The sequence below is a fragment of the Allobosea sp. TND4EK4 genome, from assembly GCF_900156025.1.
In the GTDB taxonomy this organism is placed as follows: domain Bacteria; phylum Pseudomonadota; class Alphaproteobacteria; order Rhizobiales; family Beijerinckiaceae; genus Allobosea.
Genome location: NZ_FTMO01000019.1, coordinates 1 through 57671, shown reverse-complemented (window position 1 = coordinate 57671; position 57671 = coordinate 1). Strand labels below are relative to the sequence as shown.

The window sequence follows — 57671 nt, the reverse complement described above, 5'->3', positions numbered from 1 at the left end:
CCACCCGCCTTACACGACGGCACCCCTTGACGCAAAAACATCTTTCTTTCGAAAATATGTTGTGAGATATAAATCGGGCTGCGTATGCTGGCTCGATCCGGCGCCCCATCACGGCTGACCGGCTGGATTTGGCGCCGGCCGCCAAGGGTCCCGATACGCAGCGGCGACCAGGCGAATGGATATGAGCGGACATTTTCCCTTGACGGATGAGGAAACGACGGGCCGGAAGACTGGCGACCAGCCCGGAGCTAGCGATTCAGACGCTGTTCCCACGCGCCATTTCGACTTATCGGCCATGCCGGCCGCCGATCGCTACCGCCTGCTGGCCTCGACGGTGATGCCGCGCCCGATCGCCTGGGTGGTGACCTGCAGCCCGGACGGCACCGTCAATGCCGCGCCCTATTCCTTCTTCAACCTGTTCGGAGCGGACAGGCCGACCGTGGCGCTCGGCATCCTCGCCCGCCCGGGGCAGCCCAAGGACACCGCTGCGAACATCCGGGCGACCGGCGAATTCGTCGTCAATCTCGTGCCTTACGCGCTGGTCGAAGCGATGAACGCGACCTGTATCGATGCGCCGCCGGACATCGACGAGCTGGCCCTGGCAGGGCTCGGGAGCACGCCCAGCCTCGCGATCCGCCCCCCGCGCATCACGGCATCGCCGGTGGCGTTCGAATGCCGCACCAGCCATCTTCTGGAGACCGGCCCCGGGCAGGTGCTCGTCGTCGGAGAGGTGCTGCATGCCCATTACGCGCAGCGCGTCCTGACCGGCGATGTCGACCGCCCGCGCGTCGACCATGCCGCGCTCGACCTGGTGGGGCGGATGCACGGCGCCTCCGCCTATACCCGCACCCGGGACCTGTTCGACCTCGACCGCCCCGTCTGGCGGGGCGCACTGGATCGCTGACCCGCGGCCAGCCGCCGCGATTGAGCGCCGCAGCCGGCCGGCGCATCTGACTTGGCCGGCTGGACATGATCCGCGAATTGCGGAATGTCCCGGCGATGAGCAAGACGCCGCCAGCGGAGCCGCCTTTCCAACGCGCCGAATGGCCGTTCTACTGGATTGCGCGCGTCACAGGCCGGTACTTCCAGAGGATGGAGACGGCGCTGGAGCCGATCGGCCTCGACGTGCCGAGCTATCGCGTGCTGATGACGCTTTACGAAGACCGGCATGTCAGCGTGTCCGCCATCGCCGATGCCTGCGTCATCAAGCTCAGCACCGCGACCCGCATCGTCCAGCGGATGACGGCCGAAGGGCTCGTGGTGGTGCGCCCCTCGCCCAGGGACGGACGTGTCACCGAGGTCAGCCTGACGACCAAGGGAGAGGGCCTGCGCCACCAGGCCAAGGCGATCGCCGAGGCCGTGCTCGCGCAAGCCTTCGACGGGGTCAGCGAGACCGAGCGACACAAGCTGAACCGCCTGCTCGCCGGCGTGTTCGAGCGTCTCAGGGACTGATTCTCTCTCTTTTCGAGCCTTTTTGCCTCGCAGCCCGGTGCCAGGTCGGGCCTGCGGAGCCGCGCGACCGACGCTCGAAAATCGCGCTTGCCAAAGCCGGCTCGCCGCCTCATATTACTTGAAAATTCATGTAAATAAATAACGGGGGATCCTATGCCGCACGACGTTTCGACAATGGCCTGAGCCCGAACGGCGGGATTGCCGGGCGCCTTTGTTCGCCCGTCGAAGCGAATGTCCGAGCCGCTACAGCGCAGGCGGCGGCCCATCGTGCCGCCAGAGGCTTCACAGGCCGCGCGACGCGTGAAATCGTCCCAGGGAGAAAGCCATGAACAAGGTCTTTGATACCGCCGCCGCACAGGAAGCCGTTCTGACGGATCTGCTCGAGGACGTCCGCGCCCGGCGCGACGAATTCGAGAAGCTGACCTATGTCCCGCCGGACGTGATCGCCAAGCTCAAGGCCGCCGGCGCCTACCGCGCCTTCGTGCCGAGGGAACTGGGCGGCGATGCGAAGAGCCCGGCCGAGTTCTGCCGGCTGATCGAACGTCTCGCCGAGGCCGACGCCTCGACGGCCTGGGTTGCGAGCTTCGGCGTGTCGGCCGTGTATCTCGCCGCCCTGCCGGCCAGCACCTACCGGGCGATCTACGGTGCCGACCCGGACACGGTCTTTGCCGGGGCGATCTTTCCGCCGCAGACGGCGCGGGAGGTCGCAGGCGGGTTCGAGGTCCAGGGCCGCTGGCCCTATTGCTCCGGCTGCATGGGCGCCAGCCTGATCGGCGCCGGCATCCGCGTCGAGGGCGGCACCTCATCGGGCCTGCCGCGCATGGCCGTGATGCCGCGCGAGAAGGTCTCGATCAAGCACACCTGGGACACGATCGGGCTCGCCGCCACGGGCAGCCACGACGTGGTCGTCGATAACGTTGTCGTGCCGGAGGAATGGACCTTCATCCGCGGCGGCAAACCGCACCGCGAGGAGCCGGTCTTCCGCTATCCGTCCATGGCGCTCGCCGCGCAGGTCCTCGCCGTGGTCGGGCTCGGCACGGCGCGGGACGCGCTGAACTGGATCCACCGCGAGGCGCGCGACAAGCCGGCGATCACCGGCGCGCCGCCGATCGGCGCGCGGCCCTATATCCAGGCGGAGCTTGCCCGGGCCGAAGCCCGGCTGTACGCGGCCCGCAGCTTCTTCTACGGCGCGATGGAGGAAGCCTGGGAGCAGGTGCTCGCCGGGCGCCCCCTCGAACAGGATTGCCATGTCCGGCTCCGCCTGAGCGCCACGGACGCGGCCGCCGCCGGTGCGGATGTCACCCGCATGGCCTTCGTCATGGCGGGCACCGAGGCGATCCGCCGTGGCCACCCGGTCCAGCGCTGCATGCTCGACGCCGCCGCGGTGGCGCAGCACGCCTTCCTCGGCCAGGGAACCTGGACCTCGGCGGGCGCCGCCCTGCTCGGCCAGCCGACCTTCCCCGGCTATCCGTAAGCCTTTCCGACCAAGGAGATCGCCATGAGCGAAGCCAAGCCCATCCGCACCCTGTTCTGCATCGCCGTCCAGCAGAACTTCTTCGACCTGCCCTTCTCCCAGATCGGCCCGGTCTGGAAGGCCTTCGGCACGATGATGAAGGGCATTTCCGAGCTGCCGGGCGTCAAGATCCTCGGCATGCTCGACGATGACGAGACCATGGTGGGCACCTCGCCGACCGGTTTCCCCTGGACCGCCTACATCATGGCCGACGTGCCCGATCGCGAGACCGTGCGCCAGGCCTGCAACCTGTTCCGCACCATCCCGGTCGGCGATACGGACGAGCGTCTCTGGAAATACTGCCGAGTCGAGGCCCGGATGGGCCGCGCGCTTGAAGTGCCAACCAACCTCTGACGCCACGCCGCCATCGTCCTGCAGGAAGCGCGCATGACCCCCGACACGCCCCACACCGCCATCGTCACCGGCGCGGCCTCCGGCTTCGGGGCCGTCGCCACCCGAGCGCTGCATCAGGCCGGCCACCGCGTTGTCGTCACCGATATCGACGGCGATGCGGCGCAGCGACTGGCGACGGAACTCGACGCCGCTGGCGCGACCGCCTTCGCGGAGAAGCTCGACATCCGCCACCCCGGCGATTTCGCGCGGGTGCTGGACCGGGCCATCGCCCGCTGCGGCTCGGTCGAGATCCTGCTCAACAATGCCGCGGTGACCGTGGCGCGGCCGCTGCTGGAGATCGATCCGGACGAGTTCAACGCGGTCATGGCGACCAATGCCGGCGGTGTCTTCGCCGGCAGCCAGGTCCTGGGCCGGTACTTCAAGAAGCGCGGCTACGGCCGGATCGTCAATCTCGCCTCGCTCGCCGGGCAGAATGGCGGCACCGCGACGGGCGCGCATTATGCCGCCTCCAAGGGCGCGATCATGACCCTGACCAAGATCTTCGCGCGCGATCTCGCGGCCTTCGGCATCACGGTGAACGCGGTCGCCCCCGGGCCGATGGACACGCCGCTGGTCCACAAGCTGGTGCCGGCGGAGAAGATGCCGGCGATGCTGGCCAATATCCCGGTCGGACAGCTCATCGATCCGGCCTTCGTCGCCGCGATGATCGTGATGCTGGCATCGCCGGGGGCCGCTTCGGTGACCGGGGCCTGCTGGGACGTCAATGGCGGATTGTTCATGCGCTGACGCGCCGAGGGGTTGCAGGAGAACGCCGATGGATGTCACCGCAGAACACTTTCGCGACGGGATGAGCTGCCTCGGCGCAGCGGTCAGCCTCATCACCTCGGCCGGGCCCGAGGGGCGCCATGGCATGACGGCCTCCGCCGTCTGTTCGATCACCGACAGCCCGCCGACGCTGCTCGTCTGCGTCAACCAGAAGAACCGCTCTCACGACGTCTTCAACGGGAACGGCAATCTCTGCGTGAACGTGCTCGCCGAGCAGCACATCCCGCTGGCGGACATCTTCGCCGGACGCGGCGACGCCGAGCGCTTCGACAGCGGGAACTGGACGACTCTGGAGACCGGCGCGCCCGTGCTGGCCGACGCCATGGCCGCCTTCGACTGCCGGATCATCGAGCGGCGGGCGATCGGCAGCCACTCGGTCTTCTATGCACGCGTGGTCGGCATGCTGAGATCGCCGCAGGCGGCCGAGACCCTGATCTGGTTCGGCCGCCGTTATCATTCGCTGAAGGCAGCGCCAAAGGGCGACTAAGCCCCCGCTGAGCCTCCGGGCGCGGCCGCTCAGTCGGTGAAGACGACGGTCTTGCGGCCGTTGCGCAGGACGCGATCCTCCAGATGGTAACGGACGGCGCGGGCGAGCACGCGCCGCTCGATGTCGCGGCCCTTGCGCACGAGGTCGTCGGGCATGTCGCGATGCGAGATGCGCTCCACGTCCTGCTCGATGATCGGGCCTTCGTCGAGGTCCGAGGTGACGTAGTGCGCGGTCGCGCCGATCAGCTTCACGCCGCGCTCATGGGCCTGGTGATAGGGCTTGGCGCCCTTGAAGCCCGGCAGGAAGGAGTGGTGGATGTTGATGCACCGCCCCGAGAGCTTGGCCGAGAGGTCGTCCGACAGAATCTGCATGTAGCGGGCGAGCACGACGAGATCGGTCTGGGTTTCCTGGACGAGCCGCCAGACTTCGCCCTCCTGCTCCATCTTGTTCTGCCGGTCGACCGGAAGGTGATGGAAGGGCAGATCGCCGAGATCGGTCGAGGCAATGTGCTGGCGGTCATGGTTGGAGACGATGCCGGTGATCTCCATCGGCAGCTCGCCGATGCGCCAGCGATAGAGCAGGTCGGCGAGACAATGGTCGAATTTCGAGACCAGCAGCATCACCCGCTTGCGCGCGGCGGTGTCGCGCAGGGTGAAGGTCATGCCGAAGCGGGTTGCGAGTTCGCCGACGAGCGCCTGAATCTCGGCGGCACGACGGGCGCCCTCCAGCCGGTCGAAGACGACGCGCATGAAGAAGCGGCCCGTTTCCAGATCGTCGAACTGCTGGGCGTCGCGGATGTTGCAGCCGGCCTCCGCCAGCAGGGTCGAGACGGCGGCGACGATGCCCGGCCGGTCGGGGCAGGACAGAGCGAGGATCATCGGGGAATCGGACATGGCGTGACGGCCCGCTCGCGCGGGTCCCTGAAACGAGACGGTCGGAGGATGGCGGGTTAAACAGCGCGCGGCGCGCCGCCGTCAACCTCGACCGGCGACGACCCGGCAGCCGAATTCCGCGGCCGAGGCTGCGAACCAGGACCAGAAGCTGCCGGCAAGGCTGCGCGCGACCATGATCTCGAAGGCGGGGCCCTCGGCTGCGTCGGGCAGGCGCCAGAGCTGCACGCCAAGATGGGCGACGCTCGTGGCCGCGGCATCCCCCACCGCGAAGGCGGCGGGATGCAGGTCGATCATCACGCCCTTTGCGAGCGCATCGCGCAGATGCGGGCCCGAGAGCCGCAGGGCGGCGCGGGCATCGCTCTGGTCGCTGACCGCGGCGTAGCGTGCCAGCTCGGCGATCAGAGAAGGCATCTCCCCACGCGATCTCGCCCGCAGCAGCCATTGGTCGGGGCCGCTCCAGATCACATCATGGCCGGCGCCCGAGACGATGCGCGGCGCCGTGGGCAATGCGAGGCCGAGGCTCTGCTCGACGCGCCGCGCGAGCGCTTCGGCGCCTCCCGGGGCGGCGATGAGGCTGGCGAGCCCATGGCCTTCGAGCAAAGTCGCGGTCACGCCGCCCCGGCCCGCCGCGCCGAAGGTCCCGGGCTGCGCGATGCCCGCCCAGGCGCTGCGCGGCGTCCATTGCGCGGTCTCAGCCATGGAGGCGGGCTCCTTCGGGATCGAGGAAGACGGGCGAGCAGATCTCGACGAGGATGTCGCCGCCACGGACCGGGTCATAGGCCCGCACCTGCTCCCCGATGCGGGCCGAGCCGCCCCGGATCAGCCCGAGGCCGATCCAGTGGTTCAGATGCGGGGAATGGGCGACCGAGGTCATGTAGCCCTCGTCGTTCGCCATCGTGGCCGCCTTGCCGACCCCGATGAAATGCGCGCCGGCCCGCAGGCGCTCGCGCCGGTCCACGGGCTTGAAGCCGACGAAAGACGGCCGCTCCGGCTCGTTCAGTGCCGCCCGGTTCGCCATCAGACGCCCGACATAGTCCTTCTTCGACGACATCATCTTGCCGAGTCCGAGATCGCGCGCCGTGGTCTGGCCGCTGAGTTCGTTGCCGGCGACATGGCCCTTCTCGATGCGCAGGACGCCGAGCGCCTCGGTGCCGTAGGGCGTGATGCCGAAGGGCGCGCCCGCCTGCATCAGCGCGCGCATCATGGCGTCGCCATACCCGGCCGGGACGGCGAGCTCATAGGCCAGCTCGCCCGAGAAGGAGATGCGGAACAGCCGCGCCGGAATGCCGCCGCCGACCGTGACCGCACGCGCGGCGAGATAGGGGAAGGCCTCGTTCGAAAGGTCGTGCTCCGGATCGACGACGCCGCGCAGCGTCTTGCGTGCCTTGGGGCCGGCGACGGTGACCTGCGCCCATTGCTCGGAGACCGAGACCATGCCGACGTCGAGATCCGGCCAGAGCACCTGATGGCAGAACTCCAGATGCTGCATCACCTTGCCGGCATTGGCGGTGGTGGTCGTCATCAGGAAGTGATGCTCGCCGAGGCGGGAGGTGGTTCCGTCATCCATGACGAAGCCATCCTCGCGCAGCATCAGTCCATAGCGCGCCTTTCCGACAGGCAAAGCCTTCCAGCCGTTGATATAGACCCGCTCCAGGAACGCGGCTGCATCCGCGCCCTGGATGTCGATCTTGCCGAGGGTCGAGACGTCGCAGATTCCGACGGTCTCGCGAACGGCCAGGACCTCGCGGTTCACCGTCGCCAGCCAGTCGGTCTCTCCGGGCTTCGGATAGTACTGCGCCCGCAGCCACTGGCCGGTCTCGACGAAGACCGCGCCCTGCTCGCTCGACCAGCCATGGGTCGGCGCCAGCCGCACCGGGCGGAACGCCTTGCCGCGGTGGTGGCCGCCGAGCGCGCCGATCGCCACCGGCGTATAGGGCGGGCGGAAGGTCGTGGTGCCGGCCTGCGGGATCGTCCGGCCCGTCTGCTCGGCCATGATGGCGAGGCCGGAGAGATTCGACGTCTTCCCCTGGTCGGTCGCCATGCCGAGCGTGGTGTAGCGCTTGAGATGCTCGACCGGGCGGAAGCCCTCGCGCGCCGCCAGTTCGACATCCGCATCGGTGACGTCGTTCTGGAAGTCGACGAAGGCCTTGCCCGGAAAAACCGGGCCCTTGCCTCCGGTCACGCGCCAGAGCGGCTTCAGTCCGCATGGCTCGTCATCGGCCGCGGGCACCGGCCCGGCAGCCGCCACACTCAACCCGAGATCGCCCAGAGCCTCGCGAGCGAGACGGGCTCCATCCTCCAGCGCCGTCGCCAGGGTGAAGCGCCCGGCGGCGCTGCCAGCCACCGCCAGCCCCGCCGGCAACGTGCCCGGCACGAAGCAATGAATCTCCTCGTCCCAGACCGGCTTGCCGTTCTGATGGGATGTCAGGTGCAGCGTCGGGTTCCAGCCATTCGAGACCGCGAGCAGGTCGCAGGCGAGCGCATGCGTCGCGCCGGAGGCGTCTCGGATGGTCACCTGGTCCAGTTGCCGCCCGCCCCTCGCCCGCTCGACCACGCCGCCGGCGAAGAGCCTTGCGCCCAGCCGGTCAGCCAGCGCCTTGCGGGCCGGGTCAGCATCGGCGCGCGCATCGACGATGGCCGCGACCTTGCCGCCGGCTGCGGCGATGTCGCGCGCCGTGGCCCAGCCATCGTCGCCGGCGGTGAACAGCACCGTCTCGCGCCCCGGCAGCACGCCGTAGCGGTTCGCGTAAGTGCGCGCCGCGCCTGCCAGCATCACCCCGGGGGTGTCGTTGCCCGGAAACACGATCGGCCGCTCGAGCGCGCCGGCGGCAAGGATGGCGCGCTTCGCCTGAATGCGCCAGGCGCGTTGGCGCGGCTGGTGGGGCTGGGGCTGCGGCAGATGATCGGAGACCCGCTCGACTGCGCCGTAGGTTCCGTGGTCGTAGAGGCCGAAGACGGTGGTGCGCGGCATGAGGCGCACATCGGGCAGGCTCTCCAGCTCGGCGAGCGCCGCTGCCAGCCACTCCGCGACCGGCCTGCCGTCGATCTCGCGCTTCTCCGCCAGTAGTCGGCCGCCGAGGCGGAAATCCTCGTCGCAGAGGATGACGCGGGCACCTGTCCGGCCCGCCGCCAGCGCCGCCGCGAGGCCGGCCGGCCCACCGCCGATGACCAGCAGGTCGCAGAAGGCGAAGGCCTTTTCATAGTGATCGGGGTCCTCGGCACCGGCGGCGCGGCCGAGCCCGGCGGCACGCCTGATCAGCGGCTCGTAGAGCTTCTCCCAGAAGGAGGCCGGCCACATGAAGGTCTTGTAGTAAAAGCCCGCGACCAGAGCCGGCGAGAAAAGGCCGTTGAGGGAGAGCAGATCGAAGGCGAGCGAGGGCCAGCGGTTCTGGCTCACTGCCTCAAGCCCGTCGAACAGCTCGGCGACCGTGGCGCGGGTGTTGGGCTCGCGCCGCGCGCCTGAGCGCAGCTCGACCAACGCATTGGGCTCCTCCGGCCCCGCGGAGAGGATGCCACGCGGACGGTGATATTTGAAGGAGCGGCCGACGAGGCGGACGCCATTGGCGAGCAGCGCCGAGGCCAGGGTGTCGCCGGCATGGCCACCATAGGACTTGCCGTCGAAGCGGAAGCTCAGCGCTTGGCTGCGGTCGATCAGGCCGCCGGAAGCGAGCCGGAAGGGTTGCGCGCTCATGCCGCCTCTCCCGCCTTGCGGACCTTCGCCGGCTCGACAGCGCTGATCGCGTGGGTCCGCGTGTCGCGTGTCACGATCAGCCAGGAGCGGCAGCCGGAACCGTGATACCAGAGCTCCCGATGCGGGCCGGCCGGGTTGTCGCGCAGATAGACATAGTCCGCCATTGCCGCCTCGGCCGCGGCCATGCCATCGGGGCGGACCGGATCGGCGGCGCCGAGATAGCTGAATTCCTGGGCGTCGCGCGCGCCGCAATAGGGACAGGTGATGCGCATCGCAGTTCCTCGGCCAGAGCGCCCGTTCAGTGCAGGTTCGGCTGGGCGCCGACGCCCTTTTCGTCGATCAGGCGGCCGCTGGCGAAACGGTCGAGCCGGTAGGCGGCGGCGACCGGATGCGGCTCTCCGGTCGCGATCAGATGGGCAAAGCAGAAGCCGGAGGCCGGCGTCGCCTTGAAGCCGCCATAGCACCAGCCAGCATTGAGATAGAGCCCCTCGACCGGCGCCCGGTCGATGATCGGCGAGCCGTCCATCGACATGTCCATGATGCCGCCCCAGTGGCGCAGCATCCGCACCCGGCCGAGCCCCGGCCACAGCGCCATGGCCGATTCCATCACGTCCTCGATCACCGGCAGGTTGCCGCGCTGGGCGTAGGAATTGTAGCCGTCGATGTCGCCGCCGAAGACCAGCCCGCCCTTGTCGGACTGGCTGACATAGAAATGCCCGGCGCCGAAGGTGACGACCCCGTCGATCATCGGCTTCAACCCCTCCGAGACGAAGGCCTGCAGGACATGGCTCTCGATCGGCAGGCGCATCCCTGCCATCGCCGCGACGCGCGAGGAGTTTCCGGCGACCGCCATCGCGATCTTCTTCGCCCGGATCGGCCCGCGCGAGGTCTCGACGCCAACCGCCCGGCCATCGACCATCGTGAAGCCGGTGACCTCGCAGTTCTGGATGAGGTCGACACCGCGGCTGTCGGCCGCGCGGGCATAGCCCCAGGCGACCGCGTCGTGCCGGGCGGTGCCGCCGCGCTTCTGCAAAAGCCCGCCCTGGATCGGAAAGCGGGCGTTGTCGTAATCGAAGAAGGGCGCCATCGCCCTCACCTGCTCGCGGTCGAGCAGTTCGGCATCGACGCCGGCGAGCCGCATCGCATTGCCGCGCCTTGCGAAGGCGTCCCGCTGCGCGTCGGAATGGTAGAGGTTCAGCACGCCGCGCTGGCTGACCATGGCGTTGTAGTTCAGATCCTGCTCCAGCCCCTCCCACAGCTTCATCGACAGCTCGTAGAACGGCGTATTGCCCGGCAGCAGGTAGTTCGAGCGGATGATAGTGGTGTTGCGGCCGACATTGCCGGAGCCGAGATAGCCCTTCTCCAGCACCGCGATCTTGGTGATGCCGTGACGGCTGGCGAGGTAGTGCGCCGTCGCCAGCCCGTGACCGCCGCCGCCGATGATGACGACGTCGTATTCGGCCTTCGGCGCCGGATCGCGCCAGACCGGCGTCCAGCCCTTGTGCCCGCGCAGGGCCTGGGTCAGCAGAGAAAGGGCGGAGTAGCGCATCGATTTTTCCGAGCGGTCTTGTCAGCGGCAGATTGACCGACCTAACGTCGCGCACATGCCCTCCAGCGACATCCACTGTTCTCTTGGCGACAACCATGCGCCGGCTCATATCGGCTTCCTGCTGATCCCGGATTTCGCGCTGCTCGGCTACGCTTCTGCCGTTGAGCCGCTTCGTGCGGCAAACCGCCTGTCGGGCCGCGTGCTCTACCGCTGGAGCCATGTCTCGATCGACGGCAGGCCCGCTCAGGCTTCCAATGGCGTCGCCATCGCGGCGGATGCGGGGCTCGATGAGGGGTTGCGGCTGGATTATCTCTTCGTCTGCGCCGGGGGCAATCCGGCGCTGTTCGACGACCCGCCGACCTTTGCCTGGCTTCGCCAGCAGGCGCGGCGCGGCGTCAGGATCGGCGGGGTATCGGGCGGACCGTATCTGCTCGCCCGCGCCAATCTGCTCTCAGGCTATCGCTTCGCGCTGCATTGGGAGCATGCGCCCGCCTTTCTCGAAGACTATCCGGACCTCGACCTGCGCCGCTCGCTCTATGAGATCGACCGCGACCGGCTGACCTGCAGCGGCGGCACCGCCCCGCTCGACATGATGCATGCGCTGATCGCGCGCGACCATGGCACCGAGCTCGCCCTGGCGGTCAGCGAATGGTTCCTGCAGACCCAGGTCAGGGAGGGGGCCGGGCCGCAGCGCATGCCTTTGCGCGAGCGGCTCGGCATCGCGCACGCACCGCTGCTGCGCGTGATCGGGCGGATGGAGCAGACCATCGAAAACCCGGAAACGCGCGAAAGCCTGGCCCGCCTGGCCAATGTCTCGCTGCGCCAGCTCGAGCGGCTGTTCCGCCAGCATCTCGGCCGCTCGCTCGGCGAGCATTATCTGCGCCTGCGGCTCGACCGGGCGCGCGACCTTCTGCGCCAGACAAGCCTTTCCGTCATGGAAACGGCCCTGGCCTGCGGCTTCGCCAGTGCCAGCCACTTCTCGCGCAGCTATCGCGAGCGCTTCGGCCACGCCCCGCGGGAGGAGCGCCGGCGCGGCGGCGCATCGGCCGAGCGGGCTCAGCCCGCGTAACCGCGGAGCTTGTCGAACAGCGGCCTGGGGATGGCGATTCCCGCGGCAGCCGTCCGGGTGCGGGCACCGGCCCGCCGGTCGCCGGGCAGCCGCGCGCCCTCCTGCTCCAGGATGGCTCCGAACAGGCGTTCGAGCCGTTCCGCCGCCTCGGGTCCGCCGAGGGCACCGCCATCGATGGCGATGAAAAACTGGCCGGTGCGCGGCGAGCCGCCCTTGTTGTCGGCGAAGGAGGAGGCGTCGATGGAGAGGTTCGCACCGGTCAGCCAGGCGGCGAATAGCTCGACGATCAGCGCCAGCCCGGCGCCCTTGTAGCCGCCCGACGGCACCATGCTCCCTGCCAGGGCCGCGGCGGGGTCGGTCGTCGGGTTGCCGTCCTTGTCCAGCGCCCAGCCGAGCGGGATCGGCTCGCCGCGCTGCTGGTGGACGACGATCTCGCTCTTGGCGACGACGCTGGAGGACTGGTCCAGCACCAGCGGGTCACGGCCCGCCCTCGGCACGGCGAGCGCGATCGGGTTCGTGCCGAAGACCGGCCGCTTTCCGCCCATCGGCGCGATCGAGGCCGGCGCGTTGACGAAGCCGAGCGCCATCAGCCCCTCGCGGGCGATGCGCTCGACATGGTAGCCGACAACGCCGCAATTATAGGAATTCGTTACGGCGAGCGCAGCGATGCCCTGCGTCCTCGCCGCCTCGATGAGGGCCGGCAGGCCGAAATCGATCGCCGGATGGGCGAAGCCGCATTTGGCATCGACCCGGACGAGGCCGGGGCGCGGACTATCGAGCACGGGGCGGGCCTTGCCGTCGATCTTGCCGACCTTCGCGTGCTCGCAATAGGTCGGCAGGCGCGCCAGCCCGTGGCTGTGGATGCCCTCGGCCTCGGCCGCGACGACCGAGGCGGTGATCGCGGGCTCGTTGCGCGGGTCGACGCCGCAGGCGAGCAGCGCCTCGCGCGTCAGGCGCTCCACCTCGGCGAGGCTGAGCGGGACCGCATCGATGGGGGCGTGAGCGCTCATGCCGCGATCTCCTTCTCGCCGCGGCCATAAAGGCTCGCGGCACTGTCCGGCGTCACCAGCCCCTCGGCGAGGTCGCGGGCGAGCCGTTGCGGGTCGCGCCGGGCCGGATCGCCATAGCCGCCGCCGCCCGAGGTTTCGATGGTGACGATGTCGCCGCGCCTCAGCGGGATCCCCGAGACCTTGGAGCGCAGCGACGCCTTCGAGCCGTCCGGGTGCGTCACGGTGGTGCGGCTGAGCGAGCCCGGCGCGCCGCCCTTGATGCCGTAGGGCGCGTGGCGGAAGCGCTCGAAATTCGTCGAGAGCGAGCCTTCAGCCGCGTCGAGCCGCCATTCGCGCACGAGGCCCAGGCCGCCGCGAAACTGCCCTGCCCCGCCCGAATCCGGGATCAGCCCGTATTTGGTGAAGGTTACCGGGTACTTCGCCTCGACCATCTCGATCGGCGCGTTGGTGTTGTTGTGCAGGCCGCAGGAGAGCGCGCTCGCCCCATCTCCGCCCGCATGGCCGCCCCAGCCGCCGACCTCGATGTCGAAATAGACCTGGCGCTTGCCCTGCGGGTTGGTGGTCTGCAGGGCGTAGACATAGGAGATGGCGTAATAGGCCGCCGGGATGCGCTCCGGCATGATGCCGGCCAGCGCGCCGAAGACGGCGGTGGCGATGCGGTGGTTGACAACCATGCGCCCCGCGACCGGCGCCGGGAACACGGCGTTGACGACGCTGCCCTCCGGCAGGGTGACCGTGACCGGGCGATAGCAGCCGGAATTGGCCGGAATGTCGCCGCCCAGCGCGGCCAGCAGCGCGTAATACACCGCCGAGCAGGTCATCGCGGGCGTATTGTTGACCGGCCCTCGCACCTGGGCGCTCGAGCCCTCGAAATCGAGCGCGATGGTGTCGCCGCGCTTGGTGATCCTGACCGCCAGCGTGATCGGCTCCTCCGACTGGCCGTCATCGTCGACCAGTTCGACGAAGGAGGCCTCGCCGTCCGGCAGCGCTTTCAGCGCGGCGCGCATCATCGCCTCGGACCCGTCGAGGATCGCGGCCATCGCCGCCTCCAGCGAGGCGGCGCCGTATTTGCGGGCCATGCGCGCGACGGCTCGCTCGCCGATGCCGAGCGCGGCGATCTGGGCGTTGAGGTCGCCGCGCGTCTCATCGGGCTGGCGGAGATTGTGGAGCAGCATCTCGAAGACACCGCTGTTCAGCACGCCCTTGTCGACGAGGCGCAGCGGCGGGATGCGGATGCCCTCGTGGAAGATCTCGGTCGCATTGGCATAGTAGCTGCCGGCCGCGCCGCCGCCGACATCGACATGGTGGCAGAGCGTGCCGACGATGGCGACGCGCTTGCCGTCGACGAAGACGGGGCGGAAGGTCTGGATATCCGGCAGATGCTGGCCGCCGGAATACGGGTCGTTGGTGACGATCACGTCGCCGTCCTGCCACTGGTCGAGCGGAATGAAGCGGTCGAGGATCGTGCGCAGGCAGTCCGACATCGAGTTGAGATGGACCGGGATGCGGGCCGACTGGGCGATGTTGTTGCCGTTCGCGTCGAAGACGGCGGTGGAGAAGTCGAGGATTTCGCGCACAACGGTCGAGCGGCTGGTGCGCCAGATGGTGATGCTCATCTCCTCCGACGCGGCGACGAGCGCGTTGCGGATGACTTCGAGGCGGATCGGGTCGATGCCCTGCTGACGATCGGTCATGACGTGCCCCTCAATGGCTGGCGAGACGGTCGGCGACGAGCGCGCCGGAGGCATGGGCGAGGATGGACCAGCCAGCCGGCAGGTAGATCGAGGTATAGGGCTCCTCGACCACAACCGGGCCGGTGACCGGCTCGGTGGTGCCGATGGAATCGCGGTCGCGCACCGGCGTGGCGAGGGGGCCGTGGCGGCCATGGACCGGGCGGCTGCGCCCGGACGGCGCGGCGAGCGCAGCCTCGGTGGACACCGCAGTGGGTTTGGCCAGCGCGCCGACCGCCTTCAGACGAAGCGCCACCGTTTCCACCGGCACGGAGGGCTCGTCATAGGAAAAGCGCTGGCGGTGCAGGGCGTGGAAGGCGGCCGTCGCCGTCTCGACGCCGGGGGCTGAGAAATCCGCACCGGCGAGCGGGACGCGCAGATCGAAGGCCTGTCCGGCATAGCGCAGGTCGAGCGCCCATTCGAAGCGCTGCGCTGCCTCGGGCACGCCGTCTTCCAAAAGCAGCGCGCGGGCATCGGCGACGAGGCGCTCCGCGGTGCGCGAGAGGGCTGGCGCCACGTCGCTCAGCAGGCCGATCTGCGTGGCACTGAGATCATGAGCGATGTCGGACCAGAGGATGCCCCATGCCGAGAGCGTCGAGGCATGAGCCGGGAAGACGACGCGGCGAATGCCGAGCTCCTCGGCCACCTCGCAGGCATGGACGCCGCCGGCGCCACCAAACGACAGCAGCGCGAAATCCTCGGGGTCCATGCCCTTTTCGAAGAGCGAGAGCCGGGTCGCGGTTGCGAGCGCCGAATTGGCGACGTCGATCACGCCGGCCGCGACCTGGTCGATGGTGAGGCCGAGGCGCGCCGCGATCGGCTCCGCCGCCTGGCGGGCCGCCTCGGGGTCGAGCGGCATGGCGCCGCCCATGAAGCTCGTCCCATCGAGCCGGCCGAGCAGGAGATTGGCGTCGGTGACCGTGAACTGGGTGCCGCCCTTGCCGTAGCAGGCGGGGCCGGGATCAGCGCCGGCCGAATGCGGGCCGATGCGCAGGCGCCCACCCTCGTCGACCCAGGCGATGGAGCCGCCGCCGGCGCCGATGGTCCGCATCTCGATCATCGGCAGGCGGACGGGCAGGCCGTCGACCTCGCCCTCGTTGACCATGGCGACCTCGCCGTCATGGACGACGGAAACGTCGAAGGATGTGCCGCCCATGTCGACGGCGACGAGGTTCGGCTCGTCCAGCGTGGCGGACAGGCGCTTTGCCGCCGCCGCGCCGCCGCTGGGGCCGGAGAGCAGCAGGCGGGCCGGTTCGCGCCCGGCCTTGGCGAGGCCGGCGACGCCGCCGTTCGACTGCACGAGATAGACCTGCGCCTCTGGCAATTCCTCCTTGAGGCACCCCGCCAGCCGGTCAGTGTAGCGCTGGACGATCGGGACCAGCATGGCGTTGAGCGCCGTGGTCGACATGCGCTCGTATTCGCGGATCTCGGGGGAGATGTCGGAAGCCAGCGTCACCGCCACGCCGGGCAGAGCCTCGCTCAGGATCTCGCCGATGCGGCGCTCATGGGCCGGGTTGGCATAGGCGTGGAGCAGGCAGACAGCGACGGATTTCGCTCCGGCCTCGGCGATCTGGGCCGCGACGCGGCGCACGCCTGCCTCGTCGAGCGGCACGGTCACCTCGCCCGCCGCGTTTACCCGCTCGGTCACGCCGAAGCAGAGCCGGCGGGCGACGAGAGGGGCGGGCTGGGCGAGCGTGATGGCGTAGACGTCGGTGCGGCCATGGCGGCCGATCTGCATGACGTCCTCGAAGCCGGCGGTGGTGATGACCGCGCCGAGCGGCAGCTTGCGCTCCAGCACCGCATTGGTGGCGATCGTCGTGCCGTGAAGGAGGTATTGGACGGCCTCCATCGGGAAGCCGAAGCGCTCCGAGGCCTGGCGGATGCCGGTCAGCAGGCCGACGGAAGGATCGGACGGGGTGCTGGGGGTCTTGATCTGGTGGATGGCGCCGGATTCGGCGTCGAGGATTTCGATGTCGGTGAAGGTGCCGCCGATATCGACGGCGATGCGGATGTCGGGTTCCACGGGCAAGGCTCCAGGGTTCCCGCTCGCGGTCGGCGAGCGGGTCGGGTGGTCTAAAAGGCGGTGCAGTACGTCTGGCGCGCTCTACGCGCCGGAATGCTCGGGCATGGCGGTCATTTCACGAAGGTCTTGGCCAGACCGGAGGTGCGGTCGACCACGAGCACGACGAGAAGGGTGAGGACGACGAGCAGCACGGAGAGAGCCGCGACGAGCGGATCCGCCTGCTGCTCGACATGGTGGTACATCGCGACCGGCAGCGTCTGGATGCGCGGGCCGGTCATGAAGAGCGAGAGCACGACCTCGTCGAAGGAGACGAGGAAGCACAGCGCCGTCGTGCCGATCAGGCCTGATTTCATCATCGGCAGGGTGATGCGGCGGAACACCGTGAGCGGCGAGGCTCCCAGCGTCGCGGCAGCCTCCTCCACCGCCAGCGGCAGGGTCGCCAGCGCCGTCGCCAGCACCCTGAGCGCATAGGGAAGCGTCACGATGAGATGCGCCGCAACCAGACCCGGGAAGGTCGCGAGCAGGCCGAAGCGGGCAAAGACGATCAGGATGGCGAGGCCGAGCACGATGGTCGGCAGCAGAAGCGGCGCGGTGAACAGGCTCGACATCACCTCGGCGCCACGCGGCTTCAGGCGCACGAGGCACCAGGCGGCCGGCAGCGCAATCAGCAGGCTCAAGGCGGTGACGACACAGGCCAGCACGATGCTGGTCCAGAAGGCCGCCGTCATCGTCCCGTCCTTGAAGATCGCCGGATACCATTTCAGGCTCCAGCTCGTCGGCGGGAAGGTCATATAGGCGTCGCCCGAAAAGGAGATCGGCACGACGACGATCAGCGGCGCCAGCAAGAAGACGAACATCGCCAGGGCGAGCAGCTTCAGCGTGAGGGAGACGGGACGTTCATCCATAGGCCACCTCCCTCACATGATCGCGCGCAAGGCGCGGGTGTAGAGCACCAGCGCGCCGCCGAAGACGCCGAGCACGATCAGCGAAAGCGTCGCGGCCAGCGGCCAGTTCAGCGTCACGATGGCCTGGTCATAGATCTCGGTCGCCAGCAGGAAGACGCGGCCGCCGCCGAGCAGCTTCGGCGTGATGAAGGACGAGACCGCCAGCACGAAGCAGAGCAGGCAGCCGAGCGCGATCCCAGGCAGCGTCAGCGGCAGGATGATGCGGCGGAAGACGGTGAAGGGCGGCGCACCCAAGGTCGAGGCCGCCTCCTCGATGCGCGGATCGAGCCGGCCGAAACCGGCGAGCAGCGCGAGGATCATGTAGGGCATCAGGATTTCGGTCAGGCCGATGGTGACGCCGATCTGGTTGAACATCAGCCTGATCCGCGCGAGGCCGAGCGCGGCCAGGCCGTTGTTGACGAGGCCGCTGTCGGACAGGATCGCGATCCAGCCATAGGTGCGGACCACCGCCGAGGTCAGCAGCGGCGAGATTACCAGCACGAGCAGGATCGTCTTCCAGGTGCCGCTGGAGCGGTGCAGATAGAGCGCGATCGGATAGGAGCAGAGCAGCGTCAGGAGCGTGATTCCGAGGCTGACGGTGATGCTGTTCAGGAGAAGTTCGCCATAGAAGCTGTCGGTGATCAGCTTCGCCCAGGTGGCGAGGGTGTAGACCTCGCGCATCGTCCCGGTCGGCTCGACCTCGTAGAAGGACATGCGGGCGAGGTTCAGCACCGGCAGCAGGAATCCGGCGGCATTGACCAGCGCGATCGGCGCCAGAAGGGCCACCGCGAGCCCGAAGCCGCTGCCCCGCTTCGGCGCGGAAGCGATCGGCGCGGCCAAGCCGGCAGCGGCACTCACGCCGCCGCTCCGTAGACGAAGACGTCCTGCGGCCGCCAGGAGAGGCTGACAGGCGTGCCGGGCTCCAGCACCGTCTCGCCGCCCCGCGTCGCAAGCTCGACAGAGACGATCTGGCCGGCGACGTCGACGTCATATTGCAGGATGTCGCCCGAGAAGATCGCGCGCGCGATCCTGCCGGGGACCCCCTCCCCGCCCGACGTCGCCAGGGCGACCCGGTGCGGGCGGATCATCACCTCGACCGGCCCGCTGAGGCCCGGCGCCGGCACCGTTTGGCCGGCGAAGTCGGCGGCCCCGTCCCTGGCCACGGCCTTGAGGCGGTTGGTACGGCCGACGAAGCTCGCGACGAAGGCCGTCGCCGGGCGCTCATAGAGATCGACCGGCGTGCCGATCTGCTCCAGCCGGCCCTGGTTCATCACCACCACCTTGTCGCACATGGTCAGGGCCTCGCCCTGATCATGCGTGACGAAGATCGCGGTGATGCCGAGGCGCTGCTGGATGTCGCGGATTTCGTTGCGCATCTCGTCGCGCAGCTTCGCGTCGAGATTGGAGAGCGGCTCGTCGAGCAGCAGGATCGAGGGCCTGATCACCAGCGCGCGCGCCAGTGCCACGCGCTGCTGCTGGCCGCCGGAAAGCTGGGCCGGCCTCTGTTCCTCCTTGCCGGTCAGGTGCACGAGGGCGATCGCCTCCTTCACCCGCCGGGCGATCTCGTCCTTCGGGACTTTTCGCATCTCGAGGCCGAAGGCGACGTTCTTCGCGATGCTCATATGCGGGAACAGCGCATAGCTCTGGAAGACCAGCCCCATGTCGCGCCGATGCGTCTCGACGGTGGTGAGGTCCTGCCCACCGACGACGATCCGGCCGGAGGTCGCCGGCACGAGGCCGGCGATCATCCTGAGCGAGGTCGTCTTGCCGCAGCCCGAAGGGCCGAGAAAGGCGACGAGATCGCCCTTCGGCACTTCGAGATCGAGCCCGTCGACGGCCGTGAAGCCGGCATAGCGCTTCGTCAGCCCGCGAATGGAGAGGAAGCCGTGCTCGGCCATCGCTCTGCTCCTGCCTTGCGTGGAACGATCAGCGGCTCAGCGGGATCACCTTGCGGCGCCACTGCTCCATGATCGGCTCACGGACCTTGGCGAGCGCGATCCAGTCGACCGGAATGACCTTGTCCATCGACTTCACCGCGGTGCGGGCGATGGCGGCCTCCGAGATCTGCGCCTTGGCGTTGGTCGGGGCGTAGAACATGCTCTCGGTGAAGGCCTTCTGGGCCTCCGGCGAGAGAGCGTAGTCGATGAACTTGGCGCCGGCGTCCTTGCCCGGTCCGTTCGCGACATAGTTGATCGTGTTGATCTGGAAGACGCTGCCTTCCTTGGGGAGGATCGCCTTGAGCTTGCCGCCGGAGGTGTCCGCATTGACCTGGGCGCGGGCGTTCCAGCCGGCGCCGATCACCGCCTGCCCGGAAATGATCACCGGATAGACCTCCGGCTTGGGCTCCCAGGTCTGGACGCTCGGGGCGATCTCGCCCATCGCGGCGATGCCCTTGTCGACACTCTTGAGGTAGTCGGCGCCACCGCCGGCCTTGTCGAGGATCAGGACGAGGGAGAGGCCCTGGATGTCGGGCATGCCGGGGATCGCAACCTTGCCCTTGAACTCCGGCTTGGCCATGTCGAGCCAGCTCGTCGGGGCGCTTTTCACCTGGTCGGCGTTGTAGAGCATCACGAGATTGTCAAAGGTCACGGCCACCCCGTCGACATCGGCGATGCGGGCGTTGGGGTAGAGATCGGCAACGTTCTTGGAGACCTTCTCGTCGATCTTGGTCAGGAGCTTCTCGTCGGTCGCGGCCTTCGAGACCGAGACGTCCATGATCACCACGTCGGCCTGGGGCGCGGCCTTCTGCGCCCGCAGCGTGCCGAGCATCTGGGCCGAGTTCGGCATCGGGAAATACTCGACCTTGATGCCGGGATTGGCCTTCATGAAAGGCTCGACCACGGCCTTGGTGTAGCGCTCCTGGAACAGGCCGGAATAGCCCATGACCGTAACGGTCTGCTGCTGGGCGAGCGCCTGCGTCGAGACGCCGGCCAGAAGCAGCGCGGACAGGGTGAAAGTCGTCGAAATCTTCATGCGGTGATCCCCTCTGTTATGGTTGTGCGGGCTTCGTTATGGCGCCCGTCATGATAGAAACACGCAGATGTTCAGGCCTTTGCCAGCTTCTCCTCCACCATCTTGGTAGCGCCCGAGATGTCGGGCAGCTTCTCGCCCTTGCGCAGGCGCTCCAGCAGCACGAGCTCCTGCTGCTGCATTTCGATCGCACGGCGGGCATAGGCTTCCGCCGCGGCCGCCTTCAGCACGACCACGCCGCTTTCGTCGCAGAGCACCGCGTCGCCCGGCTCGATCGTCTGGCCGCCGACACTGACCGGCACGTTGATCGCCCCCTCGGTGCCGAGGATCTTGGTGGTGATCGGCGAGGGGCCGCGGCACCACATCGGCATGTCGGTCTTGACGATCTCGGAGAAGTCGGTGGCCGGGCCGTCGATGACGCCGGCGGCGACGCCGGCGTTCTTCATGGCATGGGTGACGACTCCGCCCCAGCAGGCGTGCTTGTCGTCGCCGCAGCGGTCGATCACCACCACGTCGCCCGGACGGACCATCTTCGTCAGGTAGTGCAGCGCGGTCGAGTCCGCATGTGGGATGCGGATCGTCACGGCCGTGCCGGCGATGCGCTTGCTCGGCAGGACCGCGCGGATCTCGCGGTCGACGAAGCCGGAATGCAGCACATGGCCGATCGTGGCCACCTCGCATTGCTGCAGGAGGGCGACCAGGTCGCCCGAGATCTGGGCCGGCATCGGGTTGACGATGAACATGGCAGGTCGCTTTCCGCTCAGGCGAGGACGTGGTGGTTGGCAACGGGCACCGCGGCGCGGACCTTGCCGGTGTAGTCGAAGTCGAGCCGGCCGCTGGTCGTGCCGATGCCGTCCGAGGCCTGTGCCGTGACGTGGCCCCAGGGGTTGATCACCATCGAATGGCCGTAGCAGGCGTTCTTGCCCTGGGCGTGGGTGCCGGTCTGGCCGGTGGCGAGGAACCAGGTCTGCGTCTCGCAGGCGCGGGCCCGGGCCAGCAGTTCCCAATGGTCCTTGCCGGTCATCAGGGTGAAGGCGGCGGGCAGGACGATCACATCGGCGCCCGCGTCTCGCAGCTTGCGGAACAGCTCGGGGAAGCGGATGTCGTAGCAGATCGCGCAGCCGACGGTCTTGTCGCCGACCGTGTAGGTCACGACCTCCTTGCCGCGCGAGACCATGTTGGACTCGCGGTAGCTGACGCCGCCGGGCGCATCGACGTCGAAGAGGTGGATCTTGCGGTAGCGGGCCAGCTCCTTGCCGTCCGGCCCGAAAACGACCGTCGTGTTGAAGTAGTCGTCCCCGTCGCGCTCGCAGACGCTGCCGGCGTGGATGGTGACGCCGTGCTTCTCGGCCAGGCCCGACATCAGGCGGTAGCTCTCGCCGTTCGGGAAGGTTTCGGCGCTGTCGCGCATGGCGGCCGGGCTGCCGTCGAGGAAAGCGTAGTATTCCGGCAGGACGATGAGATCGGGCCGGTCCTCGGCGACGACCTTCTCGACCATGGCGCGCGCCGTCTTGAGGTTCGCGGCCTTGTCGTCCTGCGAGTTCATCTGGATGAGCGAAACCTTCACGACGTTCTCCCTGGCACGGCCCGCGCGTCGACGGGAATGCGCGACGGTCCCGGCGTGCAGAAGCAGACCAAACCCGAACTGGCCCGGCAAACGCGAAATTCTTGTCCGCCTCGACAAGAATTGCTTATGACCGGCCGGTGACCATGTCCTGCCGCCTCACAAGGCAGGAACACGACCACTCAACCTGTTGCTGCGTCACGGGATTTTTCCTTCGCGGCCGCAGCGGACCCGTGCGGCGGCGTTCTAGCGGGCAGCCGTCGAGGCGGCGATCTCCGCCGCCATGTCCGCGATCAGGGCGGGCAGCGTGTTGCCGGGGTCGTCGTGATAGACCGCGTGGAAATGCAGGGCCGGGAGCCTCGCCTCGACATCCAGCGTCCGCAGTTCCCCGCTGTCGAGGAACTCCTGCACCACCACCTGCGGCAGCACGGCGACGCCGACGCCGTCGCGGATCAGCCGCGTAATCGTGGCGAGGGAGTTCGAATTGAAGACGCGCACGGTGTCGGGGTCGACACCGGCGAGCTCGATCGCCCGCAGGACGGATTGATGCGGCTGCGAGCCCCGTGAATAGGCGAAGATCGGATAATCCGAGAGGTCGGCGATGCTGAGCCGGCCCGCCTGGAGCGGCAGCCGGGACGAACCGATCCACAGGCAGTCGAAGACGCAGAGCTCGATGTTGCGGATATGGGGAGCGACCACCGGCCCCATGATCAGGCCGAGATCGATCTGCCCATCCTGGATCTGCCGGGCGAGGTTCAGGCTGGTGTCGACGTTCAGGTCGATCGCGACATTCGGGTAGCTCTCCTTCACCCGCTCGATCAGCCGCGGCAGCCAGGCATAGACGATGGAGTCGATCGCGCCGATCATCACCGTGCCGCGAAGCTGGCCGGCATCGGCGATGGAGCGCTCCAGCTCGGCGACTTGCCGCATGATCGCCTCGGCCTGCGGCAGCGCTCGCTGGCCGTGCAGCGTCAGGCTCACGGTACGCAGATCGCGCTCGAACAGTCGCACGCCGAGCTCGCGCTCCAGCGTCGCGATGCGGTTGGAGACGGCCGCCTGCGTCGTGCAGAGCTTCTCGGCCGCCAGCGAGAAATTGCGGAGCCTGGCGACCCAGACGAAGGTCTCAAGGAATTTCAGGTTCAAGGCGACGGCGCTTTCGCTGGCATGGGCTGCCCTGGCGGTGGGCGCATACCACATAGCACGGCATCATGGCTCGTCGCCGCCGGATGCGGAGCGACGGCGAACCGGCCTTTGCGCTCAGATCTGCGAACGCGCCAGGCTGGAGAGCCAGTCCATGACCTTGTCGCTCGCCGATCGATTCTGCCAGTCCGCGAAGGAATACGGCTTCGAGACTGCGACATCCTTGTCGAAGATGGCGATCTGCGCCTGTGCGAACGCCTGGTCGAACAGGTTGATGTTCGCCTCGTCGTTCAGTCGCAGGGCGCGGTCATCGATGTTCGTCGAGCCGACCGAGGTCCAGACGTCGTCCACGACCACCAGCTTGCAGTGGAAAAATGTGGGCTGGTACTCGCTGATCCTGATGCCGGCCTGCAGCAACTCGCCCCACAGATGCCGGGAGGCCTTCCTGACCACGCGGGCGTCGATCTGCGGACCGGGCACGATGATCTGGATCTCGACGCCGCGCTGCCGGGCCTCGAGCAGTTGCCGGCGTATCAGCTCGTCCGGCACGAAATAGGGCGTCGCGATCCGGATGCTCTTCTGCGCCGAGGCCAAGGCCGTCATCAGCATGAGATGCATAACATTGCGCTGATGGGTGGAACTGATCACCACCTGTGCTGCATGATCGCCGACCGGGCGGATCTCCGGAAAGAAGCGGTCTCCCATCAGCAGTTCGCCGGTCGCCTCGATCCAGTGCTCGGCGAAGGCCGCCTGGAATTCCGCCGCAGCCGGTCCCTCGATGCGGTAATGAGTGTCCCGCCATTCGTTGGGCGAGCGGGCGTCGCCGTTCCACTCGTCGGCGATACCGACGCCCCCGCTGAAGCCGATGCGGCCATCGACGACCAGCAGCTTGCGATGGGTCCGGTTGTTGAGCCGGTCGAGCGTGTACCAGGTGACAGGGCGGAACCGCACGACCTCGACGCCGGCATCCTTCATCAGCCGGATCAGCTCCAGATCCATGGGTTTGCTCCCGACCCAATCGAGCAGGACCTTCACGCTCAAGCCTTCTCGCGCCTTGGCCGACAGCGCCTCGGCAAATTCCCGCGCGATGGCGCCGCGCCAGTAGATGTAGGTCTCGAAGGTGATGGTCTGCCGCGCCTCGCGGATGGCACGCAGCATCGAGGGAAAGATCCGGTCGCCGTTGACGAGGGTCTCCACCCTGTTGCCGGGCACGTAGTTCGATCCGAACAGCGCGCCCATCGATGTCTTGAGCTGGCGGTCGGACGAAGCCAGGTGATGCGGCAGCGGCTCCCTCAGCTCCTGCGGCTCCGGGATCAGGTTGATCACCACCAGGCAGCCGACGATCCCGAGCACCGCCGAGACCAGCGCAGCAAGGACCGGGTGGCGTCGCAAAGTCATCAGCATCGAGGCGCCAGTGAATTCACTGCCGGGCCGGCTGGGCCTGCGGCACCTGCGCCCTCGCCGTGTCGCCCGGCGGGACCGACCAGGTGGCCGTCCAGGTTTCGCTCAGGGTCCGGTTGCGCGTCTTGATAAACATGCGCAGCTCCGCAGACTGGCCGTCCGGCAAGGTCGCGTCGACGATGGCGCGCACGCCCTTAAGCGGGGCATGATAGGTCAGGATCTTGGTGGTGATCGCGCCGCCGGTCGTCGTCGCGACCAGTTCCAGGCGATCGGGGGCGCCTTGGTAATAGGCGAGGTCTCCGCCGGCGAAGTCGACGATGAAGCGCTTCCTTCCCTGCCCCTCCGCGACGCCGTCCTCGATGTCCGATCCGGCAAAGCTCTGGTGCACTTGGGCATAGGGGTGGAGAAGCGAGGTCGTCGAGAGTGCCGAGATGCGGTAGCGCAGCTCCGTCGCCTGTCCGGTTGGCAAGGGGATATTCGGCGTCCAGCAGGCGACGATGTTGTCGAAGGCCTCGTTGTCGGTGGGGATCTCGACGAGATCGATGCGCCCCTCGCCCCAGTCCCCCTGCGGCTGGACCCAGTAGCCGGGCCTGGCATCGTAGCGGGCCTCGAGATCCTGGTAGCTTCCGAATTCGCGGTCGCGCTGCATCAGGCCGAAGCCACGCGGGTTCTTGTCGTGGAAGCTCGAGATGCGCAACGCCTTGGGATTGCGGAGCGGGCGCCATATCCATTCGCCACTGCCGGAGTTCATCATCAACCCATCCGAATCGTGGATTTCGGGCCTGAAATCGGTTCGCAGCCCGAGATCGCCCTCGCCGGCCTGGAACATCGAGGTCAGGGGCGCGATGCCGATTCGCTCGATTTCCCGGCGCGGAATGATCGTCGCGGTGATGTCCATATGGGTTTCGAGCCCGGGGCTCACGGCATAGCGGAAGGCCGCGGTCACCGACGGGGAATCGACCAGCGCGTAGATGACGAGCTCGGTGGTATCCGGCGTAGGCTCCTCGACCCAGAGCGCCCGCATGAACGGGAACTCCTCGGGCTGCTGCCCGCCGACGTCGAGCGCCAGCGAGCGGGCCGAAAGCCCATAGCGATGGCCCCGCCCGATCAGCCGGAAATAGCTCGCCCCCAGGAACGAGACGACTTCGTCCTGGACCTTGGGATCGTTCAGATTGGTGGTGACGGTGAACCCCGCGAAGCCCAAGGCCGGCGAGAGCCCCTTCGGGACCGGCACCTTGCCATATTCGAACAGGCCGGTCGTGAAGGGGATCGGCACCGCCGTTCCATGATCGATGAGATGAATCTGGACCGGCTTGTCGTGCAGAAAGCCGAGATGGAACGGCAGAAGGCGGAAATCCGACCCGCCCTCACGCCAGAACGCCTTGTCGCGGCGAAAGCGAACCTCACGGTAGCTGTCATAGGTCAGCTTCGAGAGTTCGCTGGGGATCGTCGCGCTCGCGGCGTCGAAGGGCTGTTTCGCCAGCGCCTTTGCCCTCTCGACCACGTCCTCGTAACCGAAGCCCCTTCCCGGCCCGGGCCGCGCGGGGGCCTGGGCCTGCAAGGCATGGCCCGGCAGAATGCATGCGCTCGAGAGCAGGCCGAGAACGGCGCGACGAGACGGTGCCTGCAATGCTTTTCCCCCACCCATGGATCCGCGGCCCGGACAGCCGGCTCCTGTCCAGAACATCGGTGGCGCGCTGGGGTTCCGGACGCTCCGTCTCGGCGGCGGCCGCGGCGCCGGGTCCTGCGGACAACGCGGCCGGCTGCCGAACGGCCGCATGCCAGTTCAGGCGAAGATGACTTTTCGGAAGCGGGCGAGCGCAACGGTGAAATAGGCCGCGCCGATCGCGCTGATCTTGGCGATCTCGGGCCAGACCACATCGAGGCCGGCGCCGCGGTAGAGCACGCCCTGCGAGAAGGCGACGAAATGCGGCGTCGGCGAGCAGATCCTCATGATCCACTGCAACCAGACCGGCATGCTCTCCATCGGGGTCGTGGCGCCGGAGAGGAGCTGAGTGACCACGAAAACCGGAATGGCGAGCAGGCCGAACTGGCCCATGGTGGTCGCCAGCGTCCCGAGCAGGATGCCGAGCGCCGCCACAGCGAAGGCGTAGATCGCCGTCCCCAGCACGAAGAGCAGCAGCGAGCCGGCGACCGGAACGCCAAGCGCTCCTTCGACGACGACGACGAGCGAGGCCACCGCCGCGGCCATGATGACCAGCGCGTTCGCCGTCATCTTGGCGAGCATGATCTCGACCGGCGTGACCGGCATCACCAGAAGATGTTCCACCGTGCCCTGCTCGCGCTCGCGGATCAGGGCCGCCCCGGTCAGGATGATGGTCAGCAGGGTGACGTTGTTCAGCACCTGCATCACCGAGCTGAACCAGCCGGAATCGAGATTGGGGTTGAAGCGCGCCCGCACCACGAGATTGATCGGCGATGCGGGCGTGGACTCGCGCCCGGCCTGCCGGTTGGCGATCTCCTGAGCGATGATCTGCTGGATATAGACCGCTCCGTTGCCCGCCTGGGTCATCGCGGTCGCGTCGATGTTGAGCTGCAGCGTCGGCGAGCGGCCAGCCTGGAGGTCCGCCTGAAATCGGGGCGGTATTTCCAGCACGAAGACCAGACGGCCGGAGTTCATCTCGGCGTCGATCTGGTTGGCGGCGATGCGCGTCGAGAGCTTGAACAACGGCGGCCCGAAGGTGCCGAGCAGGCTGCGCGAGAACTCCGACTGGTCCTCGTCGACGATTCCGATGGTGAGATCGCGCGCCTCCAGCTTCACGCCGTTCGCGACCGTGTAGACCGCGATGGTGAAGGCATAGACCACCAGCACCAGCATGATCGGGTCCGCCCTCAGGCTGCGCAGCTCCTTCACCACCAGGCGCAGGATGTTCTGGAGGTGGATGACGAGCGCCGCCATCTCAAGCCTCCTGCTTGCTCAGCGCCAATTGCGCGACGAGCAGGAAGAGCAGGAAGAAGAAGCCGAGCATCACGAGATTCGGCCAGAGCTCGGCCGGCCCCAGCCCCTTCGTGAAGACACCGACGCTGACAGGCTGATACCAGGCCGGCGGCAGGCTCATGCCGAGGATGCGGCCGCCGCCCGAGAGCGAGGCGACCGGCACCATCAGTCCCGAGAAATTCACCGCCGGGATGATCGACAGGATGGCCGTGGCGAAGACCGCGGCGACCTGCGTGCGCGTGAAGCTCGAGACGAGCTGGCCGAAACCCGTGGTCGCCGAGACATACAGCAAGGTGCCGAGCGCCAGCACCCAGGCCGAGCCCTTGATCGGCACCGCGAACACGAGCAACGCGATCAGCACCAGCATCGCGAAGCTGCCCATCGCGACGGCGATATAGGGCAGCTGCTTGCCGAACAGGAATTCGAAACGGCTGATCGGCGTCGAGCGGAAATTGGCGATCGAGCCTGTCTCCTTCTCGCGGACGACGCCGATCGCCGACATGATCGCCGGGATCAGGATCAGCATCAGCATGATCACGCTCGGCACCATCGCGTTGGCGCTCTTGAAGGCCTGGTTGTAGCGGAAGCGGGTCTCGATCGTAACCGGCGTCGCCCCATGGCTGGACGCGGCCCGGGAGGCCGCGAAGCTCTGCGCGTATTGCGCCGCCAGGCCCGTGACATAGCCGCGCGTGGTCTCGGCACGAAACGGCATGGCCCCGTCGAGCAGGACCGAGAGCTCCGGCAGGCGCCGGCTCATCAGATCGCGTCCGAAGGAGGGAGGGATCTCGATCACGAGCTGCAGCTCGCCGCTCCGCAGGCGCTCGTCGAGTTCGCCCGTGCTGCGGATCGGCGCCTGCTCGGAAAAATAGCGGGAGCTGGAGAAGGCCTCGACCAGTTGCCGGCTCTCCATCGAATTGTCCTGATCGAAGGCCGCGAATTTCAGCTTCTCGACATCGAAGGAGATGCCGAAGCCGAACGCGAGCATCAGCAGGAGCGGCCCCAGGAAGGCGAAGCTCAGCCGGATCGGATCCCGCAGGAGCTCCATCGTCTCCCGCCTCGTGCAGGCCCAGAGCCGGCGCGGATCGAAGCGGCGCGCCGGCGGGACCGGCCGCATGGCAGCGGCGGCAGGCTCGGCGGACGGCTCTGCCGGTGCGTCCGCGACTCCTGACGCCTCCTTGAGATAGGCGATGAAGGACTCTTCCAGCGTGTTCGCGCCGCGCTTTTCCACCAGCTCCCGCGGCGTGCCGACCGCCAGCACCTTGCCGGCATGCATGAAGGAGATCCGGTCGCACCGCTCCGCCTCGTTCATGAAATGGGTCGAGAGGAAGATGGTGACCCCGTCGTCGCGCGAGAGGTCGATCAGCGTGCGCCAGAAGGCGTCGCGCGCGATCGGATCGACGCCCGAGGTCGGCTCGTCGAGGATCAGCATGGCCGGGCGGTGCAGCACGGCGACGGCGAGCTGGAGGCGCTGGCGGATGCCGAGCGGCAGGCTGTCGGGCCGCTCCTCGGCGACGGACGCGAGATCGAAGCGCGTCAGAAGCTCGGCGATCCGAGCGGGGATTTCGGCCGGCGGCAGATGATAGAGCTCGGCATGCAGCACGAGGTTCTGGCGGACGGTCAGCTCGCTGTAGAGCGAGAAGGCCTGCGACATGTAGCCGACATGCCGGCGCGTCTCCATGTCGTCGGCGGCCAGGGGCTGGCCGAAGAGCCTGGCCGTGCCTTCGGTCGCCGGCAACAGCCCGGTCAGCATCTTCATCGTGGTCGACTTGCCGCAGCCATTCGAGCCGAGAAAGCCGAAGATCTCGCCCCGCCCGATGCGGAAGCTGACATGGTCGACCGCGACGAAATCGCCGAAGCTTCGCGTCAGGCCCTCCGCCTCGATCGCGGGTGTGGCGTCGTCGCCGACGATGCGGGGCCGCAGCACGACCTCCCGGTGCTGCGCGCGCTTGGCCTCCGGCAGCAGCGCGACGAAGGCGGCCTCCAGCGTCGATTGCCCCGCCTTCCGGCGCAGCTCGGCCGGCGTGCCCGTCGCGATCGCCTTGCCGTCATCCATGGCGACCAGCCAGTCGAAACGCTCGGCCTCCTCCATATAGGCCGTCGCGACGATGACGCTCATGCCCGGCCGGCGGGCACGGATCGTGTCGATCAGGTCCCAGAACTGCCCGCGCGAGAGAGGATCGACGCCGGTGGTCGGCTCGTCGAGGATCAGCAGGTCTGGATCGTGAATCAGCGCGCAGCAGAGCGAGAGCTTCTGCTTCATGCCGCCGGACAGCTTCGCGGCGGGCCTTGCCTCGAAAGGATCGAGCCCTGTCGCCTTGAGCAGTTCGTCGATGCGGCCGCGGCGCTCGGCGGCCCCCTGCCCGAACAGCCGGGCGTGGAAATCGATGTTCTCGAAGACCGACAGCGTCGGATAGAGATTGCGCCCCAGCCCCTGCGGCATATAGGCGATCTGCCCGCGCCTCGCCTCGCGCTCGGCCTTCACGGCGAGATCGCCGCCAAGGGCGTGGACCCTGCCCTGCTGGATCATCCGGACGCCGGCGACCAGAGCGAGCAGCGTCGATTTGCCGACGCCATCCGGACCGATCACGCCGATCATGCGCCCGGCGGGGATGTCGAGCGTCAGCGCATCGAGGGCCGTCACCTTGCCGTAGCGATGCGTCACCCCGGCGAGGCTGGCCGCAAAGCCGGGTTCCGTCATGGCAGCTTCACGGCCAGCGAGTCGGGCCATTTTGCGGAGGGCGAAGTCCGCACGAAGCCGAGCCCGCGCACGCCGGTCTTCACCTGCCGGTGGTATTTGGCGAGCAGGTCGCGATCGAGCTGAAGCTTGGCGCGGAACACCAGCTTCTCACGTTCCTCGGCGGTCTCGACCGCCTTGGGGGTGAACTGCGCGTCGGCAGCGACGAAGCTGACCGTCGCAGGGATGACGTACTGAGGCACGGGATCGAGGATGATCCTTGCCTCGTCACCCAGCGCGAGCTGTCCCGCCTGCCCGGCCGGCAGGTAGATCGTCATGTAGACATCCGAGAGGTCGAGGATGGTGACAACGCGCGTGCCGGCTGCGACCACCTCGCCGCTGCGGGCGAGCTGGTACTGGACGCGGCCGCTGCGCGGCGCCAGCAGCACGAGGTCGACGAGGATCGCCTTGATCTGCTCGGCATCGGCTTCGGAGGCGTGGATCGCGAACTGGGCCTGGTCGCGCTGCGCCTGCGCGGCGCGCAAGGCGGCGTCGGCGGCATCGGCCTTCGCCGAGCGCTGGTCGTCGACCTGCTTGCTGAGATAGCCCTTCGTGACCAGCTCCTTGCCACGCTCGGCGTCGGTGCGGGCGAGGATCTGGTCGCTCTTGCGCTGGGCGATGAGGGCCTCGGCCTCGGCGAGCGCCTGACGGGCCCGCAGCACCTTCGCCTGCGCGGCCCGCAACTGCGCCTCGTATTCCGGCGACGAGATGCGGGCGATCACCTGGCCGGCGGTCACGTCGTCGCCCTCCTTGACCGTGACTTCCGCCAGGCGGCCTGCATATTTCGAGGCGACGTCGACCTGCGTGGCTTCGATGCGGCCATTGGTCTTGACGATGCCGTCAGGCATCGCATCGCCACGCAACCTCTCGATCAACGCCTTGATGCGGGATTGCGCCTGCGCTCCTGGCGCCGACAGGGTCAGCGCGGCGAGAAAGGCGATTGCAGCACGGCGCATGTCCAGATCTCCCAGGAGAGCAGGCCTATACGGCCCAAGAGGTGACAGCCGCCTTGCTGCAGATCAAGCCCGCATCGACAATCGGGCGGTTATCGGTGCCATGCCCCGTTCGCGGGCATAAGGTCCGCGCGCACGGCCCGGCACCGCCGCCGCGCTCGCAGGCGTCGCGGACGACAGGTCGGTCCACAAGCTCAGCGGCGTGGCCATGTCCGGCGGGCGACGGCGCCGAGCGTCAGCCCCTGCACGACGACGGTGAAGAGCACGACGGCGTAGGTCGCGGCAAGGACAACGGATTTCTCCGGACCGTCCGGCAGCGACAGCGCCAGCGCCACGGAGATGCCGCCTCGCACCCCCGCCCAGGTCAGGAACGGAATGTTCCGGGCCGAGAGGGAACCCGTCCAGCGAAACATCAGCACCGGCATCGAGACTGCCGCGAGCCTTGCGGCGAGCACGATCGGGATCGCGCAGACGGCCAGCCCGATGGCCGTCTGCGCGAAGCGCAGGATGATCACCTCGAGGCCGATCAGGAGGAACAGGATCGAGTTCAGGACCTCGTCGATCAGCGTCCAGAGCGAGGATACGTAGCCCTGTGTGCGCTCGCTCATGGCGTTCCGCGGCGCAAGGTCGCCCACGACAATGCCGGACGCGACAACGGAGAGGGGCCCGCTGAGCCCAAGCTTCTGCGCGGCAGCGTAGGTGCCGGCGACAAGAGCCAGCGTGATCAGCACCTCGACCGAGAAATCGTCGATCGCACGCATTGCCCGGTAGGCGACATAGCCTGTGCACAGCCCAAGAAGAATGCCGCCGCCCGCTTCCACGGCGAGGTGCTCGAACGCGCTGGCGACGGTGAAGCTCCCATCGCCCATTCCGGTGGCGAAGCCGAGCAGCAGGCTGAAGAGCACGACGCCGACGCCGTCGTTGAAGAGCGCCTCGCCCTGCATCTCGATCTGGACCTCGTCCGGCACATCGACGTTCCTCAGCACATTGAGGACCGCGACCGGATCCGTCGGGCTGATGAGCGCTCCGAAGACGAGCGCCCAGGGCAAGGAGAGTTGCAGCCCCGCCAGGCCCGCTGCCCACCAGAACAGGCCGCCGACCAGCAGCGTCGAGAGGGCTGTCCCGATCAGGGCGAGGAAGGCGATCTGCCATGCCCTGTTTCGCAGAAGGCGGAGGTTGAGGTGGATCGCCCCGGCAAAGAGCAGGAAGGCGAGCATCCCGTCCATGACGACGCGGGTGAAGTCGATCTGCCGGAGCGCTCTCGCGAGCTGGTTGTAAAGCAGTTCGTCGGGGAACATCGCCTCGATCCCGACGAGGACGAGGGAGGCGAACAGTCCGATCACCAGCAGACCCGTGGCATGCGGCAGATGGACGAAGCGGTGGTTCACCCAGCCGAACAGCGCCGACAGCACGAGCAGAAGCGCGGAAAGGTCGAAGATCGAGATCAACGCTTCCCCCTCACGTTCGCGCCACCGCTCCGCATCGCCCGAGCCTCCTGCTGCGCCCATCCTCACAACCTTCCCGGGCGGGATCGGTTCGCACGGATCGGCGGAGCCCCCGCGCCCAGCCTGCAGGCCGACCATCAAAGCGATGCCGAGAGTCGTCACGGCCGGGGCGAACGCCCGCCACCTGTTCGGACGAGAAAACCGGCCCGCCGACGCGGAGCCTTCCATGACGAGAGCGATCATGAACGAAACCGCACCTCGTCGGTTGGAGACGGTAGCGCGCCCGGGAAAGCCCCGCCTCTGCCACCTGCATGCGGCGGCGCGGCCTGGCATCGGCGGCGGCCGACGACGCTCCGTGGAAGGGGGCCGACGAATGAACTGGCAGGGCATGCTGTTTCAGGACTGGCACGGCGTTGTCCGCACCATCTTCGTGGGGTTCCTGGCCTATGGCGCCCTCGTCGCCATCCTTCGGATCTCCGGCAAGCGCACGCTGGCGAAGCTCAACGCGTTCGATCTCGTCGTGACGGTGGCGCTCGGTTCGACATTGTCGGCCATCCTCCTCCAGGAGTCGGTTGCCCTCCTCGAAGGGGTCGTGGCGTTGGGCCTGCTGATCGCGATGCAGTTCCTCGTCGCCTTCATGTCGGTCCGCTCGAAGGGATTCGCCAAGGCTGTCCGCTCCGAGCCGACGCTCCTGGTGCGCAAGGGGGAGTTCTGCGACGACGCCCTCCGGTCCGAGCGGGTCACGAGGGAGGAGGCGGTTTCGGCCATCAGGTCCAAAGGCGGCCGTGGCGTCGAGGACGCGGATTTCGTCATCCTCGAAAGCGACGGGACCATGAGCGTCGGGTTGCTGCCGGGACGATGAGCGCGGCTCGGGCGGTCCGACGCAGGCGCACGCGCTCTTCCCTTTCTTCCGACTGCCCGATCGTCAGGCAATGCGCGGCGCGGACGACATCAGCTCGGCAAGATGCTTCGAGAGCCCGGTGCTCGGCACGGGCGCCGGGAAGGCGAGGTCCCCGCGGGAGGGCTTGTCGGTCGGTCCGTGCAGGGCGTCCAGCACGGCCGCGAAGCCGGTTTCCGCCGAGCAGAGCACCTGAGTGTTGACCAGAGGCTGCACGCGCGCAGCCAGGCCGGCAAGCCCGGCTCCGCCGAGGATCACCGTCCCTGCCCCGTCCCGTTCCGCCGCCTGCCGGCAGGCGTTGGCGAGGAGCGCGATGGAGCCTTCGGGATCCGCCGCGATGTCCCCGCCGGTGGGCGCGACGGTGATGATCGAGGCGAGCGCCTCCGACAAGCCGAGCGATGCGACGAATTCGGTCAGGATCGGCCCCCAGCGCTCGCCCCCGGTGACGATCGAGAAGCGGCCGCCAATGGCGGCGGCGCGCCGGCAAGCCGCCTCAGCCATGCCGATCACCGGGACGCTGGCCAGTTCCTTCAGGGCGAACAGACCTGGATCGCCGAAGCAGGCAAGATAGACCGCGTCGCAATCCCCGCCGTGCTCGGCATAGGCATCGAGCGCGGCATGGGCCGCGATCGCGCCGGCGCTGCGGCTGGAGATGTAGCGGGCGCCGAAGCGACCGGTGGCGGGTTTCAGCCTGACGCCGGGCGGCGTCAGCGGCTCCAGCACACGCATGACCAGGCCGGTCATGTCCGCGCTGGTGTTGGGGTTGAGGACGAGGATCCTCATCAGATCGTAGGTCATGCGTGCCTCTCCGTCATCCCGCCTCGGCGAGCGGCACCACGCCCGCCTGATGGCGCGCGAGCTCTTCCGTCACGACATCCTCCACCGAGGGCCCGACCGGCTCGCACAATGTGGGCCGGAGCCGGGTCTCGACCAGCGAGAGATGCGTCGTCATCGCCTTGACGGCCTTGCCGCGCTCGCGTGCCGCCAGCGCGCGGAAGATGGCCCGGTGCTCGTCGCAGCCGCAGGCGGAGCCGGCACTGGTCTCGTAGCGCTTGACCAGCATCAGCGTGCGGCTGATCAGCTCCTGCGCATGTCGCTGGACGAGCGGGTTGCCGGTCAATTCGGCCAGCAGGTAATGGAATTCAGCAGAGAGCCGCTGCCAGGTCGCCTGGTCGCCGCAGCGCAGCGCCTCCGCCTCGGCCTCGACATGCCGGCGCAGCCTCTCGATCTGCGCCGGTGTGAGATTGGCGGCCAGATGAGCCGCCATGCCGCTCTCCAGGATGCGGCGCGCCTCGTAGACGACATGGCCCTCGCGCAGGTCCGGCGCGAGGGTGAAGGCGCCGCGATTCCTGACCATGTCGAGCAGCCTTTCGGCGCCGAGCCTGTGCAGCACCTTGCGGACGCGTTCCCGGCTGACGCCGAAGATCTCGGCCAGATGATGCTCGCCGAGCTTCAGCCCGCCCGGAAGCCGGCCCGCGAGCAGAACCCGCGTCAGGACGGCATGAATCTCTTCTTCCTGCATGGCCCGACTATCGCGAGCGCCCTTCGAAACGCCAACCCGCCACCCGCACATTCTTTCGGCAGAGCCAGCGCCATATCAGGCACAACAATTCTCATATTGTGCACAAAACATGGCTGTCATCCGCGCCCCTTCCCCGATTTTCCCGATCATCGGATTCTTCTACCATCGGTCGGCCGCCCTCCGGCGTAGCGAAGTGGAGCTGCACGCGCGGCCTGGAACACCACTGCAGGGGACGCTTCTTCCGCTCGTCTCGGTCGGGCCGGAAGCGCAATTCTGGAAAGCAGATCGGGCGGATCCAAGGAGCTCAAGTCAAGGCTGTCGAAGGCGCCAACCGGACTAAGCGCTTGATTTAAGCGGCGCGGGCGCGAAGCTCGAACCCGCGACCTCCGGCGTGACAGGCCGGTGGCGGTCCACCTCGGTTGCGGAAAGGCCTCGTTCGGCCACGGAAAACTCAAGGGGCGAGCCGCTCTGCTTGTCGAACAACGACATACGGATGTCTCCTCGGACCGGGGGACATGCAAGCAGGCTCGGGATCGTCGTCGGGCACCCTCGGGAGGGGGCGCTTGATGGAAGCCTTCCCCGCGGACAAACGGTTTGATCCACCGCAAAGAGCGCCGAGCGCGGGCGCATCATGTTGGACGTTATCAGGAGGCGATCATGATCGACGGTATCAAGAGCGTGCTGGTGACGCTGGCGCAAGAAGGACGCGATGACGACGGCTCGGCGTTCCAATATGGGCTTTCGCTGGCCCGTAAGGCGGGCGCCCACCTCACGGTGCAGGCGCCGGCGGGCCGCTTTCACGTGCCTTATACGCTGATCACGGGGCTGGCGCAGAGCATCGTCTCCGCGGAAAATCGCCGGATCGCCGCGCTGGCGGAACGTGTGGCCGAGCTGGCGAAGGCGGAGGCAGATTTCGCCGGCGTCGTCTGTACGGTCGAGAGCCCGCAGCTCTATTATCAGGAGTTGCTCGATCGCTTCATCGCCCAGGCGCGGGTCCACGACATCACCGTGCTGAACGCCGAGCCATCGCCGACGGAGACATACTGGGACCTGATCGAAGTCTGCCTGTTCGGAAGCGGCAGACCGGTTCTGGTCGTGCCGAAGAACCGGAGCGAGTTCGCCTGCGAGCGGGTCGTCGTCGCATGGGACGGAAGTGCAACGGCCTCGCGGGCCGTCGCGGCCGCTCTCCCTTTGCTCAAAGCCGCAGAGGAGGTCGTGATTGTTTCGGTTTCGGGCGAGAAGGACCTGTCGAATTCAATCCCGAGCTCCGATCTCGCGCCGCATCTGGTCCACCACGGCATTTCCGTCACCGTTTCCGACACGACCCTGGGCTCCCGCGAGACGGTCGCGGCCGCCATCGAGCGTGAGGCTGTGGGATTCCAGGCGTCGTTGATCGTCAGCGGCGCTTACCGCCACTCTCGGCTCAGGGAATCGGTTCTTGGAGGAGTGACGCGCTCGCTGCTGGCATCCTGCTCCTTGCCGCTCGTCATGTCGCACTGAAGCCCGATAGACAACTGCGCCGCGCCGATCGCTGCCTTGTGAGTGGAACAAACCAGAGCTCCGGGCCCTTCGCCCGGTGACTGGCCCTGCGACTGCGGCGCCTGGCGCGTCACTGTCGCGGTTCGAACAGGAATCCGGGCATGGCCGAGCCCGCGCGGCGGGTATCAGCGCTTTTGGCCAGCAGTGCCGAAATCGCCCATCCGCTTGAGGTGGTAGCCGGTATCCCCGAAAGCGCTCTCGATCATCGTGAGGCGCTTGAAGTAATGTGCACCGCGGTACTCCATCGTCATTCCGATGCCGCCGTGAAGCTGCACAGCCTCCTGCCCCACCAGCCGGCATGAGCGGTTGATCTGGACTTTGACGGCCGACAGCGCCGCCGCCCGCTCGGCCGCGCCGGGATGCTCCACCATCATGGCAGCGTAGAATGCCATGGAGCGTGCCTGCTCCAGCGCAATGAACATATCGACGGCGCGGTGCTGCAGCACCTGGAACTGCGCGATCGGGCCGCCGAACTGTTGACGGGTCTTGAGATAGTCCACAGTCAGCTGAAGGAGCGCCGCCATGATGCCGACGGCTTCGGCCGCGAGAGCGGCGATGGCGAATTCCGCAACCCTCTCGAGAATCGGGAATCCGTGACCGGGCTCGCCGATCATCGCATCCGCGCCGAGCCGGACCTGCGACAGCGAGATCTCCGCCGCCCGCCCGCCATCCTGGGTCCGATAGCCGTGGATCTTGAGGCCCGGAGCATCCGCCGGAAGGAGGAACAGGCCGACGCCGTCGCGATCACGCCGCTGCCCTGCCATTCGCGCGCTGAGGACGAGATGGCTGGCGCTGTCACCGTGAAGGACCACGCATTTCGCGCCCTCCAGCACGAGGCCGTCAGCATCGGACCGCGCCACCGTGGCGACGTCGAAAAGATCGTAGCGCGATTGCTTTTCGGTGGTCGCCAGAGCGAGCCGAATGCTGCCTTCGACGATGCCGGGAATAACGCAGCTCTTCAAGGCCTGCGAACCGCCGAGCCTGACCGCGCAGCCGCCCAGCACGACGCTGGCGAAGTAGGGTTCGAGCGCCAGCCCTCTTCCCAGCGCCTCCATGACCAGCATCGTCTCGACGGGCCCGCCCCCGAAGCCGCCCTCCTCCTCGCTGAAGGGGATTCCGGTCAGCCCCATCTCGACGAACTGCGCCCAGACCTTCTCCGAGAAGCCGAGCGGCTCCGCCGCATGGGCATTGCGCTGTTCGAGCGAGCCATATGCCGAGCCGACCAGCCGGTCGATGCCGGCCTTCAGCTGGGTCTGCTCCGGCGAGAGATCAAAATCCATATCCGATGTCCATCGAGCGGCCTTGAAGCGACGGTCGTTCAGAACCCCAAAACCGCCTTGGCGATGATGTTCTTCTGGATCTCGTTGGAGCCGCCATAGATCGAGACCTTGCGGCTGTTGAAATAGCTCGCCACCGCGGCATCGGCCCAATCGTAATCGAACGGCCAGCCGTCATGGGGAGGGGCCAGGAGATCCGGCGCGGCGAGGGCGAAGGGTCCCGCCACCTCCAGCAACAGCTCGGTCGTCGCCTGCTGGAGCTGCGAACCCTTGATCTTCAGGATCGAGGAGGCTGGATCGGGGCGGTTGTCGCTGGTCCGCGCCTGCGCTGCGACGACGCGCATCTGCGTGATCTCCAGCGCCTTGAGCTCAATCTCGACAGCGGCGACCCGCTCGCGGAAGTCACGCTCCTCCCACAGCATGCCCTCGCCTGCCGGCATCTCCTTCGCGAGTCGCTTGGCCCGGGCGAGACGCTCCTTCGACAGGCCGATGCGGGCGATGCCGGTCCGCTCGTTGGCAAGCAGGAACTTGGCGTAGTCCCAGCCCTTGTTCTCCTCGCCGACCAGGTTTTCGACAGGCACCTTGACGTTGTCGAAGAAGACTTCGTTGACCTCATGGCGGCCTTCCAGCGTGATGATCGGCCGCACGGTGATGCCGGGCGTCTTCATGTCGATCAGGATGAAGGAGATTCCCGCCTGCTTCCTGGCCGTCGGGTCGGTCCGTACCAGACAGAAGATCCAGTCCGCATATTGACCGAGCGTCGTCCAGGTCTTCTGGCCGTCGACGATGTAGTGGTCGCCCTCGCGCACGGCCTTCGTCTTGAGCGAAGCGAGGTCCGAGCCTGCGCCGGGCTCCGAGAACCCCTGGCACCACCATTCGTCAAGGTTGGCGATGCGCGCGAGGTGCTTCTCCTTCTGCGCCTGCGAGCCGAAGGCGGCGATCACCGGGCCGACCATGTAGCAGTTGAACTGCAACGGCAGCGGCACCGCGGCGAGCAGCATCTCCTCCGTGAAGACGTAGCGCTGGATCGGGGTCCAATCCTGCCCACCCCATTCCCTCGGCCAATGCGGCACGGCGTATCCGTGCGCGTTGAGGATCCGCTGCGAGGTGACGTAGTCCTCGCGCGTCAGCGCTCGCCCCTCCGAAACCTTGGCACGGATCCCGGCCGGCACCTGCGTGCGGAAGAAACTGCGGACCTCGTCGCGGAAGGCGGTTTCCTCGGGGGTGAAACGAAGGTCCATGGTTCAGCCATTGATCTCGAACAGGCCGGCGCAGCCCATGCCGCCCGCGACGCACATCGTAACGACGGCATAGCGCGCCTTGCGCCGCCGCCCCTCCAGCAGCACGTGGCCGACAAGCCTGGCGCCGGTCATTCCGAATGGGTGCCCGATCGCGATCGCGCCGCCATTCACGTTGATCTTGTCCGGATCGATGCCCAGCAGGTCGCGGCAATAGAGCGACTGAGAGGCGAAGGCCTCGTTCAGTTCCCACAGATCGATGTCATCGACGGTCAGCCCGTGACGCTCGAGCAGGCGCGGCACCGCGAAGACCGGGCCGATGCCCATCTCATCCGGCTCGCAGCCGGCCGAGGCGAAGCCGCGGAAGGTGCCCAGCGGCTCGAGCCCGCGCCGCGCCGCCTCGTCCGCCGACATCACGACGCTGGCCGAAGCACCGTCCGAGAGCTGGCTGGCATTGCCGGCTGTGACAGACATGCCCTCACCGCGCACGGGCTTGAGCTTGAGCAGCCCTTCGAGCGTGGTGTCGGGCCGATTGCCCTCGTCCCGGGCGAGCGTGACCTCCTGCTGGCGGACCTCCCCGGTCTCCTTGTCGGTCACCGCCATCACTGCGCTCATCGGCACGATCTCGTTGTCGAAGAGGCGCTCCTGCTGGGCGCGGGCCGTCCGGCGCTGGCTTTCCAGCGAAAACGCGTCCTGGGCCTGCCGCGGGATGCCATAGCGCTCAGCGACGATGTCGGCCGTCTCGATCATGCTCGTGTAGATCGTCGGCTTGTTGGCCTTGAGCCAGGCGTTTTCGGTGAGATCGCGCCGCACCACCGGCTGCACCAGCGAGATCGACTCGACACCGCCCCCAACCGCGACCGGCACCCCGTCCATCACCACGCGCCGCGCAGCATGGGCGATGGCCTCCAGCCCGGACGCGCAGAAGCGGCTGACCGTGACGCCGGCCGAGCGCACGGACAAGCCTGCCACCAGCGCGGCATGGCGCGCGACATTGCCGCCGGTCGCGGCTTCCGGATAGCCGCAGCCCATCACCACCTCCTCGACGGCCTCCGGCTCCAGCTCGGCGCGCTCGAGCGCGTGCCGGATGGCATGCGCGGCCAGGTCGGCCCCCCGCAACTGGTTGAAGGCGCCGCGATGCGCCTTGCCGATCGGCGTACGCGCGGTGGAGACAATGACGGCTTCTGTCATGGCATGGGCTCCAGAGCTTTCCTGGGTGCAGCCTCCGCACCGGGCCCAGCCGACAGGCTGGCGAAGCCCCTGCCCTCTGCAGCAAGGCGTTTCAGCAGGGGTGCCGGCTCAAGCGCCTTTTCGCCGACCTCCGCCGCCTGTCCTTCCAACCGCTTCGCGATGATGTCCAACCCGACGCGGTCGGCCCAGAACATCGGCCCTCCGCGCCAGGCCGGCCAGTTATAGCCGTGGATCCACACGACATCGATGTCGCCCGGCCGCGCCGCGATTCCCTCATCGAGAATGCGGGCAGCCTCGTTGACCATCGGGTCGAGCAGGCGCGACAAAATCTCCGCCCGGCTGAAGGCCCGTCGGCTCGCGCCCAGCTCGGCCGAGATGCGCATGATCAGAGCCTCGACCTCCGGGCAGCGCTGCCCGGTTCGCGCGCCGCCGGGATAACGATAGTAGCCGCGCCCGGTCTTCTGGCCGAACCACCCGGCCTCGCAGATGGCGTCTGCGACGGCCGCCGTCAGTCCACGCGCCTTGCGCGAGCGCCAGCCGATATCGTTGCCGGCAAGGTCGGCCATGGCGAATGGACCCATCTTGAAGCCGAAATCGACCAGCGCCCGGTCGACCTCATAAGGCATGGCGCCGGCGACGAGCAGCCTCTCCGCCGCGCGGGTCCTCTGTTCCAGCATGCGGTTCCCGACGAAGCCAAAGCCGTTGCCGACCACCACCGGAAGCTTGCCAAGCCTGCGGCCGAGGGCCACGGCAGTGGCGACCGCTTCGTCAGCGACGCCCTGCGGGCGCACGATCTCCAACAGCTTCATGACGTTGGCCGGGCTGAAAAAATGCATGCCCAGCACGTCCTGCGGACGCCGCGTCGCTGTCGCCATCGTCTGGACGTCAAGATAGGAGGTATTGCTGGCCAGGATCGCGCCTGGCTTCGCCACCCTGTCGAGCTCGCCGAAAATCTCCCGCTTGACGGACATCTCTTCGAAAGCGGCCTCGATGACGACATCGGCCGTGGCTGCGGCCGGGAGGCCGATTGCGGGTGTGATCAGCGCCAGCCTTGTCTGCCGGCTCTCCGGCGTCAGCGAGCCGCGGCTGACCGACATGTCGTAGATCGCCGCGATGCGGTTCAGCCCGCTGTCGAGCGCAGCCTGCGCGGTCTCGATCAGCGTGACCGGGATGCCGGCATTGGCGAAACACATGGCGATGCCGCCTCCCATGGTCCCGGCTCCGATCACGGCCGCGGTCGCGATGGGCCGCGGCCTCATCTGCGGCCCCATCGCCGGCACCCTCGCGATCTCGCGCTCGGCGAAGAAGACATGCCGCAGGGCCTGCGAACGCTCGTCGGCGATGAGCGACAGGAAGAGCCTGCGCTCGGCTGCGGTCCCTTCCTCGAAAGGCAAGGCGAAAACGTTGCGAACGGCCTCGACCAGTGCCGCCACGTTCGGCATGCCGGCGGATTTGCGAAGCGCATCCTCAGCGCTGGCCTCGAAGGCAGCCTGTTGTTCGGCGGTGAGCAGCTCGTCCCTGGCGCTCGTGACGGGCCGGACGGCCCCTTTTGCGAAGCTGCGAGCCAGGTCGTGCGCCGACATCAGCAGGTCGTCGCTGGCGATGGCGTCGACCAGCCCCCAATCGAGTGCCCGCTCCGCAGGGACCGGATCGCCGGAGAGCATCAGGGAGAAGGCCCTGACCGGGCCTATCAGCCGCGGCAGGCGCTGGGTACCGCCGGCTCCGGGGATGAGCCCGAGCCTGATCTCGGGCAGGCCCAGCCTGGCGGCGGGAAGCGCCACGCGGCCATGGCACGCCAGCGCGACTTCAAGGCCGCCGCCCAGCGCGACGCCCTGGATGGCGGCCACCACCGGCTTGGGAGAGGCTTCGATCGCGTTCAGCACATCCGGCAGCGCCGGCGGGAGGGCGGGCTTGCCGAACTCCGCGATATCGGCCCCCGCGATAAAGGCCTTGCCCTCGGCGGCTATGACAATAGCCTCGACCGAAGGGTCGTCGCCAGCCTTCGCGATGGCCTGCGCAAGGCCTGAGCGAACGCCCGCGGAAAGCGCGTTGACCGGCGGATGATCGATGGTGACGATCGCGACATCGCCACTCAGCTGATACCGGATCCTGTCCATACGAGGTCCTGCCTGAAGCGATAGCGGCTGGGCGGCGGCCGTGCACGGCGGCCCGCTTCAACCCTGCCGATAGAGAAAGCGGTCCGGCTGAACGGGCTCCTCGCGAAGGCCCATGCGCTGGACCCGATAAAGATGCTTGGTGAAGGCCAGCGCATCGGCGCGCGACAGCTCACGGCCGCGATAATAAGCCTCCATCTCGACGCGCACCGCCTCGGGAGGGTGACGCGCGATCATGGCAGCGACCTCGCGGGCGGCCTTCATCAAGGCATCCGGCGCGACGACCTTGTTGATCAGCCGGTGCGACAGGGCCTCCTCGGCCCCCATCGCCTCGCCGGTCAAAAGCATCCACATCGCGACCGTATGCGGCAATTGCAGGCCGAGCCGCGAGGTGCCGCCCGCGCCGCCCATGCCATAGGCAATCTCGGGGAAGCCGAACTTGGCGTTGGTCGAGGCGATACGGATATCGGTCAGCGAGAGCAGGTAGATCATGCCCTGCCCCAGGCACCAGCCATTCACCGCACCGATGATCGGCTTGAAGCGCTCCAGCGCGAGCACGTCGCGTGACCAAGAGAAATCATGCGGCGCGTCGCCCTCGCCATGATGCGGCCAGAGATGGTCGGCGAGCTCGTCGCGCGAGGTGGTGCCGCGCTTGTAGCTGGTCTTGATGTCATCGCCGGCGCAGAAGCCGCGCTCGCCCGCCCCGGTCAGGATGCCGCAGCGGATCGAGGTGTCCGCCAGGAAATCCTTGAGCGCCAGGAAGAGCTCCTTGTGCATGGCGGGATTGGTCGGGTTCACCGACCCGTTCTCGATGGTGAAGACGGCGATGTCGCCATCCTTCTCGTAGCGAAGCGGCAAGGCGGTTCTCCTTCGGCGCGGAAACTTGAAACGGAAGCGGTTCAGCCGGCGAGCCAGCCGCGGGACTGGCGGTCATAGGAACCGGCCCGTAGGTCCTCGCGCTCGCCGACGATGACGTGCTTGGCGATCTTTTCGGATGGGGTCTTGGGCAGGCTCGCGCGGAATTCGAGGAAGCGCGGCACCTTGAACGGGGCCAGATGTGCGCTGCAATGCGCGAAGAACCCGTCCATGTCGAAGGTATCCGCTGCGACGCCCGGCTTCAGCACGATGCAGGCCTTGACCTCCTGCCCACGATCGATGTCCGGGACCGGGATGGCGGCGGCCTCCAGGATATCCTGCCAGCCGAGCATGACCGCCTCGACCTCGCGCGCCGCGATGTTCTCGCCCGAGCGGCGGATCATGTCCTTGATCCGCCCGACGATGTAATGGAAGCCGCGCTCGTCGCGCCGGAACAGGTCGCCGGTACGGAACCAGCCGCCCTCGCGAAAGCTGTCGGCATTGGCTTCCGGCTTGTTCCAATACCCCTGCAGGATGCCGGGACCGCGGATCCACAATTCGCCGACCTCGCCGGGCCGGACCTCGTCACCGTTTTCGTCACGGATCGTCGCTTCGCGGAAGGGTGAAGCGATGCCGCAGGTGCCCGAGCCGACCATCGATGTCGCGCCATAGGGCGTGAACAGCGCCGAGCCGACCTCGGTCATGCCGAAGCTCTCGCGCGCCACCACGTTGAAGCGGGCCTCCAACTCGGCATGCATGTTCTTCCGCAGGCCGAAGACGGAGACCATCTTCAGGGGTATCTCGCGGTCATCGGGCCGCGGCGGCTGCTTCAACACGATCTGCGGGAAGATGCAGTACTCGATGCCGTAGCGCCGGACCCAGTCGAGAAAGTTGGTTCCGGAGGGCTTGGCGGCGACGAAGAGCGTGCCCTTCAGGCGCATCGCCATCAGCAGCAGCCACTGCGGGTCCATGTAGTAAAACGGCTGGGCCGCGATGACATGCTTGACGATGCCGTTGGCGCGCATCGCCGCGACCCGGCCCAGCGTCAGCCAGTAGCGGTGACTGAGCATGCAGCCCTTGGGAAAGCCTGTCGTGCCCGAGGTGTACTGGATGTTGACGAGGTCATCGAGTTCGGGCTCTCGCCCGGGAGCGAAATCCCCGGCCGGCGTGGCCGCGAGCGCCTCCCAATCGCCCGCGGCACCGACGACGATCGGCCTGCCGAAGGCGCCGAGCTCCTTCACTTCCGGCGCCTCCCCGATCTCGGCGAGCACGCCGGCCTCGATCACGATCGTCCCGGCGCCGCTATCGCTCAGCACATAGGCGACCTCGCGCGGGGTATAGCGGACATTGACCGGCACCATGATCGCCCCGATCCGCGCCAGCGCCAGCCAGGTCAGCGGAAAGGCCGGGATGTTCGGCAGCATCACGCCGACGCGGTCGCCGAAGCCGATGCCGCGCGCCGAAAGCCCCGCCGCAAGCGAGCGAGTCTTCTCCGCAAGCTCGCGATAGCTGAGGACGATGCCGGCCTCGAAGAAATTCGCCACAGGGGCATCGCCCAGTTCGGCCGCGCTGGCTTCGATGAAGGCCGCCAGATTGGGCGGGAACGGCTCGGCCTCGATCAGCGCCCGCAGCTCGGCGGCTTCCTGCAATTCCCTATCCATCGGCCTGTTCCGTCCTGAGCCGGCGCAACCCGGCGCTGCGTGCGAATTCGGCGATACCGAGCCCGATCATCGACATCGCCACCATCACGCAGGCAGCAGCGGCGACGGTCGGGTCGAGCCTGAGATTGAGGTCGTTCCAGATCCGGAGCGGCAGGGTCTCGAGCGCCCCGGATACGAAGAGCGTGATGATCAGGTCATCGAAGGAGGCGAAGAAGGCGAACATCGCCCCCGCCAGGATCGCGGGCCGGAGCGCCGGCAGAGTCACCAGCATGAAGCTCCGCCACGGGCCGGCGCCGAGCACGCGCGCCGCGCGCTCGATCGTCTCGTCGAGATTGCGCAAGGCCGCGCTGACCACCACGATCACATAGGGCACGGCCACGACCGTATGGGCGAGGACCAGCGTGGTCAGGCTCTCCAGCCACTTCAAGCGCGCGAACAGCATGAACATGCCGAGCGCGATGACGATGCCGGGCACGATCAGAGGCGCGATGGCGAGCCCATACAGCAGCCCGGCACCGGGCAGCCGGTGACGCACGATCGCGAGCGCGCTCGCGGTGCCGATGGCGACAGAGAGGACCGTCACCAGCACGCCGATCTTGACGCTGAGCCACAGCGCCCCGCTCCAGGAGGCATCTGTGAACAGCACGCGGTACCAGCGCAGCGACCAGGCTGTCGGCGGGAAGCTGAGTATCTCCGACTCGTTGAAGGAGAGCGGGATCAGGAAGACCAACGGAAACAGCAGGAAGAAGACGATCGCGCAGAACCAGAGGGCGAGCGCGATGCGCATGAGGCGGGGGCTCATCGTGCACCCCCGTAGAGATTGCGCTCCGGCACCAGCCAGCGCAGCAGCGCGACCGCCGCGATCGTCGTCGCCAGCAACACGAGCGCCATGGCGGACGCCGCCGTCCAGTCGTTCATCTGGTGAACCTGGAGGTCGATCAGGTTGGCGATGGTGCGGTGGCGCGGTCCGCCCAGCAGCGCGGGCGTGATGTAGAAGCCGAGCGAGAGGATGAAGAGCAGCATCGCCGCCGCGACGATGCCGGGCTTCGTCATCGGCAGGTAGACATGCCAGAAGGCGCGCCAGGGCGAGGCGCCGAGCACACGCGCCGCCCGGACCAGCCCCGCATCGAGCTCCGTCATGACGCCGACCAGCGTCAGGATCGCGACCGGCAGCAGGATTTGCACCATGCCGAGATGCACCGCGAGCGGCGTGAACATGAAGCGCTGCGGCTCGTCTGCGATCCCGAGCCAGAGAAGCGAGGCGTTGAGCAGGCCCTCGCGCCCGAGCACCAGCGACCATGTGTAGGTGCGCACGAGAACGCTGGTCCAGAACGGCAGGAGCACCAGGGCGAGATAGATGCCGCGCCGCGAGGCCGGCTGGCCGGCGATGAAGCAGGCCGCCGGATAGCCGAGAACGAGGCAGATCAGCGTCACGCTCAGCGCAAGCTTCAACGTGTTCAGGAAGACCACAGCGAAGACCGGCGAGGACATCAGCCAGTTCACGCCGGCCAGCGCCCCACCCTTGCCCGAAAACGAGATCCGCATGATCTCGACGAACGGGACCACGAAGAAGATCGCGAAGAGCAGCAGGAGCGGCGCGGCCAGAAGCGGCGCCACCATCGACTTCCTGAGCACGGCGCCCGTCCCCGGCTCTCAGCTCAGCAACCAGGCGGCCCAGCGCTCGGTCAGCTTCGGCCGGTGCTCGCTCCAGTACTCCGGGTTGAAGGAGTACTGCACCGCGACATTGTCCGGATGGATCGGCAAGGTTTTGGCGAGTGCCGGGTCGACCTTCTCGATCAGGCCGGGCGCGAAGCCAGGATAGGGCGAATCCTGCAGGAGCTGGGCGCCCTTGTCCGGGTCGAGGCGCGATTTCATGTAGCGCATGGCCTCCTTGGGGTGCTTGGCGCCCTTCGGCACCGCCCAGTACGAGAGCTGCAGCGCCCCACCGCTCCAGATGATATCGACCGGCTTGCCCTCTTTCTTGAGGGGCGGCACGCGCCCGTTCCACACGGTGCCCATCACCGCCTCGCCATCGACGAGGAGCTGGACCTGCTGGGCGCCCGTCGTCCACCAGGCCGCAACGTTGCGCTTGATCTGGTCGAGCTTCTTGAAGGCGCGCTCGACATCGAGCGGGTAGAGCTTGTCGGCCGGCACGCCATCGGCGAGCAGCGCGAATTCAAGATTCTGCACTGGCGAATCCTGCAAGGCACGCGGCCCTGGAAAGCTCTTCACATCCCAGAAATCCGCCCAGGATTTCGGCACCTTGCCGCCGAACTTGTCGGTGCGATAGGCGATCACCGTCGAGAAGGTCGAGGTCACCATGCCGTATTTCTGGCGGGCGATCGGGGGCAGCTTGTTGTCGGGATCGACGATCGACCAGTCGATCTCGGTGAGCCATCCATTCTTCACGGCCTCGATCATGTCGGCCCCGCCCATCTCGGTCAGGTCCCATTCCATGTTGCCGGTCTCGACCATCGCCTTGAGCTTGGCGAGCGAGACGGGCGCCGTGGCGCGAACCCCGATTCCGGTCTCGACCGTGAAGGGCTTCTCGTAGATTCGCTCCAGCGACTTGGCGAGGCTGCCGCCCGAGCCGTTGACGGTGATCGTCACGGCCTGCGCGCGGGCGCTCGTGCCCCAAGCGGCGAGCGCCGCGCCGCCCAGCGCCAGGCGGCTCATCTCACGTCTCGTCACAGCGGTCATCGTTCGTTCCCTCCCTTTTTTATGTTGCGGAAATCGATCGTCAGCCGTCCAGGAAAGCGGCCCTCTCCAGGCTGAAGCCGAGCGTCACGGGCGCGCCGGCAATCGGGCCGTCGCCACCATGCCGGCGTTGTTCCTGCACAATCACGCGCCCGGCCTTCTCGGTCTCGACGACATAGCGATAGCTGCCGCCATGGAAGGCGACGTCGCCGATCCGCCCCGCCAGAGCCGGTGCGTCGGCGGCTTCCGTGATCCGCGTGAAATGCTCCGGCCGCAGCGCCACCCGCCCGCGCCATCCCTCCGGCAGCCGGGCCGGCGCGGAAGCATCGACTCCCGCGAAAGCGATCCGCCCCGCCGTCAGCTCGGCCGGCAGGAAATTGGTCTCGCCGACGAATTGCGCCACGAAGGCGTTGCTGGGGCTGTCGTAGACGGCGGCCGGCGTGCCGATCTGCTCGATCCGTCCCTCGCTCATCACCACGATCCGGTCGGACATGGCGAGCGCCTCGCCCTGGTCATGCGTGACATAGATCACGGTGCAGCCGATACGGCGCTGCACCTCCTTGATCTCGTCCTGCATCGCCTCGCGCAGTTTGAGGTCGAGCGCGCCCAGCGGCTCGTCCATCAGCAGCACGCGCGGCTCGAACACGATGGCGCGGGCACAGGCGACGCGTTGGCGCTGCCCGCCGGAGAGTTCATGCGGTTTGCGCCCGCCATAGCCGGCGAGCCGAACCATCGCCAAGGCCTGCTCGGCCCGGGCATGGCGTTCCGCCTTCGGCACGCCCCGCATCCGCAGCGGAAACGCGACATTGTCGCGAACGTCCATATGCGGGAACAGCGAATAGCTTTGGAAGACCATGCCGACATTGCGCTTCTCGGTCGGCAGGCGGGTGATCGAGACGCCGTCGATCAGCACGTCTCCGGCGCTGGGCTCGATGAAGCCGGCGAGGATGTTGAGCGCCGTCGTCTTGCCGGAACCGGAGGGGCCGAGAAACGTGACGAACTCCCCGCCCGCGATATCCAGCGAGAATTCCCGCAGTGCCTCGACGGGTCCATAACGCTTCGAGATCCCCGCAAACGAGATCGGAGCCCCGCCAGCGGAGGCCTGCAACCCTTTTGCGCCGCGATGTGCTAGAGATGGGTGCATCACAATCCTGAAACTGATATCAATGTCAGTATGTGAATCGGAGACGAGACGTGTCAAGCGGTCATCTATCCGCAAAGCAGGCTGAAGAAGCTGTCGATCCGACCGGAAAGGCATCCAGCGCAGCCGCTGGCTCAGGTGCGGCAGGGGCCGCAACCTCCGGCTTCAGCCTGCCGGAAGCCATGCGCGCCGAGCTTGAGGCCGCGGCGAAGCCGACCCGCTCGGAGATGACCCGCCGAAAGCTGATGATCGCAGCGGCAGAGCTGATCCAGGATTCAGGCTTCGGCGGCCTCAAGGTCGCCGATATCTGCAAGCGCGCCGATTTCGCCCACGGCACCTTCTACCTGCACTGGAAGGACAAGCGCGGTGTGGCCCATGACGTGCTCACCGCCTTCATGGAGGCGATCCGGGCGCACCGGCCCCGGCGCCGGCCCGCCCAGAGCTTCTACGAGCGCCTCGTCATCGGTCACCTCTACTACATCGATCTCTATCGCCGGAATATCGGCCTGATGCGCTGCCAGGGGCAGCTCGCCGACGAGCTCGATGAATTCGCAGCGATCGGGCTCGAGGCCAACCTCGCCCTTGCCCATCGCATCGTTCGCGCCGCGGAGCGCGAAACCCCATCGTTGACGGGCGAGCCGGTTGCCCCACGCTTGGCGGCGGCCCTGGGCTGTATCGCAATGGTCGACAAACTTCTGCATGACGTATTTGCCCGCGGTCTCGTCATCGGGCTCTCCGACCAGGAGTTGGCCACGACGTTGTCATTGAGCTGGCACCGCGCACTGCTCGGGCGAGACCCGCCATCCATGCCCGGATAGTCGCTCCCTTGGGCCGGCGTCCGTCCTGGCCCCATGGGGCACCGCGCCCCAGCTCGGCTTCAGGCCGACGGCGCCTCGGCAGGAGGCTGGCATGCGGCCGGAGGAGCGAGCACCGTGAGTGCGGCACGCTCGCTCCGCGGCTCAATGGCGGAAGCTCCGCGCCAGCTGATCCTCGATTGGCTTCATCAGATAGGCCAGCGGCGTGCGCACCCCGGTCTGGATGAAGGCTTCTACGGGCATGCCCGGCACCAGGGCCTTGCCGTCGAGACGCGCGACCTGATCGCGCCCAAGCGAGGCGCGCACCGTGTAGTAGGATACGCCGCTCTGCGGATCGGTCGTCGCATCGGCCGAGACATGGCTCAGGCGTCCCTGCAGATCGGGAGTCCTCGCACTGTCGAAGGCGGGGAAGCGAAGCATCACATCCTGGCCGATGCGCAGCCTGTCGATCATCGTCGGCTCGATCCGTGCCTCGACGACGAGCCCGTCGGTCTCGGGAACAATCAGCATGATCTGCTCGGCGGGCCCGATCACACCGCCGATGGTGTGGACGATCTGCTGATGGACGATGCCGTCCTGCGGCGCCTTCATCTCGATGCGCGCCAACTGGTCGAGTGCCGCGATCCGGCGCTCGGAAAGATCCGCGATCTTGCCGTTGACATCGCGCAGCTCGGTCGAGACCTCCCGCCGAATATCCTCGTCGATCTGGATGATCTGAAGCTCGATCTCGGCGATCCGCCCGCGGACCCTCGCCGTGTCCGAGACGAGACTGCCCCGCTCGCCGACGAGACGGGATGCCTCCCGTTGCAGCGAGGTCAGCCTCGTCAGCGCGACGAGGCTTTGGTCGAACAGCTTCTGCACGCCGCCAAGTTCCTGCTCGATCAAAATCGCCTGACCGCGGCGGGCCTCGATCTGCGCGGCCAGGCCCTTGATCTCCTCATGCGCCTGGGCGACGCGCTCGCGCAGCTGCGAGCGCTGCACATCGGCTGCGACGCGGCGGGCCTCGAACATCCGGACCTCGCCAGCCACGGCCTGCTCGACCGCCGGGTCCCCTGCCCGGGCTTGTAGTTCCTCGGGAATCTCCATCCGCGCCAGGCCGTCGCGTTCGGCCTCGAGACGGGCTCTGCGCGCCTGGAAGCGACGCAACTCGATCTCGATCAGCGCCAGGCTCGCGCGCGCATTGGTTTCGTCCAGTCGCACCAGCACGTCGCCAGCCTTGACGCGGTCGCCGTCCTTGACCCGGATCTCGGCCACGACCCCGCCGGAGGGATGCTGGACCCGCCGGACATTGCTCTCGACCACGATCTTGCCGGGCGCGATCACGGCCCCCGACAGCGGCGCCGTCACGGCCCAGACGCCTACCGTGCCGAGAAGCACGAGCGTCGCCGCGACACCGAACACGGCCGCTCGGCGGATGTCGCGGCGCGGGTTGGGCCGTGCCCGGACCCCTCCGAATCCGCGAGACCCTCCAATGCTATTTTCGTTAACCGCGCGCATCGGCCGCCACCACGATCTTGGGAGGAGAGGATGGCGCGTCCGCCTGTCCGGGTCGCGCAGCGAGGCTCTTGCGGAGAACCTCCTCCTTCGGACCGAATGCCTGGACCTGCCCGTCGGCCAGGATCAGGACTTGGTTGATGCTGGCCAGTGCCGAGGGGCGGTGCGCGATCACCACGACAATTCCGCCCCGGGCCCGGATCCCGCCGATCGCGGCCGTCAGCGCCGCATCCCCCTCGGCGTCGAGGCTGGCATTCGGCTCGTCCAGCACGACGAGGAAGGGATCGCCATAGAGCGCCCTCGCCAGGCCGATACGCTGCCTCTGCCCCCCGGAGAGCACGCGCCCGGCCTCGCCGATCGGCGTGTCGAAGCCTTTGGGAAGACCGACGACCAGTTCATAGGCCCCTGCCGCCTTCGCGGCGGCCCGCACAGCCTCCTCGTCGATCGCCGGATCGAAGCGGGCGATGTTCTCGGCGATCGTGCCCGCGAAAAGCTGCACGTCCTGCGGCATGTAACCGATGATCGCGCCCCGCTTCGGCTCCGGCCACTGGTCGAGCGTGGCGCCATCCAGCCGCAGGCTGCCGCGCTGCGGCGGCCAAACCCCGACGAGCGCGCGCGCGAGCGACGACTTGCCCGAGGCGGAGGGGCCGATCACCGCAAGCCCCTGACCCGCCTCAAGAGTGAAGGCGACGTCCTTGACGGTCGGCGTCTGGCTGCCCGGCGGGGCAACAAAGACGTGATCGAGCGTGAGACAACGCGTCGGAAGATCGGGCGCGACCGCAGGAGGAGCCTCCTCCGTGCCAAGGCTCGTCTTCAGTCGACCCCAGGCTTGGCGCGCACCGATGAAGGGGCGCCAGCTGCTGATCGCGAGCTCGATCGGGGCCAATGCCCGGCTGCTCAGCACCGAGGAAGCGATCATCACGCCCGACGACGCCTGATCGTGCATCACCAGCCAAGCTCCGACGCCCAGCATGGCGGATTGCAGCATGAAGCGGATCACCTTCGACATTCCGCCCAAGCCGCCGGTCACGTCGGAAGCGCTCAGACCGGCGGCCACATTTCGCTCGCTGATCGCCTCGAGCTGTCGCGTGACGCGCTGGCCCATCCCCATGGCCGCCACCGCCTCCGCATTGCGCCGCACGGCCTCGATCAGCATCGTCTTTTCGCTGCCGGCTCGGGTCAGTTCGGCGCTCGGCCTGCGCGATAGGAATTCGGTCAGCAGCGCCAGCACGATCAGGATGAGAGCGCCCGCGACAAGGGTCCATCCAAGATAAGGATGGAGGATGAAGCAGAGGCCGGCATAGAGCGGGATCCAGGGCAGATCGAAAAGCGTGGTCGGGCCGAGGCCGGATAGGAAGCCGCGGACACTGTCGAGATCGCGCGAGAGCTGGCTGCCGCCGGGCGCGCCGCGGAGCTGGCCGGCGAGAATGGCGCCGAGGACGGGGCCGCTCAACCGGCCGTCGAGCTCAGCACCGATGCGGCTGAGGATGCGCTGACGCAGCCAGTCAAAGACGCCGAGCATGATGAAGAGCGCCGCCACGATCAGCGAGAGCGCGACCAGGGTCGGCACGCTCCGCGAAGGCAAGACCCGGTCGTAGACCTGCAGCATGTACAGGGAGCCGGTCAGCATCAGCACGTTGACGATGGCGGAGAAGAGCCCGACCGCTAGAAAGGCGCCGGAGCAGGCGGCCAACGCATCGCTGGCCGCGTTTTTGGGAGACTTCAACAGCAAGGGACGCATTCCCGAACGCAAACAGATAAAAGCCGAGAACCGGCGAGCACGCTGGCAGTCGTTTTACCTGCCGCGGCACGCTTAGGCGCGGCATATGACAAAGCGTTGAAGGTCAGACGCGACCGTCATCCGATTGTCGATGGTGCCATCGCTTCGCGGCCGTCGACCGGGACTGTTCGGGATCCGCCTCCACGCGGGCCTGCGTGAGAAGGCCGCATTTCTCTTCCGAACCCGCCGGGAAACTTCGACTCTGTCAGACAACCGTCAAGAGACCGTCATCCTTAACAAACTATTAAGCTCACCTCGTCTCGGCCTGGAGACGGTTTCGGCCGCGCTACGCGCCGGCACTTTGCTTAATTGGCTACAAGGATGGATATCATGACGCGCCCGGTCGGTTCGGTCAGCTTCATCGGATACAGCACGGATTCCGCCAATGGCGTGTTGATCCGCGTGCTCGAGCCCGTGCTCGCGGGCGACGTTGTGACGATCACGCCCGATGGCGCGAGCGACACCGGCGAGCAGGCCGGTTGGACCTGGGTCGCCGATCGCGATCTTGAGGCGGGAACGACGCTGACGGTCGAGAACCTCTCCTCGGGCGAGGCTCCCTCCGACCCGGCCGATGTCGAGACGACGGGGAGCATCGGCGGCCGGCGCGTGGCGCTCGGGAGCTCGACCTCGCCGGACCAGTTCGACCACATCACTGCAAACACCTTCGTCATGCCGATGATCGCCAACCCGGCGATCACATCCTCCTCGCGGGATTCAACGTCGGTGAGCAGCGTCGACGCAGGCGGAGGCGCCAGCCCATCGGCCTCGGCCCGCGGCCTTTTCGCCAGCCAACGCTTCTCCTCCACCGGGGGCACGACGGGCGAGCAGACAGCATTGGTGGTGCCGGCCAGCTCCGAAGAGACTCTGACCTCCGGCCCGGAAGAGAATACCCCCGATGCAGCGGCGAACCCGACATTCACGGAAGGCAACGACAGCCTGACCAATGACACGCTTCTGCTGGCCGGCGTCGCGATGCTCGGAGGCAATGACACGCTGACCAATTCGGGGACCATCATCGGCACCGACGGCGTCGCCATCGACATGGGCGCGGGCAATGACACCGTCACGCTTCTCGAGGGTTCGCAGACATTCGGCGAAATCCGGCTCGGCAGCGGCGACGACCGGCTGACCGCGACCGATGTCGAGCAGGATCTGTCGGTCGATGCCGGCGACGGCAACGACATCGTCGTGTCCGGGGCCGGTGACGACCTCGTCCGCGGCGGCGAGGGCGACGATGAACTCGACGGCGGCGACGGTGACGATGCGCTGCAGGGTGGCAACGGCAATGACCGTCTCGTCGGTGGCCTCGGCGACGATTTCCTGCTGGGCGGCGCGGGCAACGACAGCCTCGTCGGCGGTGCCGGCAATGATCTGCTCGACGGCGGCGACGGCATCGACACCGCCGATTACAGCAGCGACACCGATGGCGTTACCGCCAATCTCGGCACCGGTCAGGCGGATGGCGACGGCATCGGTCGCGATACCCTGACCGGCGTCGAAAACATCATCGGCGGGTCGGGCGACGACGTGCTCACCGGCAACGAATTGGCCAACCTGCTCGATGGCGGGGCCGGCAAGGACCGTATCGTGGCCGGGGCCGGCGACACCGTCCGCGGCGGCGATGGCGACGACGTGATCGAGATCTATACCCAGACCGGCGCTCCCGCGGCCGTCGACGGCGGTGCGGGCGACGATACCCTGAAGCTGCTCGGCAGCGGCACAGGCACCCTCGCCGCCAGCACGGTGCTGAATGTCGAGCATCTTCAGGTCGCGGGCGGCGCCTGGGCGGTGGGCGACACCAAGAGCTACACCGACATCGTCGTGAAGAACGGGGCGGCCGTCACGGACGTCATCTATCAGAAGAGCGGCCAGACCGTGGTCGTCGAAGCGGGCGGCGCTGTCGGCAATGACGGATTGGGCCGCCATCTCCAGGCGAGCGGCGGCGCGGTCGACAATGCAGGCCTCATCGACGGGGTCAGCTATGTCGGCGGCAGCCAGGCGGGCACCTTCTCCGTCGTCAACCAGGCGACCGGTGTGATCACCAACCTGCTGGCGGTGGTCGGCAAGCTGGAGCAGAGCACCGCGGCCGTGGTCAATCATGGCCGCATCTATGGCAGCACGAACGGCACGATCGCGATCGATTTCGAGTCGGCGACCGGCACGGGCGCCCACATCGTCAACGAGGCCGGCGGCGTCATCGCCACGGCCTCGCATCAGGACGTGATCCGCGGCGGCCAGGGCACGGTGATCGAGAACAGCGGCACGATCCGCTCCGACGCAGATTGGGTCACTGCGGATGGCGAGGTGATCGGCGGCGGCGACGCGATCGACTTCAAGAAGAAGACGGGTGGCTCCGTCCATAACTACGACGGCGGCCTGATCGAAGGCTCTCATCATGCCATCACCGGCAAGAAGGGCCTGACCGTCGTCAACGACGCGGGCGGCACGCTCGTCGGTCGCAACGGCTCCGCCGTCAACATCGACAATGACGCAGCCGTCGCCAGCACGGTCTTCGTGACCAATCGCGGCGTCATGGAAGGCCGTTCGGCCGGCTATGAAGACTCGGATGGCGACGCGATCGACACCGATGGTCTCGCCCGGATCGAGAACTGGGGCCAGATCAAGGGCCTCGGCGCCAATGGCTATCACAATGGCTACGAGGCCACAGACGCCAACATCTCCGAAGCCATCGCGATCGGCGGCGGCACGATCATCAACTACGCGGGCGCGACGATCTACGGCTACGGCCGCGCCATCGAGGTCGACAATTCATCGAACGGCCCGGCTTTCGCTTCGACCGTCATCACCAATGACGGCACGATCGAGGGCGGCGGCCACGGCCCGACCGGCGTCAGTGCCGAGCATGCCGCGATCATGCAGGCCAAGATCGACGGCGCCGAAGCGATCAACATCGTCGGCGCGGCCAATGACAGCATCACCAACGGCGCCACCGGCAAGATCATCGGCGGCATCTTCACCGATGGCGGCGATGACGTGCTCAGCAATGACGGCACGATCACCGCCACCGGCGGCTCGGCGGTGAATATGGGCGAGGGTGACGATCTCGTCGTCAACCGCGCCATCATCACCGGCGCCGTCCTGCTCGGCGCCGGCAATGACGAGTTGATCAACCAGAGCGCGGGCGTGATCACCGGCGATGTGAGCTTCGGCGACGGCAACGACAAGCTCGGCAACACCGGCAAGATCACCGGCACGGTCGACATGGGCGCCGGCGACGACTTCGTGAACCTCTATGTCGGCTCCAAGGCCGAAGGCCAGATCCTGCTCGGCGACGGCAATGATCTGCTGATCGCGAACGACTGGATCTCCACCGACATGGCGATCGATGGCGGCGCCGGCAACGACGAGATCTACACCTCCTTCGGCAACGACACCGTCAGCGGCGGCGACGGCAACGACCGGATCTACGCCAATAGTGGCAACGACACGGTCAATGGCGGCGCCGGCGACGACGAGATCTACGGCCAGGCCGGCAACGACGTCATCGACGGTGGCGATGGCGCCGACCTCATCAACGGCGGCGACGGCGACGATGTCCTCAAGGGCGGTCTCGGCGACGATGTGTTCAAGGCCGGGCCAGGCCATGACGTCATCGATGGCGGCGAGGGCTACGACACGCTCGATCTTTCGGCCGCCAGCGGGACGCTGTTCATCGACATGGCCTCCGGCCGGATCGCTGGCGCCGGCATCGGCGTGCAGAGCTTCACCAATATCGAGAACCTGCTGTTTGGCGCGGGCGGCGACACCGTCACCGGCGGCAATGGCGACGACAGCTTCGACGGCGGCGATGGCGACGATACGCTCAATGGCGGCGCCGGCGACGATTCCCTCGTCGGCTCGGCCGGGCTCGACACGCTGAATGGCGGCTCGGGCGACGACCTGCTCGACGGCGGCGAAGACGCCGACATTCTCTCCGGTGGCTCGGGCGACGATACGCTCTACGGCAAGGCCGGCGACGATGTCCTCAAGGGCGGCTCGGGCGACGACTGGATCGAGGGCGGCGCCGGCGACGACGTGCTGACCGGCGGTTCGGGCACCGACACCTTCCACTTCGCCACCGGCTTCGGCCGCGACGAGATCACCGATTTCGGCGCCTCCGATGACGACGTCATCAGCTTCGACGGCCTGTTCACCGACTTCGCCTCGGCGATGACCTCGGCGGCGCAGGTCGGAGACGATGTGGTGTTCACGGTTGACGATCACACGAGCCTGACGCTCGCACATACGAGCCTCGCAAGCCTCGGGGCCGACGACTTCCGCTTCGCCTGACCCGACCGCCATCCATCCTGGCAACGCCCTCGAGGGCACGGCGGCACCAGCCGCCGTGCCCTTTTTTTGCGTCGGCCGCACGCGGGGCGCGGGCGACCCCTCGACCGCCCTCGGCGCTCTCCCGGCATCTTCGGAAGACCGTCGGACGACAGAGCGTGCGACTGACGCCCGGTCCCTAGGTCAGGTTTGCAAGGTCGGCGATGTGCGAACGTCGCCCCGTTGCTGCGGGCGCTCCACGCGCCATCGGGGCCAGCCGGCCGGACAAGCCCGCCACACTCGCCAATGCCTGATAGCGGCCACCTAAACGAAGAGAGGGCGCCGCGAGGCGCCCTCCCAGGAGATGCAATGGATCGGTTCGCTCAGACGAAGCGGAAGTCGTCTGCCGCGAGGCTGGCGAGGTGCACGCCCTTCAGCGTCAGCGTGGTGTCGGCGTCGATGGTGAAGACGGTGTCG

46 protein-coding genes are annotated in these 57671 nt (G+C 67.7%); 11 read left to right on the top strand and 35 right to left on the bottom strand.

The annotated features are described in order from the left end of the window. Nucleotides 1-295: 295 nt before the first annotated feature. The 6 genes from BW981_RS19125 to BW981_RS19100 all read left to right on the top strand — a co-directional run bounded on the left by BW981_RS19125 (nt 296) and on the right by BW981_RS19100 (nt 4631). Complete coding sequence (locus BW981_RS19125) at nt 296-904, top strand: flavin reductase family protein (RefSeq protein WP_076442132.1); 609 nt, start codon at nt 296-298, stop codon at nt 902-904. A 95-nt stretch (nt 905-999) separates the two neighbouring features. Further along, complete coding sequence (locus BW981_RS19120; protein WP_076442145.1) at nt 1000-1452, top strand: MarR family winged helix-turn-helix transcriptional regulator; 453 nt, start codon at nt 1000-1002, stop codon at nt 1450-1452. A 325-nt stretch (nt 1453-1777) separates the two neighbouring features. Continuing rightward, the gene (locus BW981_RS19115; protein WP_076442130.1) at nt 1778-2926 is read left to right on the top strand and encodes an acyl-CoA dehydrogenase family protein; all 1149 of its coding nucleotides are present in this window, start codon (nt 1778-1780) and stop codon (nt 2924-2926) included. A 24-nt stretch (nt 2927-2950) separates the two neighbouring features. After that, complete coding sequence (locus BW981_RS19110) at nt 2951-3319, top strand: hypothetical protein (RefSeq protein WP_076442128.1); 369 nt, start codon at nt 2951-2953, stop codon at nt 3317-3319. 33 nt (nt 3320-3352) lie between these two features. Beyond that, on the top strand, nt 3353-4105 hold the full coding sequence (locus BW981_RS19105) for an SDR family NAD(P)-dependent oxidoreductase (RefSeq protein WP_076442126.1): 753 nt from the start codon (nt 3353-3355) through the stop codon (nt 4103-4105). Nucleotides 4106-4133: 28 nt separating this feature from the next. Continuing rightward, complete coding sequence (locus BW981_RS19100) at nt 4134-4631, top strand: flavin reductase (RefSeq protein ID WP_083712491.1); 498 nt, start codon at nt 4134-4136, stop codon at nt 4629-4631. Nucleotides 4632-4660: 29 nt separating this feature from the next. Here the strand turns inward: BW981_RS19100 and purU are convergent, their stop codons facing one another. From purU to BW981_RS19075, 5 genes are all read right to left on the bottom strand, one after another. Beyond that, a complete protein-coding gene (gene purU / locus BW981_RS19095; protein WP_076442122.1) occupies nt 4661-5524 on the bottom strand; it encodes a formyltetrahydrofolate deformylase in 864 nt (287 codons plus the stop codon). 81 nt (nt 5525-5605) lie between these two features. Next, nucleotides 5606-6223, bottom strand: coding sequence for a sarcosine oxidase subunit gamma (locus BW981_RS19090; protein WP_076442120.1), 618 nt, complete (start codon nt 6221-6223; stop codon nt 5606-5608). After that, entirely contained in the window at nt 6216-9215 is a 3000-nt protein-coding gene (locus BW981_RS19085; RefSeq protein WP_076442118.1) for a sarcosine oxidase subunit alpha family protein, read from the bottom strand. Before BW981_RS19085 ends, BW981_RS19090 begins: the two co-directional genes overlap by 8 nt. After that, nucleotides 9212-9487 carry a sarcosine oxidase subunit delta gene (locus tag BW981_RS19080; RefSeq protein ID WP_076442116.1) on the bottom strand — a complete coding sequence of 92 codons (276 nt, stop codon included), beginning with the start codon at nt 9485-9487 and terminating at the stop codon, nt 9212-9214. Before BW981_RS19080 ends, BW981_RS19085 begins: the two co-directional genes overlap by 4 nt. A 26-nt stretch (nt 9488-9513) precedes the next feature. Continuing rightward, entirely contained in the window at nt 9514-10764 is a 1251-nt protein-coding gene (locus BW981_RS19075) for a sarcosine oxidase subunit beta family protein (protein WP_076442114.1), read from the bottom strand. Between the two features lie 55 nt (nt 10765-10819). Between BW981_RS19075 and BW981_RS19070 the strand changes: the two genes are divergently transcribed. Next, nucleotides 10820-11833 (top strand): GlxA family transcriptional regulator, encoded by a 1014-nt coding sequence (locus BW981_RS19070; RefSeq protein ID WP_076442112.1) that lies wholly within the window; start codon nt 10820-10822, stop codon nt 11831-11833. Here the strand turns inward: BW981_RS19070 and BW981_RS19065 are convergent. From BW981_RS19065 to BW981_RS18990, 16 genes are all read right to left on the bottom strand, one after another. After that, complete coding sequence (locus BW981_RS19065; protein WP_076442111.1) at nt 11821-12843, bottom strand: Ldh family oxidoreductase; 1023 nt, start codon at nt 12841-12843, stop codon at nt 11821-11823. The two genes, BW981_RS19070 and BW981_RS19065, sit on opposite strands and share 13 nt — an antisense overlap. Continuing rightward, nucleotides 12840-14537 carry a hydantoinase B/oxoprolinase family protein gene (locus BW981_RS19060; RefSeq protein ID WP_076442143.1) on the bottom strand — a complete coding sequence of 566 codons (1698 nt, stop codon included), beginning with the start codon at nt 14535-14537 and terminating at the stop codon, nt 12840-12842. Before BW981_RS19060 ends, BW981_RS19065 begins: the two co-directional genes overlap by 4 nt. A 10-nt stretch (nt 14538-14547) precedes the next feature. Continuing rightward, nucleotides 14548-16596, bottom strand: coding sequence for a hydantoinase/oxoprolinase family protein (locus tag BW981_RS19055; RefSeq protein WP_076442109.1), 2049 nt, complete (start codon nt 16594-16596; stop codon nt 14548-14550). A gap of 110 nt (nt 16597-16706) precedes the next feature. Next, complete coding sequence (locus BW981_RS19050; RefSeq protein WP_076442107.1) at nt 16707-17501, bottom strand: ABC transporter permease; 795 nt, start codon at nt 17499-17501, stop codon at nt 16707-16709. Nucleotides 17502-17513: 12 nt separating this feature from the next. Beyond that, nucleotides 17514-18380 carry an ABC transporter permease gene (locus BW981_RS19045; RefSeq protein WP_244560383.1) on the bottom strand — a complete coding sequence of 289 codons (867 nt, stop codon included), beginning with the start codon at nt 18378-18380 and terminating at the stop codon, nt 17514-17516. A gap of 14 nt (nt 18381-18394) precedes the next feature. After that, on the bottom strand, nt 18395-19438 hold the full coding sequence (locus tag BW981_RS19040) for an ABC transporter ATP-binding protein (RefSeq protein WP_076442103.1): 1044 nt from the start codon (nt 19436-19438) through the stop codon (nt 18395-18397). 28 nt (nt 19439-19466) lie between these two features. Continuing rightward, nucleotides 19467-20423: an ABC transporter substrate-binding protein gene (locus tag BW981_RS19035; RefSeq protein WP_348521416.1), complete on the bottom strand. Its 957-nt coding sequence runs from the start codon at nt 20421-20423 to the stop codon at nt 19467-19469. Between the two features lie 161 nt (nt 20424-20584). Further along, complete coding sequence (locus tag BW981_RS19030; protein WP_076442100.1) at nt 20585-21253, bottom strand: RraA family protein; 669 nt, start codon at nt 21251-21253, stop codon at nt 20585-20587. A 17-nt stretch (nt 21254-21270) separates the two neighbouring features. Next, complete coding sequence (locus BW981_RS19025; protein WP_076442098.1) at nt 21271-22077, bottom strand: carbon-nitrogen hydrolase family protein; 807 nt, start codon at nt 22075-22077, stop codon at nt 21271-21273. Between the two features lie 243 nt (nt 22078-22320). Next, nucleotides 22321-23271, bottom strand: coding sequence for a LysR family transcriptional regulator (locus tag BW981_RS19020; protein ID WP_244560382.1), 951 nt, complete (start codon nt 23269-23271; stop codon nt 22321-22323). 60 nt (nt 23272-23331) lie between these two features. Beyond that, complete coding sequence (locus BW981_RS19015; protein WP_076442139.1) at nt 23332-24612, bottom strand: phospholipase D-like domain-containing protein; 1281 nt, start codon at nt 24610-24612, stop codon at nt 23332-23334. A gap of 22 nt (nt 24613-24634) precedes the next feature. Continuing rightward, the gene (locus BW981_RS19010) at nt 24635-26263 is read right to left on the bottom strand and encodes an OpgD/OpgG family glucan biosynthesis protein (RefSeq protein ID WP_076442096.1); all 1629 of its coding nucleotides are present in this window, start codon (nt 26261-26263) and stop codon (nt 24635-24637) included. Between the two features lie 138 nt (nt 26264-26401). After that, nucleotides 26402-27535 (bottom strand): ABC transporter permease, encoded by a 1134-nt coding sequence (locus BW981_RS19005; RefSeq protein ID WP_076442094.1) that lies wholly within the window; start codon nt 27533-27535, stop codon nt 26402-26404. Between the two features lies 1 nt (nt 27536). Next, nucleotides 27537-30272, bottom strand: coding sequence for a ribosome-associated ATPase/putative transporter RbbA (gene rbbA / locus BW981_RS19000; protein ID WP_076442092.1), 2736 nt, complete (start codon nt 30270-30272; stop codon nt 27537-27539). Next, on the bottom strand, nt 30269-31264 hold the full coding sequence (locus BW981_RS18995; RefSeq protein WP_076442090.1) for an HlyD family secretion protein: 996 nt from the start codon (nt 31262-31264) through the stop codon (nt 30269-30271). Before BW981_RS18995 ends, rbbA begins: the two co-directional genes overlap by 4 nt. Nucleotides 31265-31455: 191 nt before the next feature. Next, on the bottom strand, nt 31456-32709 hold the full coding sequence (locus BW981_RS18990; RefSeq protein ID WP_076442088.1) for a cation:proton antiporter: 1254 nt from the start codon (nt 32707-32709) through the stop codon (nt 31456-31458). 370 nt (nt 32710-33079) lie between these two features. Between BW981_RS18990 and BW981_RS18985 the strand changes: the two genes are divergently transcribed. After that, complete coding sequence (locus BW981_RS18985) at nt 33080-33568, top strand: DUF421 domain-containing protein (RefSeq protein ID WP_076442086.1); 489 nt, start codon at nt 33080-33082, stop codon at nt 33566-33568. A 63-nt stretch (nt 33569-33631) separates the two neighbouring features. Here BW981_RS18985 and BW981_RS18980 read toward each other — a convergent pair whose 3' ends face one another. Then, nucleotides 33632-34402: an aspartate/glutamate racemase family protein gene (locus tag BW981_RS18980; RefSeq protein WP_244560380.1), complete on the bottom strand. Its 771-nt coding sequence runs from the start codon at nt 34400-34402 to the stop codon at nt 33632-33634. Nucleotides 34403-34415: 13 nt separating this feature from the next. Beyond that, on the bottom strand, nt 34416-35126 hold the full coding sequence (locus tag BW981_RS18975; RefSeq protein ID WP_076442084.1) for a GntR family transcriptional regulator: 711 nt from the start codon (nt 35124-35126) through the stop codon (nt 34416-34418). 678 nt (nt 35127-35804) lie between these two features. On the opposite strand from BW981_RS18975, the gene BW981_RS18970 reads away from it, so the two are divergent. After that, on the top strand, nt 35805-36626 hold the full coding sequence (locus tag BW981_RS18970) for a universal stress protein (RefSeq protein ID WP_244560379.1): 822 nt from the start codon (nt 35805-35807) through the stop codon (nt 36624-36626). A gap of 164 nt (nt 36627-36790) precedes the next feature. On the opposite strand, the gene BW981_RS18965 is transcribed toward BW981_RS18970, so the two are convergent. The 10 genes from BW981_RS18965 to BW981_RS18920 are packed head-to-tail and all read right to left on the bottom strand — an operon-like array spanning nt 36791 to nt 48806. Then, nucleotides 36791-37945 (bottom strand): acyl-CoA dehydrogenase family protein, encoded by a 1155-nt coding sequence (locus BW981_RS18965; RefSeq protein WP_076442080.1) that lies wholly within the window; start codon nt 37943-37945, stop codon nt 36791-36793. A gap of 38 nt (nt 37946-37983) precedes the next feature. After that, entirely contained in the window at nt 37984-39183 is a 1200-nt protein-coding gene (locus BW981_RS18960; protein WP_076442079.1) for an acyl-CoA dehydrogenase family protein, read from the bottom strand. A 3-nt stretch (nt 39184-39186) separates the two neighbouring features. Beyond that, on the bottom strand, nt 39187-40371 hold the full coding sequence (locus tag BW981_RS18955; protein WP_076442077.1) for an acetyl-CoA C-acyltransferase: 1185 nt from the start codon (nt 40369-40371) through the stop codon (nt 39187-39189). Further along, on the bottom strand, nt 40368-42488 hold the full coding sequence (locus BW981_RS18950; RefSeq protein WP_076442075.1) for a 3-hydroxyacyl-CoA dehydrogenase NAD-binding domain-containing protein: 2121 nt from the start codon (nt 42486-42488) through the stop codon (nt 40368-40370). The genes BW981_RS18955 and BW981_RS18950 overlap by 4 nt, the downstream gene beginning before the upstream one ends. A 57-nt stretch (nt 42489-42545) precedes the next feature. Further along, nucleotides 42546-43343: an enoyl-CoA hydratase/isomerase family protein gene (locus tag BW981_RS18945; protein ID WP_076442073.1), complete on the bottom strand. Its 798-nt coding sequence runs from the start codon at nt 43341-43343 to the stop codon at nt 42546-42548. A 41-nt stretch (nt 43344-43384) separates the two neighbouring features. Beyond that, entirely contained in the window at nt 43385-45001 is a 1617-nt protein-coding gene (locus tag BW981_RS18940; RefSeq protein WP_076442071.1) for a class I adenylate-forming enzyme family protein, read from the bottom strand. Next, on the bottom strand, nt 44994-45803 hold the full coding sequence (locus BW981_RS18935; protein WP_076442069.1) for an ABC transporter permease: 810 nt from the start codon (nt 45801-45803) through the stop codon (nt 44994-44996). Before BW981_RS18935 ends, BW981_RS18940 begins: the two co-directional genes overlap by 8 nt. Beyond that, complete coding sequence (locus tag BW981_RS18930; protein WP_076442067.1) at nt 45800-46621, bottom strand: ABC transporter permease; 822 nt, start codon at nt 46619-46621, stop codon at nt 45800-45802. Before BW981_RS18930 ends, BW981_RS18935 begins: the two co-directional genes overlap by 4 nt. 33 nt (nt 46622-46654) lie before the next feature. Further along, entirely contained in the window at nt 46655-47701 is a 1047-nt protein-coding gene (locus BW981_RS18925) for an ABC transporter substrate-binding protein (RefSeq protein ID WP_083712486.1), read from the bottom strand. A gap of 40 nt (nt 47702-47741) precedes the next feature. Then, nucleotides 47742-48806: an ABC transporter ATP-binding protein gene (locus BW981_RS18920; RefSeq protein WP_175624174.1), complete on the bottom strand. Its 1065-nt coding sequence runs from the start codon at nt 48804-48806 to the stop codon at nt 47742-47744. A gap of 215 nt (nt 48807-49021) precedes the next feature. On the opposite strand from BW981_RS18920, the gene BW981_RS18915 reads away from it, so the two are divergent. Next, the gene (locus BW981_RS18915; RefSeq protein ID WP_076442063.1) at nt 49022-49657 is read left to right on the top strand and encodes a TetR/AcrR family transcriptional regulator; all 636 of its coding nucleotides are present in this window, start codon (nt 49022-49024) and stop codon (nt 49655-49657) included. Nucleotides 49658-49798: 141 nt separating this feature from the next. Here BW981_RS18915 and BW981_RS18910 read toward each other — a convergent pair whose 3' ends face one another. Both BW981_RS18910 and BW981_RS18905 read right to left on the bottom strand, forming a co-directional pair. Next, nucleotides 49799-51055: an HlyD family type I secretion periplasmic adaptor subunit gene (locus BW981_RS18910; protein ID WP_244560378.1), complete on the bottom strand. Its 1257-nt coding sequence runs from the start codon at nt 51053-51055 to the stop codon at nt 49799-49801. A gap of 82 nt (nt 51056-51137) precedes the next feature. After that, nucleotides 51138-52874: a type I secretion system permease/ATPase gene (locus BW981_RS18905; RefSeq protein ID WP_244560377.1), complete on the bottom strand. Its 1737-nt coding sequence runs from the start codon at nt 52872-52874 to the stop codon at nt 51138-51140. A gap of 384 nt (nt 52875-53258) precedes the next feature. On the opposite strand from BW981_RS18905, the gene BW981_RS22365 reads away from it, so the two are divergent. Further along, entirely contained in the window at nt 53259-57218 is a 3960-nt protein-coding gene (locus BW981_RS22365; protein ID WP_175624173.1) for a beta strand repeat-containing protein, read from the top strand. The last annotated feature ends 453 nt before the right edge of the window (nt 57219-57671 follow it).

Coding starts and splice junctions, on each gene's coding strand:
- BW981_RS19125 (WP_076442132.1), top strand. CDS start 296: ATGCCGGCCGCCGATCGCTACCGCCTGCTGGCCTCGACGGTGATGCCG.
- BW981_RS19120 (WP_076442145.1), top strand. CDS start 1,000: ATGAGCAAGACGCCGCCAGCGGAGCCGCCTTTCCAACGCGCCGAATGG.
- BW981_RS19115 (WP_076442130.1), top strand. CDS start 1,778: ATGAACAAGGTCTTTGATACCGCCGCCGCACAGGAAGCCGTTCTGACG.
- BW981_RS19110 (WP_076442128.1), top strand. CDS start 2,951: ATGAGCGAAGCCAAGCCCATCCGCACCCTGTTCTGCATCGCCGTCCAG.
- BW981_RS19105 (WP_076442126.1), top strand. CDS start 3,353: ATGACCCCCGACACGCCCCACACCGCCATCGTCACCGGCGCGGCCTCC.
- BW981_RS19100 (WP_083712491.1), top strand. CDS start 4,134: ATGGATGTCACCGCAGAACACTTTCGCGACGGGATGAGCTGCCTCGGC.
- purU (WP_076442122.1), bottom strand. CDS start 5,524: ATGTCCGATTCCCCGATGATCCTCGCTCTGTCCTGCCCCGACCGGCCG.
- BW981_RS19090 (WP_076442120.1), bottom strand. CDS start 6,223: ATGGCTGAGACCGCGCAATGGACGCCGCGCAGCGCCTGGGCGGGCATC.
- BW981_RS19085 (WP_076442118.1), bottom strand. CDS start 9,215: ATGAGCGCGCAACCCTTCCGGCTCGCTTCCGGCGGCCTGATCGACCGC.
- BW981_RS19080 (WP_076442116.1), bottom strand. CDS start 9,487: ATGCGCATCACCTGTCCCTATTGCGGCGCGCGCGACGCCCAGGAATTC.
- BW981_RS19075 (WP_076442114.1), bottom strand. CDS start 10,764: ATGCGCTACTCCGCCCTTTCTCTGCTGACCCAGGCCCTGCGCGGGCAC.
- BW981_RS19070 (WP_076442112.1), top strand. CDS start 10,820: ATGCCCTCCAGCGACATCCACTGTTCTCTTGGCGACAACCATGCGCCG.
- BW981_RS19065 (WP_076442111.1), bottom strand. CDS start 12,843: ATGAGCGCTCACGCCCCCATCGATGCGGTCCCGCTCAGCCTCGCCGAG.
- BW981_RS19060 (WP_076442143.1), bottom strand. CDS start 14,537: ATGACCGATCGTCAGCAGGGCATCGACCCGATCCGCCTCGAAGTCATC.
- BW981_RS19050 (WP_076442107.1), bottom strand. CDS start 17,501: ATGGATGAACGTCCCGTCTCCCTCACGCTGAAGCTGCTCGCCCTGGCG.
- BW981_RS19040 (WP_076442103.1), bottom strand. CDS start 19,438: ATGGCCGAGCACGGCTTCCTCTCCATTCGCGGGCTGACGAAGCGCTAT.
- BW981_RS19035 (WP_348521416.1), bottom strand. CDS start 20,423: ATGGGCTATTCCGGCCTGTTCCAGGAGCGCTACACCAAGGCCGTGGTC.
- BW981_RS19030 (WP_076442100.1), bottom strand. CDS start 21,253: ATGTTCATCGTCAACCCGATGCCGGCCCAGATCTCGGGCGACCTGGTC.
- BW981_RS19020 (WP_244560382.1), bottom strand. CDS start 23,271: ATGTGGTATGCGCCCACCGCCAGGGCAGCCCATGCCAGCGAAAGCGCC.
- BW981_RS19015 (WP_076442139.1), bottom strand. CDS start 24,612: ATGACTTTGCGACGCCACCCGGTCCTTGCTGCGCTGGTCTCGGCGGTG.
- BW981_RS19010 (WP_076442096.1), bottom strand. CDS start 26,263: ATGGGTGGGGGAAAAGCATTGCAGGCACCGTCTCGTCGCGCCGTTCTC.
- BW981_RS19005 (WP_076442094.1), bottom strand. CDS start 27,535: ATGGCGGCGCTCGTCATCCACCTCCAGAACATCCTGCGCCTGGTGGTG.
- rbbA (WP_076442092.1), bottom strand. CDS start 30,272: ATGACGGAACCCGGCTTTGCGGCCAGCCTCGCCGGGGTGACGCATCGC.
- BW981_RS18995 (WP_076442090.1), bottom strand. CDS start 31,264: ATGCGCCGTGCTGCAATCGCCTTTCTCGCCGCGCTGACCCTGTCGGCG.
- BW981_RS18985 (WP_076442086.1), top strand. CDS start 33,080: ATGAACTGGCAGGGCATGCTGTTTCAGGACTGGCACGGCGTTGTCCGC.
- BW981_RS18980 (WP_244560380.1), bottom strand. CDS start 34,402: ATGACCTACGATCTGATGAGGATCCTCGTCCTCAACCCCAACACCAGC.
- BW981_RS18975 (WP_076442084.1), bottom strand. CDS start 35,126: ATGCAGGAAGAAGAGATTCATGCCGTCCTGACGCGGGTTCTGCTCGCG.
- BW981_RS18965 (WP_076442080.1), bottom strand. CDS start 37,945: ATGGATTTTGATCTCTCGCCGGAGCAGACCCAGCTGAAGGCCGGCATC.
- BW981_RS18960 (WP_076442079.1), bottom strand. CDS start 39,183: ATGGACCTTCGTTTCACCCCCGAGGAAACCGCCTTCCGCGACGAGGTC.
- BW981_RS18955 (WP_076442077.1), bottom strand. CDS start 40,371: ATGACAGAAGCCGTCATTGTCTCCACCGCGCGTACGCCGATCGGCAAG.
- BW981_RS18950 (WP_076442075.1), bottom strand. CDS start 42,488: ATGGACAGGATCCGGTATCAGCTGAGTGGCGATGTCGCGATCGTCACC.
- BW981_RS18940 (WP_076442071.1), bottom strand. CDS start 45,001: ATGGATAGGGAATTGCAGGAAGCCGCCGAGCTGCGGGCGCTGATCGAG.
- BW981_RS18935 (WP_076442069.1), bottom strand. CDS start 45,803: ATGAGCCCCCGCCTCATGCGCATCGCGCTCGCCCTCTGGTTCTGCGCG.
- BW981_RS18930 (WP_076442067.1), bottom strand. CDS start 46,621: ATGGTGGCGCCGCTTCTGGCCGCGCCGCTCCTGCTGCTCTTCGCGATC.
- BW981_RS18925 (WP_083712486.1), bottom strand. CDS start 47,701: ATGACCGCTGTGACGAGACGTGAGATGAGCCGCCTGGCGCTGGGCGGC.
- BW981_RS18915 (WP_076442063.1), top strand. CDS start 49,022: ATGCGCGCCGAGCTTGAGGCCGCGGCGAAGCCGACCCGCTCGGAGATG.
- BW981_RS22365 (WP_175624173.1), top strand. CDS start 53,259: ATGACGCGCCCGGTCGGTTCGGTCAGCTTCATCGGATACAGCACGGAT.